Raw genomic sequence first — 57,671 nt, forward strand, 5'->3', positions numbered from 1 at the left:
GGCTCCTCGGCATCGGCGCCGTCGCCCGTCGTGTCGATGCCGGTGATTTGCCCCCAGACGTCTTCGGCGTGACTGTCCCATTGGTCGAATCCCTCGGTGAGCGCATCGAGCGCGAATCTCGCGGACAGCAGGGCGACGGCCCTGCCGATGCCTTTCGGCTGGGATTTCAGTTCCATGAGATGCGTCACGAACGCGATGCGCAAATCACGGCTTGCCCGCGCGAACTCCTTGGCCGGTGCCGTCTCGCGTTCCTCGCGTTCCCGTTCCTCTCGCCAACGCGCCTCCCGCGCCTCGCGGGCCGCGGTCTCCGCCTCCTCGTCCACGGTCTCGTACAGGACGATGCCGCGCGCCCATGACGCGCCTTCGGCCCGCACCCCCACGACGGGCGTGGCACCGTCATGGGAGTCGCGCCATGCGTCGATGGCCTTGGCGATGTCGCCCGTGGTCAGCATCGTGGTGCGTCGCAATCCCTTCGGCGAGTCATACCAGCCGTCCGTGTTCGGTTGTTCGTCGGCCGCGTCGATGCCCATGCGTTCCAATTCGGCTCTCGCCGTGTCGAGCCATTCGCGCCATGTCCGCTCCTGCCGGGCGTGCTTGACGGCCATGTTCCAGTTCTTGCCGCCCGCCGCCTCGGCGAGCCGTTCCTGAAGGTCCGGATACCGGTCGAAGTCGGCGATGGTTTCCCAGTCGTCGATGCTCAGCTGGGCGGTTCCGGCCTTGCTTCGCGCGTTCTCGCCGATGGCGGCTATCTTCAGGCGTCGGCGCACCAATGACACGGAACGGCCGGTACGTTGCGCCGCCTCGTCCACGCCCACGCCCAAATCGAGAAGCCCCTGATAGCCGTCGGCCTCCTCGATGACGGTCAGGTCGGCGCGCTGGCTGTTCTCCACGAGCATGAGCTCGCGTTGCTCCCGTTCCGACAAATCGGCCACCACGGCGGGCACCCGGCTCAATCCGGCGAGTTTGGCGGCGGCGAGGCGACGATGCCCGATGACGAGCAGGTAGCGTCCCCGCGGCGTGGGAGTGACGAGCAGGTTCTGCCGGATGCCCTGCGCGCGTATCGAATCCGCGAGTTCCGACACGTCGCCCACGTCACGGCGCGGGTTCGCGGGGTTCGGGTCGATGAGACCCACGTCCAGCATGACGATGTTCGATTCGTCCATGCTCTCGTCGGTCATTACGGGACGTTCGATGATTGCGGTTTCCATGATTGTCTCCTTGAAAAAATCGGATGATTGGGATTGGTCGGGGCTTCCGGCGTCGGAAGCCCCGACCGGATTGAATCCGCGGCCGACGTTCAGTGGCGGCGGCGTTCCGTCCATGCGGGGCGGATGCCGTGTTCGCTGGCCGCGAGCACGAGGGACGCCAGCGAACAGTCGTCATCCAAGGCCAAGGCCTTGAGCGCGCGCACCGCGGCGGCGGTCGAACGGTCGGCCATCCACAGCAGGTACGCGCACGACGCCATCGGCTGCGCCTCGTATCCGTCCGGCGCGTCGGCCGTCACCGATTCCAGCAACGCCGTCGCGCGTTCCCCGCGTCGCGTGTCCGGCTGGTAGTCGGCGTCCTTGAACGCCCGTGACAGTTCGCGCATGACCACGGCCGCCGATTCCATCGAATGCGGCTGGGCGTACAGCATGTGCAGTTCGCCGCCGCCCATTTCGCGCAGCGATGCGAGTATCAGCGCGTCCCGCATGCTCAGGCACTCGGTCATCAGCACCGCCAGCGTGACGCGCTCCTCATGGGAGAAGCCGCCCTCGTCGCGCGACAGCAGGCCGTTCCACCTGTCCATCAGGGGCGCGAACCACTTGTCGGCCGCTTGCGCCGGTCCAAGTTCACGCCGGTCCTGAAGAAACCCGTCGCGTACGCGTTTCGCCAGTCCGGTTCCCGCCATGCGGGTGTCCACCATGTCGTTCATGTCCATCGGTCCTTTCCGTGTGGTTTCCATTTCGGACACCACCCGCCTGCCATGCGCGTAGGCGGAGAGACCGGAGGCGTGGACCGCGACGATCCGGGCCGTAGCGAAGACGGCATGCTGGTCCGCCGTCGCAGCGCAGGCACGGGAGCGGCGCGGGACACGGCGCAGGGAACACAGACGGAGCGCATGGCATGCTGGTGGTGGCCGCAAACCCCTCGTCAGATTCCGCGCGGCCCACCGCCGCGAGCATGCGAGCGGCCAAGCAACACGGTCATGCGCGTAGCGCATGGCCCGGGGCCGCGTTCCCGCGCCGATTGCGGAGAGTATGTCGAACAGCCCCGCCTGGAGCATTCTCTCCGCAAGCGGAGCGGGAAGTCCGCGATAAGTTACTGTCATCCGTAGATGTCAAACAGGAGCCAGGTCATGGACATGCGAGCCTCGAATCGTAGATAATGGGAGAGCTGTATTCTCGGACAACGAAGAAGGCGTAAGGTGCAGGTTGCGAGGAACCGCCTCATTATGGGCTCACGCCGGGGTAAGTCATCAGATGGGGGACAAACGCTGGCCGTCACCCCGCGGGATCGATTGATCCTATGGCTTCGTCAGCTCAAAGGGGAACGCCTGCTTCGTTTCACGACGACTCTGATCTGCATCGTTGGCACGATGGGCGTGCTGATCCGCGATTATGTGAAAGAGCGGATGGCAATCGGCACAGGATATTCGTTTATCCGGTTCCTCAACGAGGGAGCGGGGATATGGTACTTCCTCATACTGCTGGTTTTAGGAGCCATAAACGTGACGTTAAGGTCCAGAAGCCCCGTGGCGTTGCTGGCCTTGGAATTCATAGAACTCTCCCTGGGCGTCCTGTTCGGCGTTGGCCTGCACTCATACACGCAGGTCGCGCTTATCCTGGTGCTCTATCTGTGCATTCGGCTTCCCCTGTATGCCCAGGCCATGTGCGATCTGGCCATGATCTGCATGATCGCAATGCAATGCATCTATCCCTCCTATCTACAGCCTCAGTATTTGGCGTTACTGTATTCCGTCGCTTTGGCCGGCATCGCATCCTCACTGTTGTCCATAGTGCGGGAACGGCGAACGGCGAATAGGCTGCTGTCCGAGGCACGGCGAAAGGCCGCAATACTGGCGGAGGAGAAGAATCGTACGGAACGGCGCCTTCGCATGGCCAACGAACTGCATGACAGCGTCGGTCATGGATTGACCTCGATCATCGCGTTATCGCAGGGAGGCGAGGACTGCATAAGGAACGGCGGCTATTCCGACCCGCAACTGGCCGATGTCTTAGCGGAGATCACATCGATTGCGAAGGACAGTCTGGGTGATACGCGCCGCATCTTAAAGGTCTTCAATGAAGAGGAATCGCAGCCGTCTTTGGAACAGGTCGGTCTTGAACCAGTGAATCAGGATGACATCCTTCGTTTACGGGATTGGGACGATATCAGACCCGTACTGGAACACATACGCTCAACCGGAATCATCGTCGTGTTCACCGAAACGGGAAGACGCGTCGAGGATCCCCGCCGTTCGGATTTATGCTTCGCCGTCACTCGCGAGGCACTGACCAATGCCCTTCGGCACGGCGCGGGACTGACCCGCATTGCCGTCTCCTGGAATCATTACCGTGATGGCGGAACAGCAATCACGATCCGCAACGATGGACACGTCTCCGGACACGACACCACCGGCGAGGCATCCGGTCAAAGCGGGAAGCCGACAGGTGGAACCGGACTGCAACGACTCTCCCAACGCCTTGCGAAAATGGGCGGCACCCTGTCCTATGGGCCATACGGCAATGGCTGGGCGGTCAAGGCACTAATCCCCTGAAAGAAACGGAAGAACCATGAAGGATGCAAGAGACGACATCATCAAGGTCATGCTGGTCGATGACATGCGAGGGGCGCGCACCGGCTTCATGATGATGCTGAACAACGATCCGAACATCATCGTCAGCTCACAGGCCGCGGACGGCGCCCAAGCAATCGAGTTCCTACGGCAATCACCGCAGCAACTGCCTGACGTGATTCTGATGGACGTGCGCATGCCCGTCATGGACGGCATAGAGGCGACGGGCATCATCAAGGAGCAATTCCCCCAAATCCAGATACTGATCCTGACCACATACGATGAGGACGATTACGCCTTCGACGGATTGGCGCGCGGGGCATCCGGATTCCTGCTCAAGGATGCGACCCCCAAACAGCTACGTGACGCCGTACACGCCGTGCATAACGGAGATGCGGTATTGACACCGAGAATCACCGGTGAAGTGCTCAATCGCGGGGTTCGGCCCATATCGGACAACACCCGCATCAAGCTGCTACGAAGCCTATTCGACGGACTTTCCAAGCGGGAACGTGAAGTCGCGGAACTCGTGGCGGCAGGCTTGTCCAATCAGGAAATCGCGGAGCGCCTATTCATCGAAACGACATCGGTACGGCGCACGGTAAGCCGCATATTGGCCAGAATGCACATGCGGGACCGGGTTCAAATCGCCATAGCCTGGTATCAATCGGGGCTGGACCAAATAACAGGCGGCAAACCAGCATAAAAATCACGATATTCATCTCAAGGATTGTGGTGTTTGTCATCTTCAGATGACAAACACCACAATCCTTTTATTGGAGAATAGAGCGAACTGGTTAACTGTCTATGTCCATCGCTCAAGCGAACGGAACAAACCTAGCATATATATCACGTCACTTCTGCCATCCCCTAAGATAGGGCAGTATCCAAAAACCGTTAGGGGGGGGGACTTCGATTATTGCGGCTCGGGTCAATCGAAGAAAGGAAAACGATGTGCCAGCTGCCCGATTCGGCTTCACCCATCATCGCGTTTGAGAACGTCTCATTCAATCATGCCGGTCGCGAATTGCATGGGATCTCATTTGCCGCCTATGCAGGTCGAGTCACCGTTCTGATGGGACCGCATGACGCCGGCAAAACAACTGTTCTCCGGATGCTGTTGGGACTGGATATCCCGGATTCCGGATGCATATCCACCTGTGGCAAACCCTATGGCACATCCCGTATACCAAAAAACGTTGTGAGTGCAATGCCCGAAGCCATTTCACTGTCCCCGTATTACTCGGCCGGAACCTATCTTCGTTGGAAGGCGCTCTGGGCCGGGACGTCTGATTCGCTTCTTGACGGGATCATTCACATGACCGAACTGCAGAATCTTCTCACCGTCAAGCTCCACGATCTCGCTCCGATCGGTGTCCTCAAAATGCGATTCGCTATAGCTCTGCTTCCCAACCCCAAAGCCCTGATCGTAGACGAACCGCTCCAGGCACTTGATCAATCGGGCACGAATTGGATCTGCGAGCAGATACGGAAGCAGGCGAATCGTGGCGTTGCGGTGCTCATCGCATCCGAACCGGACGGCAGACTGAAGCCGATTACCGATGATGTTGTGGTACTGGATAAAGGCACCGTGGTAAAAGAGGGTTCCCGCGGCCAGCTCTGGAAGGAAGACTGAAAAACGCCGGCGGATCACCCGCTCCCATAGGTCCATGTGTTTGGTGTTTGTCATCCGAAGATGACAAACACCAAACACATTCTTGGATGTACCATCCAAATCAGGTTAACTGGAATGGCATGCACCGGCATGCAATCCGGTTCCATATACAGAACATGAGGAGAACGAAGATGAAGGATTATGTGCCTCCTGTCGTTGAGGTCATCGCATCATTCAAGGAAGCAACCAATGGCGTATGGTTCGGCAACTATGTCGATGTTGGCGGAGCCAAGGCCCCGTTCCCTTGGGGATCGAACTGACCGAAACCCTGCATATATTGATGATCCCTAGCTGTATCAGGATAGGGAAACGTGATGCCGTTTACGCATAAGAACCCAAACCGTACCGTGATTGTCCGCGGCGGGAAGCCGACGGACCGTTCGAAGCTTCCCGCCTCCATCAGCATCAATGACGAGGGAACATGCGTCCAGGTTCCTCTGTTGAGTGGCGATCGCATGTTCTGGACCGTCTCCGAAGATGAAGTGCTCCTGTCGGACAGCGCCTTCCGGCTTGCAAGCATCACGAACGCCGATCTTGACCTGGAACGCATCATCATGGATCTGCTGCCTTCGCTCCCTGACAGCCTGCGAGGGGACAAATCCCCATGGAGGAACATACATTCCGTACCCGCCGCAACCACACTGCACCTCGACAAATCCAATAGGCCGCGATATACGAGAGCGGAACCTTCACCCATAAAACATGTTTCAAACGACGTAATTCTGGCATCGCTAAGGAGCCGTTTCCTGACGATCGCGGATGAGTGGCGCAATGAGGCACCACTATCCGCCGATGTGTCCGGAGGAGTGGATTCCGCCGCCATCGCATACATCTTCGCCAGTGAGGGGGTTCGTATGCCCCTGTATCATGAAACACCCGACGATCCAATGAATCAGGATTCCCGATGGGCCGAGCGAATCTCCGAGGACGTTCGGATGCCACTCATCAAAATCGGCCGAGTCGTGGATGGAAACAGATCATTCGAATCCACAGCCGAATATCCCAACAGAGAGATACCTGAAGAACCGGTCTTCTGGAGCGATATCGAAGGCTATCTCAGCCGAATCTCCGAAATGGAAGCAGACACAAGCCGTATCCATGTCACGGGTTTCGGAGGAGACGAGCTGTTCGCATCCATGCCATCCTCATCATGGAGTTGTCTGCGGGAACACCCGCTGCGGCTACGGGACATTCGAAGACAATACAGCGCCGATTACCGGGTCCCACCCTATCAGGCAATTCTCGATCTGACCGACAGCACCGATCTGCATGAGGAATTACGGTCATCGCTCCTGGACGCGGAACAAGATCATGGCCATCGCTCCTCGCCTTGTGGATGGCACGATGCCATACGCATTCCCGAATTCCTGACCGCGAAAGCCAGGGATACCCTATATGGCGCCATTGAATCACAATTGAAACACGCCGACATTCGGCCATTAAGCCCCGACCGAAGCCGTCATCAGGCGCTCTACTCTCTGTCAATGCAGGCACGAATGCTCAATCAGGTTAATCGGACGTTCGCCTCCGACGACATAACGTTCCGCTCCCCCTACCTGGACCGTGGAATCGTGGGCTATGCGCTATGCGCCCCAATCAGTGCACGCACCGAGGGAAATCTACACAAAGCCGTATTGTACCGGGCGCTCAAGGGTATAGTCCCCGAAACGATATTCCGGCGTCCCGTCAAAGGCGATCACTCATATTCACTGTATCTGGCATGGCAACGCTCGAAAGACACGCTGCTCGACTCAATCGCCGGCGGAGTGCTGGACGAAGAAGGACTGATCGATATACCAGCCGTACGGCGTCGAGCTTCCATGCCGATGCCTGACATCACGTTTCTGTTTGAAATGCAACGAGTCGCGGCAGTGGAAAGGTGGCTAAGACATGCAAACCGATAACACGATGGCGAACACCAGCCTGAAAGACCAGATATCCCTATATCCCAAAGAGGGAGGGGCAATCGTATTCGTCAACGACACCGGCGAATACCTGCAGGTCAACGAAATAGGCCGAATCATCCTCGACGGTCTGATGCACGGCAAAACCGTCGAGGATTGCATGAACGCAATCGCCGAAGAATATCAGACCGACAGACAAATCATCGTCCGGGATACGGAACGATTCCTCGCCGATATAGGGAAGCACGTGCGCCTATGAGTATCCCTCTACAGCCGGAAGCAACCACACGCGTCAACTTTCACGACCGCCTGGTGGCGCTGATTGCCATCATTATCGGAAGACGGATGGAACGACAACGAATCGGAAAGTTCTGCCGCCGGCTTGAAACGTGGTCCGAACGGTATCCGCCAGCCGATGCCGACATGGCGAAGCGTTACCGCAACGCCGTATGTTCGGTAAGCCGCAGATGCCGCAGCCAGCAGGGTTGTCTGCTTCGGTCGCTCTCCACGGCGGCGGCATGCCGCATATCTCGCCGATCCGTCACATGGTGCACCGGGTTCACCGATCGTCCCTTTCGCGCACACGCCTGGGTCGAAGCCAACGGCATACCCATCGGCGAACCTGATGCCGTCAGACGGTACACCATCACCAGAACCAGTTCCGAACGGAAAGATACGCAATGACCGCCAACGACCCGGACGACACCATGCACATGAAACATGCCTCCATGTACAATCTGATTTCTCCTCTCCGAAAATACCGAGGACGGCTGGCACTCATCCTATGTCTTGGAGCCATAGGAGCCGTTATGACGCTGCTCGTGCCTAAGTACATGACCAACTTCTTCCAGAATGGTGTATTCCAGGTTCCCCAGTGGCCCGTCATTGCCGGAATGCTGTTACTCGTCACCGCTTCAGGAGCTATATCAGCCCTACAGAACTACCAATTGCAGAGCACAGGGGAGGATATCGTAAGGGATGCTCGTCTCGCACTAAGCAAACACCTGCTACGTCTGCCCATACGCGAATACGATCAACGTGACTCCGGCGACCTGCTCAGCCGTGTCGGCAACGACACCTCACAACTGCGTAATGCATTCATGCAGTGCACATCAGCCCTTGCATCAGGTTTCATCACCGTCATCGGTTCCGCTGCGTTTATGGCAATGCTTGACCCGATCCTATTCGGCACAGCGATCACCTTGCTCCTTACGGTATTCACGCTCATGCTGCTGTCCGCTAAATTCATCGAACGAGCAAGCTATGACAGCCAATACACGCTCGGCGACCTTACCTCCACGCTCAATCGTGATCTCGCCGGCATCCGCACCATACGCGCTTCAAACGGCTTCGAGAACGAGAATAAGGTTATTGCCGCCTTGATCAACCGCGTCCGCCTGTCCGGACTCAAGATTGCCAAAATCCAGTCGATCGTCAATCCACTGGCCACGATAGCCCTGCAACTCGCAGCTATCATTGTGTTCGGTCTGGGATTATGGCGCGTAACCACAGGGCTGCTATCCGTAGAGAAACTTACTCAGTTCATCATGTTGCTGTTCATCAGCATCTCACCGCTCAGCCAGATCATTTACGCAGGCTCACAAATCGGCAATTCAATGGCCGCAATGAACCGTATACGGGAAATATTGGATATTCCCGAAGAAAAGGACTCTGACACCGTCGTCGCAACAATCAATGAACATATGCCGCTGGCACACAGCGGGCCCCGTCCGCCAGCGGTGGAATTCCAACACGTCTACTTCTCCTATGGATCCAAACCAATTCTGCGTGACCTGAATCTCTCCATATCCCAAGGAAGTGTCACGGCACTTGTCGGGCCCTCAGGGGCAGGGAAAAGCACGATCCTGCAACTTATCGAACGTTTCTATGATCCTTCCAGCGGAAATATCAATGTACTCGGTAAGGACATAACAACCTGTGATCGAGACGATTTACGCAGCCACATCGCATACGTGGAACAGGATTCACCGGCACTGTCCGGTAGCATACGAGAGAACCTACTTCTCGGATCAAACGATTGTAGCGATGATGAATGCCGACGGGTATTGGAATCCGTGAATCTCTCCCATCTGCTAGATCGATCCGACAAAGGTCTTGATATGCAGATAGGGGAAAACGGAATCATGCTATCAGGCGGAGAACGCCAAAGACTCGCCATAGCCCGCGCCCTTCTTTCCACGGCAAAAATCATCCTGCTCGACGAAGCCACCGCAAACCTGGACGCCGATAACGAACGCCTTATCACTCAGCTATTGACTCAGGTAGAAGGCCGCACTTTTATTATCGTTGCGCATCGACTCGCCACGATAATTGACTCCGATCTTATATATGTACTTAATCAAGGGCGGATTATCGGATCGGGAACCCATAAACAACTTTTTAAAACGGCACCATTTTATCGCAATCTCGCAACGGAACAATATATCTCATAGCTAAAAGAAATTTGGCGATTTATTACAATAATTCCTCATCTAACTATAAAATATAGTTATTTTATATATGCTGCATATATATCACTTTTCACCGATTACAACCGATTGGACATCTACACAAAATACACTATGTTCCGCTAGGTCAAATAAGCAACACTCTGACTAACTCTATAACAAATACAGACATAAACTATACAAAAAATGTATATATCATCATATGATGACAAGGCCGACGACTGGACGGAAATCTATATCGACTCTTATCTCTTGTCATCTGGAGATGACAGATAACCCATAACGGGTCGCGCGGCACGCGAATAGGTGATGTAATAAAAATGTCATAAGCCATTAATAAGGAAAGAGACAGAATCGTGCCCATCGACCTAAAATATATCCCATTCTGTCAGTCCAACAGTTCCTTCTATGAGCCACCAGATCGTCAATCTTCGCCAAGACTTGATGATGAAATTCACTTTCCAAATAATTGGAAGATATATAAAGGTACCCCATGGACAAATTGTCGTCCTAGTAATGTTAAAATTCCGGAACAGGGATGGAAGATTCACATCTCGGCAACTCTTTGGAATTATGAAAAGATATTAAGAGAAGTATCAAATTATTGTTTTTCAAAAAAAGTCGCATTTAAATATCTATCAACAAAAGCTGATTTTTTTGATCAAAACAGTAAATATACCGATAGGGCTGCTGCCGGAAAATATATTACAATATATCCAGTAAACGAATTGGAGTTTCATTCTACTCTCAATGGGTTAGACGACATTATTGGGAATGAGTCAGGACCCTATATCCTTTCGGATAGACGTTGGAGGAACGGGCCTATATTCTATCGCTTCGGCGCTTTTATCCCGCCTAAGGATAAGACAAAATATATAAGTGTATTGAAAAGGCCCGACGGAGTCGAGGAGGAAGATGTACGTCGTCCTACCTTTATCGTGCCGGATTGGGTGAAAATACCGGAATTTCTACACGAATCCATAGAATCTCAATCTATACCATTCCCATTCGAGATGAAATCAGCTATGCATTTTTCATGCGGTGGAGGTGTGTATACCGCAGAGGCGTTGACGGATGAATACGTTTCAAAAGGAACTATCGTTGTACTAAAGGAGGCGCGACCATATACGGCGCTTGATTCCGACGGCCATGATGCTGTATATCGTTTGAAGCACGAAGAACATGTCTTATCCGAATTACAAGATACGGGCTTTGTGCCTCAGGTATTCGGAATGTTTAGAGCATGGGAAAACCTTTATCTCGTGATGGAGAAAATACCAGGGAACAACCTTAAGCATGAATGCATGCTTAGAACTCCCATACTAAAGCCAGCTCCTTGGAAACTAGATAATGCTGCCTTTGGGCAATGGGTTGATCATACCGTTTCACAGCTTGATAAAGCAATGTCGCTCTTTCATCGACACGGATGGCTTCTTGGTGATATTCACCCTAAAAATATCATTATGGAAAACGGAGTTAATCCTAAATTTATTGATTTTGAATTCGCGCACAAAATGGATAAAGGATGGCGAATTAAACAAATAGCACCAGGATATGGTCCTCTGACAGGGTTTACCGGCACCGACGCAGATTTTTGTTCATTAGGGTTGCTGGAGTTAGATATGCTTCTTCCTCAAGCCACCATTACAGATCAGGGCAATGAAGGAAGCATTATACGAATCGCTAGACACGCGCAGAGTCATCTCGATATTAACGAAGACTCCATCGAATCTATAATTCAAAAGACATCTAAAAATACTCAGCTATCCTTGGATCAGCGAGCTGTCAATCTCGCTTCTATTGAAGATTTAATACATGGACTAGCTCGGGGAATAAAGGCACACCTTCATTTTGATGAAGGCGCTACAGTTGCTCTACCCGGTGATATAGAACTATTTGGCCCTAATGCTGTACAAGCCTCGGTGGGATACCCTTATGGCGTTGCGGGTGCTTTGTCGACGTTAGCTTTGGCAGGTGATCCAATAGATTCCGCATCGGTTCAAAAAGCATCTCAATGGATTTTAAATCATCTTTCGGGCGTTAAAAACCGAGGATTCGCCGGCAAAGATGGTTTGGAGTATGGCTTACGCATGGCGGGATTTGATGAACTCGCTCGAGAAGCACATTCTTTGCCCGTGGCAAACCCCATTAATCCTACTTATTGGTCCGGATGGGCTGGCGTCGGCCTAAATGACCTAAGTATCGGGTCGAATAAATCATATGATGAACTATTTTTAGCCTCATCAAAGTTGCAGAACATGCTTACCAACGATGTCGAATGTGAATCCGCTGGATTATTATATGGCTGGTCTGGCGCGGCCTTATTGTGGGCCGAAATCTATAGAACGGTTGATCGAGATGAAAAATATGTGGATTATGCACTACATGCAATACAAAACGATATTAAAAAATGTGTTTTGACCCAAAATATGACCATGGAATACGATGAAAAGTGGAGAACTCTGCCATATCTGGGAACCGGGTCATGCGGTATTGCAATCGCTTTATATGCCTTGCGAAAAGCGACCGGAGAATGTCTCTTGGACAAAGAGTATGAGTCCCTAGTTCGCGCATGCACCTACTATCAGTGTGCACAGGGAACATACGCATATGGTATGTCAGGCTTTTTGACTTTTCTGAATGCAAAGGACGATAAAAGCAAGCTGGAATATCAGGTAATTAACTCATATTGCGATTCTCTTCGACTATTTATCATTCCAAGTAAAGGCGGTTTTTATGTCCGAGGAAATCAAGGACTAAAACTGTCGTGTGATTTTCTGACCGGATCCGCCGGAGTCCTCGGATCTCTTGCCGCACTCCAGGGGAAATGGTCAGGCATACCGTTCCTGTCATGGAACGATTCCTTAGATATTAGAAAGGAGGTGCACAATGGGAAACAACGTTCTTGATTTTCAAATCTTGACTGCTGACGGCGAAACGGATGATGCAGCACGTATCAGCACGTTTAGCTTCAATGGCCCCTGCCCGGGCCTGCCGAGTACCTTGACCTACAGCAACTGCTGACAAGACAAGTGTCTGGCACCAATTCGCAAAATTGATGCCAGACACTTTTGCAATGGAGTAACTATGAAGTGTACAACACTCAATCAACCCATCAAATTGTATGAAGAATTCTCTGACAAGTATCGCAGCAAGGCGCAACAACTTTGTGAACATTTAATAGAGGATACAAATAATTTTCATTATTCCAGTAATCAATCGCTCGAATTAATGCAAATTAATAATGAACTAGTAATTCATTTCAAGGATGATCCGTCGCAATATATTCATTTATGTCAAAAACCGATTGGAAGAATATCTGGTTTTTACATTAATTCAGAGAAGACAATAGCGGCATTATTAACGCAGATGCCAAAAACTGATTTTTACACTATTTCATTATATGAATTGAAAAAGCAATCCGCCAATATTCTTCTGAGGTGCAACAATGTTGTACCTCAGATAAGAACGACATACCATTCTATCTATTGGATTAATAAAAGCAAATCAAATCGCCCGTATAAACTAATGATGGCAAACAAGTGTGGCATCATTGAAGTATACGGCACAAATAGTGAATATGATATATTATCTTTCGTTTGCAGTAATGATGCGGTTATTGTTATAAGAATGACGCACGGAGACAATTCTCGTATGCTGTTTTTCGATGATTTCGGCGAAAGAGACACACGCTTTAGGGAAATTACTGCATCACTCCCCATTGATTCGATGGAGATTACAAATACTCTTCTATATGCTATCGTCAATAACCAACTTCTAATTATTAACTTTTTTAACGATATACATGATAGGCAAATGATTCAGTCTCCCCATGGATTTATTCCTAAATCATTGCAAAAGCGTAATGGGATTGTTTATGTGATAGGACGCCTATCGGGCGACTCCGCCATCTGGATTCCATCTCTCGGACAAAATGGGATATGGAAAGCTCCTCCTTGTGGAGTTATTAGTTTTCTTGGATTTCAGGATAGATTCCCTGTTTTCTGCATATCATCTCCAATCCATCAAACGCAAATTGTAACAGGAAATAGGAAAGGATTCTTAGAGGCTGTATCGTCCACACCTAATATTCACTGTCGCAAAATTATTATCCGGAGTAGAGATCAAACAAATATTCCCATTACACTTTTTTATAGACTTGATAGTATTCTCGAGCAGTCTCCTATTCTATTGATGGCATACGGATGTTATGGAATCGCACTTGAGGGAGCCTATGACCGTTTGATTTCATATGTCATACAGTCCGGCATAACTGTTGCCTTCTGCCATATTCGAGGTGGGGGCGAGTATGGGGAGGAATGGCATAGGCAAGCGATAAAAAACAATAAGTTCATATCTATCAATGATTTTCTCGATTGCACTAAAGGATTGATTGCAAATAACTTATGTGACGCCAAACGCATTGGAGCAGTGGGTTCAAGCGCCGGCGCTTTGGTTGTTCTTTCTGCCGCATTGCGCCGCCCGGATTATTTCAAAATTGTTCAATTATCGCACCCTTTTTTAACACCGGAATTGATTCTCACAAACCCCGACAATCCACTTACAATTAGCGATTGGGATGAATTCGGATATCCATCATCATCTTCTTGCTATGACTCGTTTTCACCTTTGGCGCAATTGCGGCGTCTTCCAGCTGATTTTTCTAATCAAGCTCCTGACATTTGGATTACTGCCGGCAAGAATGATATAAAGGCGCCTCTCTTATATACGGAACAATGGCTGAATTCATATTCGGCTATTGTTCCGTCCGCACATAATTCGGTGTTTTTGCAACTTTTAGATGAAGGACATCACAATTCTGATGATTCTTTGACCGGTGGCTGTTTATCAACTATATGGTTACTCGACTCTCTCTTCGACACAGATTGACATCTTTTGATGTCAATCGTCTCTCCGGCATAGACGATTGACTCGTCTTTATGGATACTGTCGGCAGTAGCACTCTCGTAGGAAGGATTCTCGTCCATGAAAAAACAACCAAATGACTTCATTGGGGTAAATACATATTTATCGATTCAGGCGCGTGGGCTGGTCAAGCGTGTGGCTTCCGCTGATGGTTCCAGTCCGAGTGTGATTCTCAATGATGTCTCGTTGGATATTCCCGGTGCCGGGTTGACGGCGATCGTCGGGCCTTCGGGAGCGGGCAAGACCTCTCTGTTGTACGTGTTGTCCGGTTTGGACAGGCCCGACTCGGGCCGGGTCGTCATCGGCGGCACCGACATCTACGCGTTGGACGAGGAGCGTCGTTCGCGGTTCATCCGCGGGCATATCGGTTTCGTGTTCCAGCAGTACAACCTCGTGCCGTATCTGACGGTCGAGGAGAACGTGACGCTGCCGCTCTCGCTCGCCCATCGCAAGGCCGACTACGTGCATGTCACGCAGCTGCTGTCCCGGTTCGGCCTGCGCCAGAGGGCGAGGACCGTGGTGAGCGCCCTGTCCGGTGGAGAGCAGCAGCGCGTGGCCCTGTGCCGGGCCCTGCTCTTGCGTCCGGCGGTGGTGTTCGCCGACGAGCCCACCGGCGCGCTCGACACCGCGAACAGCGAGCTCGTGCTGCAGGTGCTGCGCGAGCTGGCGGATTCGGGTTCCAGCGTGGTCATGGTCACGCATGACACGGATGCCGCCGCACTGGCCGACCGCGTAGTCTTCCTGCGTGACGGCGGGATCACCCACGTCGCGGGCAGGCTGACCGCCGGGCAGATCGTCGAGGGCATGCGCCGCACGTTCGAGCCGCCCATGTCGCAGCACGGTCAGGAGGTTCGCCGTGGGTAGGTATGTGCTTCGCGTGTTCCGCGACAATCTCGCGGGTTGGGTGCCCACGATCATGGTGGTCGCGGTGGTGACCACGCTGGTGGGCGTGTGCATGAACCAGTTCGTGTGGACCTCGTCGCCGTCGTTCGCGTCGGCCGCCCGGCTGGCGGGTTTGGATCCGGCCGAGTTCGCCATGGTGTCGGTCACGATCTATGTCGTGGTGGCGTTGCTTGCGTTCTTCTCGCTCACGGTGGTCGGTTCGGCCACGGTTGACCGCATCCGCGGCACGTTCGCGCAATGGCGTCTCATGGGCGCCAGCCCGAGCCAGGTGCGTGCGGGCATGTGGATGCTCGTGGGCGTGGCGAGCCTCATTGGCTCGCTGCTCGGTTCACTGATCGCGATGCCGGCCAGCCTGCTCGCGGTTCCCGAGTTCGACGCGATGGCCGCGGAGAGCTTCGCCGGCGGGCTCGGCTCGTTCGTCCCTCCCGCGTTCGCGCCGTCCGTGGCGGCATGGCTCGGCTCGCTGCTGTTGGGCGTGGTCACGTGCATGCTGGGCGCGTTTGTGCCCTCGATGCGTGCGGCGAAGGTCCGTCCCATCGAGGCGATCCGCGGCAAGGACGCGCCGATTGGACGGCGTGGATGGCGGTATTGGGTGCGCTGGGCGCTGGGACTGGTTGTCATGGCGGCGGCGCTGGTATTGGCGTTCTCCGGCATGGGCATGCCGCGCGCCCGCGCGTTCGGACAGGAGGCCGGCCAGACGTTCAACGGCGCATTATGGGCCGGGATCATCGCGTCGTTCGGCATGTATGTCCTCGCCGGCGTGCTGGTCCCGATCCTGTTGGACGCGGGACGCGTCATGTGCCGCCTGTGCGGGTCGGCGACCGGCGTGCTCGCGGCCCGTGCCGCTAGGGCGAAGGCCGTGTCCAGTATGAACACCATCGCCCCGCTCGCACTGGCTCTGGGATTGTCCGCGACCCTGCTGACCTGCGCGCGGTCCTACGGGCGGATACTGGCCCTGGGTGGCCATCCGACGAGCCTGAACTACGCGGACTCGCTGCTGATGATCGCGATGCTGTGCATCGTGTCCCTGGCCACGAGCCTGGCCGTCATCGCGTTGTCGAACCGCGGCATGGTCGCCGACCAGGCGCTGCTGCGCAGCATCGGCATGTCGCCGCGCCGGGTGACGCGCATGATCCTGTGGCAGAGCCTGCAATTGGCCGCCGGCGCGGTCGTCCTCGCGCTCATCCCGGTCGCCGTCAGCTCGCTCGTGCTCGCCACACGCTCCATCACGCTCGTCGGTGTTCCGGTGGCCGAGATCCCGTGGACCGGTGTGATCGGCGCGGCAGCGGCCTGCTGGCTGGCGTTGTTCCTCATCCAGTACATGCAGATCCGCCCCGCGTTGCGCCGCAGCGTGGCCGACGCGATCAGAAGCCGTTGACGGCACCGGATTCGGAAAAGGAGGATGAGATCATGCCTGTCCGATACACGGCCATGCCGAGGCGAGCCCCGGTGTCCATGCTGCTCGCGTTCCTGCTAATCCTGACGGCCTTGTTCGGGCTGGCGGCGTGCGGCTCCGTCCAAGGCTCCTGGCCGGACGGCCAGTATGCCGGCCGGGTGCCCGAACCCGATCGGGTGACGACCCGTATCAGGGACGAGACCGACAACGGCTATCTGATCGACGTGTCATGGACCATCGCCGAGGCGAAGGACTACGCGCGAAAGATCAAGGACGCGGGCTTCACCCGCAACGCCACCGAGGAGGAACAGGCCGGCGTATACGACTACACGGCCGACGACGGCATCGTCAAGGTCTCCATCAGTGCATTGCCTGGTGACAACGGCACCATCAACATCAACAAGCTCCAATGACACTCAAAAGGATCGGCGCTCATGGACATTCCCGCACATCACGAACCGTCACCCGGCAAGCCCCTGTCGGCGTCACCGCCCGTCCCGGAGCCCGGCCGGCCGAACCCGCCCCAACCGTTGCAAGCCGCGCCGAACGATTCGATCGTCGGATTCCTGCTGCTCGGACTGTTCCTGTCCCTGCCCGGCGTGCTGATCGCGTGGATCACCGGCCGCGACGGGCACGGATGGGAGCATGGCGGCCGCGTCGCCGCATGGATCGGGGCGCTGCTCTCGCCGTTCGTATGGCTGGCCATCATCATCGTATTCACTTTGTTGTTCACCGGTTCGGTCACGATGCTCGGCTGCCTGATGCCCGGCGCGGACTGTCTCGCCCAGTAAGCACGCCGATGACCCGGCGAGACGGCACAGTGGATCGTATGGAACGGCAAACGGTGAACGTCGGCAGGGTCACGGCCACAGCCATGCCATTATGCGTGCTCGCGGTCGAGGTCATGATGCTCATGTGGGAGCGCATAATCGGCACCCCATTGGACCCGATGTACACGCTCGCCAAGCAGACCGGCGGATTCGTGCTGCTGTTGCTGGCCCTGTGCCTGTCATGCTCGGTCTTGATGTTCCGTTACCGGGTCCCGTCCGTCACATTGATGTCGCAGCTCGTCCTGACCCTAATGCTGTCCTTCTGGCATGCGGACTCGATTCTGCTGGTCCAGCTGGTCGCGGCGTTTTACGCGTTCATGCGCACGACCGGGGAACGCCGCATGTACATCGGATCCCTCGCGACGACGTTGGCCGTGACCTTGGCGACGTTCATGTCATGGCCCGCCAGCCAGTTCCTCGGCGAATGGCCTGGCCGCATCCTCCTACTCGCCCTCGCCGGCGCGATCGCCCTGGCGCACCGCGGCATGGTTCAAGCCAGGAGAGCCACGGCCGCCGCCGGCCTGGAACACCGGCGCGCGCAGACCGCCGTCAAGCAGCGTGACGCCGCGGTGCGTCGTTCGCGCATCGCCGGACAGCTGCACGACAGCGTGGGTCACGGGTTGACCACGATCATCGCTTTATCCGAGGGATTGAGCGGTAAGACCGGCGACCCGCGCGTGGACGAGGCCCTGAAAGGCATCAACGAGATCGCACGGGAAAGCCTGGCGGACACGCGCAAGGCCGTGCGCGCACTGACTGAAACCGACACGACCGACGAAGACCCTGCTGAACCGGGATCCCGGAGCATGCGTTCATGGGATGACATCCGTCCGATCCTCGCACATGCCCGCACGCTCGGCATCATCACCATATTCACCGAAACCGGCATCCGCGCCGACGACGAACCCCAGGCGGACCTCTGCTTCGACGTGACCCGAGAGGCCATAACCAACGCCATCCGCCACGGCAGACACGTCACGCATCTCAACGTCTCATGGAACCACCAGCCCAACGGAGTCACCGTCATCGTCCGCAACGACGGAGCCACCGGTGCGGCGCAAGCCGTCGCACCCGATGACGGCACCGGATTGGCCGGACTGTCACGGCGCGTGCAAGACGCCGGCGGCACGTTCGCCTATGGGCCGGTCGATGGCACCGAATGGCAGGTCAAAGCGGTCATTCCCCCAACCGGGAACATGACCGGGAAGCAACCGGCCGAAAGGAAGATTCAACCATGATCCGTGTGATGCTCGTAGACGACCAGAGACTGGCACGCCTCGGTTTCCAGCTCATGCTCGACGACGTGACCGACATCACCGTCATCACCTCAGCGGAAAACGGGCAATCCGCCATCGACACACTCAACCAGTTGGATGCCAATCACCGGCCATTGCCCGACGTGATCCTCATGGACGTGCGCATGCCCGGCATGGACGGCATCGAAGCAACCCGACACATCGCCAGACACTGGCCCACCATCAGAACCCTCATCCTCACCACCTACGACGAAGACGACTACGCCTTCGGCGGGCTCGACGCTGGAGCCAGCGGATTCCTACTGAAAGACATAAGTAAATCACAATTAATGGAATCGATAAAAGCTGTTTTTGAAAATGGTAAAATTCTTACTCCACGAATAACAAAGAAACTAGTAGAATATCAACAAAGCAAATTCATTTTTCAAGACCAACAAAATATATTTATTGAATCATTCAAGAGTCTTACTACTAGAGAGCGTGACATATGTGCCTTAATCGCACAAGGACTCAGTAATGAAGACATAGCAAAAAAACTATTTCTGGAAACCAAATCAGTCAAACGCTATGTTAGTCGAATTCTATCGAAACTTCATCTTTCAAACCGCACCCAAATTGCAATCAATTGGATTAAATCGGGTGTTTTTACACAACTGAAATAGTGACTTCAATTCAAACATAGGCCCATGTCAATATTTCACACATTTATGAAATGTGCTTAACATGAAGTATCCATCTAATTACGAGTATAATTTATATACTCCTTTATAATACTATATGAACCATAGCTAATTTCTTACAGGAGTCATCTTTGTAATCTATTCATCTTGAAACGATGCAAATCCTTGGTCAGCGGCATAATTTCTTAGCGCTATCTGCCATTTGCCAGCAGCAGTCCTGAAATCGGTCTTGCCGGAGAAGAACGATCCCATATTGTCGTTGTAGATGGAGCGGGCGTAGGGTTCGAAGGGCAGAAACTCCCATTTGCCGGTGACGTTCTTGGCGGCCTGGGAGAAGACCTCGTTGTATTTCTGTCCGCCGAAGAACTCGTTGTCGCTGCCGTCGGCGTTCCTGAGCGTGGTCTTGGCGAGGAAGTCCTTCTGGTCGAGGGTCTTGGTGGTGGCGGGGAAGCTGCCGTTGGATACGCGGGCGTCGATGCCTTCGTCGTTGGTGGTGACGTATTCGACGAACTTCTTGGCGGCGTCGAGTTTGCCGTCGGGGATCTTCTTGGTGATGGCCAGTCCGCTGCCGCCGTATTCGCCGTTGATGGGCGTTCCGTCGATGGTGGGTAGGAGGGCTACGCGGAATTTGCCGGTGGCTTGGGGCACGCCCTGCAGGAGGTTGTTGGCCATCCATGCGCCGCTGATGAGGCTGGCGATGGAGCCGTCGCCCAGTGACTTCATCCAGTCGTCGGTCCAGGTCTTCGTGTGGACGTCGATGAGGTCTTCGTCGCGCATCTTCTGCCAGAGGTTCATGAACCGCTGGGCGCCCTTGTCCTTGGTGATATTGATGGTCAGTTTGTCGTCGTTGAGTTTGTAGGCGTGGCCGCCCATGGCCCACATCATCGCGTTGAACAGGCCGGCGTCGCCGGAGTCGGAGGTGATGTAGGAGCCGGTGGCGCGGATCTTCTTCGCGTCTTCGTAGAACTCGTCCCAGGTGGTCGGTGGTTGGCCGATACCGGCCTTGTCGAACACGTCCTTGTTGTAGAAGTAGGCCATGGGGCCCGAGTCGGCAGGCATCGCGTACAGGCCGCCGTTGATGTTCACGGAGTTCCATGTGCCGGGAGTGAACGTGTCCTTGAACTTGACGGTGTCGTAGACCTTGCTCAGATCCATGAGCGTGTCCGAGTGCACGAACTGCGGGATGGCGAGGTATTCGATCAGGGTGACGTCGGGCAGGCCATTGCCGGCCTGGGCCGCGTTGTTGAGCGCGGTGTAGGTCTCCTCGGTGCTGCCGACGTTGCTCACCTTCACCGTGATGTCGGGGTTGGCCTTCATGAAGTTTTTGGCGGCGCGATCGATGCTGGCGTCCCACGACCATACCGTCAGTTCGGTCTTGCCCGAGCTTGTTGTCGTGTTGCCGCATCCCGCGAGAGGGATGAGCAGCGCTCCGATGGCGGCCGTGGCGATGGCTGCGCGTGTGGTGTTGTTCATGTTGGTCTTCTTTCCGTGCTCGACCATCTTTGGCCGTATGTCGCAACTATTTTGTTTGGATGTCGAACATGATTATGTACAAAGATGGGAAACTTGTCAAAGTGCCGGGGTTTTCATATTGTCAGTCCCCTGATGGGTGTTATCCTGAAAGCCGTTCGAGGATGACGCCGGGATGTCCGTCCCGATAATGTGATTCCGCATTTTCCGCAATCGTCTCACCCGAGGAGGGCTCCCATGTACGCTAAATCCAATCCCAGCGATGCAAGGGCCAACAACCGCAGACTGCTGTTCCGGCTACTGTTTCCCGACCGGCAGCTGTCGCGCGCCGACCTGTGTAAGGAGACGGGGCTTTCCCGCGCCACCGCTACGGATGTGACCGGCGAGATGATCGACGACGGCCTGCTGAGGGAACTGGGGTCGGGCAGGCGCGACGGCCGGGGCAAGCCGGGCACCCTGCTGGCCATCGACGCGGACGTGCTTCGTCTGGTATGCGTCGATCTGTCCCGCCCGTATGTGATGACCGGCGCCGTGATGGACCTGCGGGCCAGAATCGTGGAGCGCCGCGAACGCGTGCTCGATGATGGCGACCGGGTCGATCTCGACGATGTGCTCTCGCTTGTGGGCCAGATGATCCGGCTTGCCGGTTCGGGGCTCGTCGGCATCGGCGTGGCCGTCCCCGGCGTGGTTTCCGGCGCGGGGAGGGTGATCTCCAGTTCCAATCTCGGCTGGGATGACGTGGAGCTTCGCGACATGCTCGAAGGCGAGTTCTCGTTGCCGGTCCGAGTGGACAACGACGCGAACGCGGCTCTGCTCGCCGACCGCTTCCTCGGGCACGGCAATCCCAACTGTCTGCTCGTGCAGATCACTCGGGGCATCGGCGCGTCGGTGCTGCTGAACGACGAGTTCGTGGAGGGCGATGACCATGCGGCCGGCGAAATCGGCCATGTCGTGATCGATCCCGCCGGCCCTGCGTGCACCTGCGGCAAGCGCGGCTGTCTGGAGACCTATGTATCGGCCATCGCGTTGCGCGACCGCATCCGCCGGAATCCCGAGCGGCGCGCGGACATCCTGGCCGAGGCCGGCGCAAGGCTCGGCAGCGCGCTGGCCATGCCGGCGAGCCTGCTGAACCTTCACGACATCGCCGTCTACGGGCCTCCCGACATCGTCGGCGAGACGCTGCTCGGCGCATGCGGCGAAACCGTCAACTCCTTGTCGCGGAACGACTACCAGAGCAACATACGGGTGCGCCGGTGCGAGCTCGGCGACGACGCCACCCTGCGGGGGCAGGCGGTCTCGGTTCTGCGCGAGATCGTGGGCAGGCGCGGGCTGTCCGCGGCGGCGGCCTCGTCCTGATGGATGCGGCCGCCGTCGCAGGGCGCGCATGTCGTGGTGTATCATCGCTTCCCGAATCCAATATGTAAGGATTTCGAACATAATGATCGGCGGACGAAAGAGAAGTCCGTCCAACGGGAACGGAGATTGCCATGATGATGAACGGCGGCGGCGCGACGGAAATAGAGAACCTGCGCGTCGGAGTGGATGTCGGGGGAACGAAGATCGAGGCGGTGCTGACCGACGCGGCCGGCGCCATCCTCGCGTCCGGACGCAGGACGGCCCGAAAGGGCGGCAATGAGGTCGTGGAGGACGTGGCCGCCATCGTGCGGCAGGTGGCCGGCATGAGGTTCGGTGATGTGAGATCGGTGGGCATCGGCATCCCGGGGTTGGTCCACCGAGACACCGGGCAGGTGGAGAACGTGGTCAATCTCGGAATCGAGAAACTGGAGCTCGGGGGCCGCGCGTCCGGCGTGCTCGGTCTGCCCGTGTGGGTGGACAACGACGTGAACGCCGCCGCGCTGGGAGCCTATGGGACGCTTCCCGAACGGCTCCGTCAGGGAAGGATGGCGTTCGTCAACCTGGGGACGGGGCTGGCGGCCGGATTCGTCCGCGCCGGTCTCGTCGAACGCGGCGACACGGGCGCCCTCGGGGAGATCGGCCACCTTCCGGTGGATTCCAACCGCGTGGCATGCAAATGCGGCCAACGCGGATGTCTGGAGACCGCATGCTCGGGAGGGGCTCTGCGACGCATGTGGCCCATGGCGGATCCTCCGCTGCCCGACATCCTCGCGAAGGCCGCAGGAGGCGATGCCGAAGCCGGGCGGGTTCTCGGCATCCTGCTGCATGCCCTCGCCGACGTCGTGCAGATCGTCGCCCAGGGCGAGGACCCTTCGGTCATCGTCATCGGGGGCGGCGTCTCGCGCGTCGGCTCCCCGTTGCTTGACGCATTGCGCGGGGAACTGCGCAGGCGGGAATCCTCCAGCGGTTTCATCGCGGGTCTGCGCCTGACGGAACGTCTGCGGCTCGCCGACCCGTCGATTCCGATCGGCGCGCTCGGTGCATCCCTCATCGCCTGCTGACCGCACTTCCCGATGCAACGCCCCCCTTCGGCGCGTCGGGCCGAATGCCGCGCGTTCCGTCAGGTTTCGCCAAGCAAGGCCGTAGCATGCCCCTTATTTTGTTCGACTGACTTGCAAAAAAGATAAAGGCGTCATATCCTTGGCTATCAAGGAGGTTGAAACCAACTAAGGGAATTAAGCAAGGATGACTAACAAAATTCTGGTCATTCATGCCGTGATGTCATGTCGAGGAACGATGTGACATCACGTTCCCAGGCGCTGTTTCGGGCGCCGGCGACGGCGTCCGAAACAGCATCGTCCACGCATGGCAGCGCGGGCGGATACGGACCCGGGACCGTCGTGCGCAGCGGCACGTCGCGCCATTCCTCCGAACGGCGGCGTCGGGCAGGCATTCCAGGAAAAGGAAACCACCATGAGAACGAAGAGGATTTCCGCGGCCATCGCCTTGGCGGCCGCGTCAGCGCTCACCCTGTCGGGATGCTCGATGGGAGCCCCGTCCGGCGGATCGCAGCAGGATGCGTCCGCGGGCGGCAAGCTGACGGTGTGGATCATGCAGGGCGACCAGAGCGAGGACACCATCAAGGCGATCAACGAGCGGTTCACCAAGGAGACGGGCGTCAAGGTCGATGTGCAGACCCAGGTGTGGGCCGACATCAACACGAAGGTGACGACCGCGCTGTCCACGGACACGCCGCCGGACGTTATCGATCTGGGCAACACGCAGGTCGCCGGGTTCGCCGTGAGCGGCGGCCTGCTGGATCTGACGGACAAGGCCGACGATATGAGGCAGGGGCACACCTGGCTGTCCGGTCTTGAGGAGCCCGCCACCATCGACGGCAGACTGTACGGCATCCCCGCGCTGGGGGCCGCCGGCGCCGTGATCTACAACAAGAAGATGTGGTCCGCGGCCGGAATCGACAATCCGCCGAGCACGTACGAGGAGCTTGAAGCCGACCTGCAGAAGCTCCGGGACGCGAACACCGACAAGGACTTCTCCCCGTTCTACATGCCCGGCCGCGATTGGAAGTCGGCGGCACGGTGGATCTGGGATGCCGGCGGCGACTTCGCCGAGCAGCAGTCGGACGGAACCTGGAAGAGCACCCTGTCGAGCGACAATTCGCTCAAGGGCATCGACCAATGGCTGGAATTCCAGCACAAGTGGTCCTCCGAGGCGTCCCGTTCGCTGGATACCGGCAACCCCGACTTCAGCCAGCTGCTGGCCGAAGGCAAGACCGGCGCGATCCTGAACAACAGCGCCGGCATCCGCACCATCCAGCAGTACAACCCCGACCTCACGACCGACGATCTGGGATCGTTCCCCATGCCCGGCGCCAGCGGCAAGCTCCAGCCGGCGATGATGGCCGGCTCGGTATGGGGCGTCGCCCAGAAGAGCAAGCGTCAGGAGCTGGCGCTCAAGTGGATCAAGATCGCCGCGAGCCCCGAGATCCAGAAGGACTACGTGTTCGCCAAGGACGGGTGGATGCCCAACTACGTCGAAGGCCTCGACGAGGTCATGAAGTCCGCGGACTTCCCGTCCTACCTGACCGGCTTCTTCGAGTCGGCGAAGAACACCAAGGCCACGCCGGCGTCACCGCAATGGCTGACCATCGAGAACGACAGCTCCCTGAACTGCTTCGGCGACATCGCCACCGGCGCCACCACGGCCAAGGCCGCGGCCAAGTCGTTCGACGAGCATGCGGACTCCCTGTACGCGAAGAAGTAGGGGAAGCGTGATGAGCAATGCGCAATCGACGGCTGCCGCCGTCCCCGTGGTGAAGCGGCGTCGCAATCTGACGCCCCTGTGGCTCCTGACACCCGCCGGCGTGATCATCATCGCGCTGGTCGTGGTGCCGTTGATCTTCCTGGTCTTCACGTCGTTCACGGACTTCAACCAGAAGACCCTGTTCACGGGCTCGTTCAACATCGTCGGGTTCGACCAGTACGAGAACGTGCTGACCGACCCGGAGTTCTACAAGTCGCTGGCCCGCACGTTCGGGTTCGCTGCCGCCCTCGTGGCCGGCAGCGTGCTGATCGGCATGGGCGTGGCCCAGCTGATGACCAAGCTGGGGCCGGTGATGCGCTGGCTGGTCACGTTCGTGCTGATCTTCGCGTGGGCCATGCCGAACGTCGCCTCGTCGGTGGTATGGAAGTGGCTGTTCCAGCCGGGGTACGGCGTGGTCAACTGGCTACTGACCCAGACCCATTTGTTCGGGGACGTGACGAACCTGTCGTGGACCGACAACACGTGGCTCGCGTTCCTGGAGATCTGGCTGCTGGTCGTCTGGCAGGCCGTCCCGTACATCGCGATCAACCTGTACGCGGCGACCACGCAGGTGGACAAGTCCTGCCTTGAGGCGGCCCAGCTGGACGGCTGCTCGAAGCTGCGCTGCTACTGGCAGATCACCGTGCCGCTGATCAAGCCGAGCCTGATGGTCATCACGATGCTGTCGGTGATCTGGGACTTCAACGTGTTCAACCAGATCTGGCTCGTCTCCCAGGGAGGCCCCCGCGAGACGACCGCGACGATCGGCATCTTCACCTACAAGAAGGCGTTCGTGTCGTTCGACATCGGCACCGGCGCCGCCGCGAGCGTGCTGGTCACGCTCATCCTGCTCGCCCTGACGAGCGTGTACATCCGATACCTGCTCAAATCCGGGGAGGACCTGTGATGACCACCGCAACCATAACCTCTGCCGCGCCGCGAGCCAAGCGCAGCCTTTCCTCACGGCTGCGCCGCATCGGCACGATCGTGTTGGCCGTCGCGTTCTGCATCGTGTGGATCTTCCCGGTCTACTGGATGTTCGTCACGTCGATCAAGCCGCGCAACCAGATCATGACCGCCACGCCCGTGTTCTGGCCCGCGAAGCTGTCGATCGACAACTTCATGGTGGCCGTCACCCAGACGTCTTTCCTGACGAACCTGAAGAACAGCGTGATCGTGACCGCCGTGTCGATCGTCCTGTCGATCGTCCTCGCGTTCTTCGCGTGCGCGGCCCTGACCCTCTACCGGTTCCGCGGCCGCAAGGCGATCATGGTGTTCGTGCTGGCCATCCAGATGACCTCGGGCGGCATCATCCCGCAGTTCATCATCTTCAACCAGTTCGGCCTGCTGAACAAGTACAGCGGCCTGATCCTCGCGTACATCGCCATGGTCCTGCCGTTTGCGATCTGGAACATGCGCGGCTTCTTCCTCAACATCCCGAAGGACATCTTCGAGTCCGCGGCCGTTGAGGGGGCCAACGACTGGCAGATCCTGTGGAAGATCACCTTCCCGCTGGCCGCGCCCGGCATCGTGTCCACGTCCGTGTTCGCGTTCATCAACGCGTGGAACGACTATATGACCGCTTACACGTTTATGAAGGATCAGGCGAAGTATACGTTGCCCGTGTGGCTCTCCTCGTTCTCCACGCCCACCATGGGCACCGACTTCGGCGGGCAGATGGCCGCATCCGTTATCTTCTCCCTGCCCGTCGTGATCTTCTTCATGATCATTCAAAGGAACATCATGAAGGGCGTCACCACGGGAGCCGTCAAATAACCCAACCGAATCGATCGGCAGCATGTGCGGTGTCGGGACCATATCCGCGAAATGGCCTCGACACCGCACTGCCATCTCAGGGCCAAACGAACCTCACAACAATCCTTAGCGATATGCCAAGAAAGGAACTTCCCATGAACGGCCAAATACTCCTGCAAGGATGGACCATCATCCCCACGCCGCAAACCATGCAGCATAAAGCAGGCATCGCATTGCTGCCAATGTGCGGACGAATCAACGAAGCGCGCACGGTCGGTGACGATCGGCATATACTCGCCGCACAACTCATCGACGACATCCGCGCAGCCACCGGATTGGAATGGGACATCGCGACGGGCGACCGCTGGCCGGGATTCATCACCCTGACCATACTTGACAATCCCCATGCACACCCGTCCGGCTCGTATACGCTCGATGTCACCCCGGATGGCGTGACCGTCGCGGGCGTGGACTTCGAGGGCGTGCGCAACGGCGTGCAGACCCTGCGCCAGCTCATCCGCCAATGCGGCGCCGCCCTGCCCCTCCTGCACATCGAGGACCGGCCCGCCTTCGAAACGCGCGGCTACTACCTCGACGTCACCCGCGGGCGCGTCCCCACCCTCGACTGGCTCAAACACTGGGCCGACAAACTCTGCCTCTACAAGTACAACCAGCTCCAGCTCTACGTCGAACACACCTTCCGCTTCGACGGCATGAGCGAGACATGGCGCGGCTCCAGCCCGCTCGCCCCGCGCGACATCCTCGACCTCGACGACTACTGCGCCGAACGGGGCATCGAGCTGGTGCCGTCGGTCTCCACGTTCGGTCACCTCTACATGGCCCTGCGCACCCGGAGCCTGCGCGATCTCGGCGAGTTCCCCGAGACCGCCGACGAACCGTTCGGATTCATCGACCGCATGCGCCACCACACATTGAACATCAGCGACGAACGCGCCTTCACTCTGTCATGCCGGCTCATCGACGACTACCTGCAATTGTTCCGCTCCGACAAGTTCAACATCTGCGCCGACGAGACCTTCGACCTCGGCAGGGGTCGTTCCAAGACCTTCGCCGAGGAGATCGGCGTCGCCGCCATGTACGTCGACTACGTCACCCGCCTGTGCCGCCACCTCGAAGCCCAAGGCAAACAGCCGATGATGTGGGGCGACATCGCCCTCGAACACCCCGAGATCCTGGAGCGCCTCCCCGAAGCCGTCACCCTGCTCAACTGGCAGTACGACCCGCAGGTCACCGACGAGAAGGTCCGCACCGTCGCCCAATCCGGCGCCACACAGATCGTGTGCCCGGCCGTATGGTGCTGGAACGCGCTCCTGCCGCGCATCGACGACGCCTGGAACAACATCACCCGCATGGCCCGCTACGGCACGCAATACCAAGCGGCAGGCATGCTCGTCACCGACTGGGGCGACCTCGGCCACGTCAACGACCCGCGCATGGCCATCCCCGGCATGATCATCGGCGCACAGGAATCCTGGAACCCCGGGCGCATCCCCGACGAGACCGACATGCTCCGACGCATCTCCCGACTCGAATACCACGACGCCAGCGGAGAACTGCTTGATATCCTTGCTCGCGCAAGCCATGCGGCCTGCTTCCAATGGAACCACCTGATCACTTGGCTGGAACTTGATGACGGACGGGGCGGCGTCAACACCGGTGTCCTGCAAACCATCCCAGGACTGCTGCCGGAAAACGAACGACCAGACGATGTGATCCGCGCCCTTCAGGACGGAAGCCGGGCACCGTCACTTGTGGAATCCCGACGGATGCTGCTCCGCTATCTGAAGCACCACATCTCGCTCGGTGAAACCGCAGATCACCTTCTGCAGACCAGCGCCCGTCGAATCTCCGCGATCACCGCGACCGCAGGACCGCGAATCGCAGGAAACGCCGCTGCATTCCGCGTAGCCATCGAGGGGCAACGACTGTTGAACCGAGTTGGTCTCCAGCTTGCGTCCGATGTCGGGGTCATCGACTCTTTGCAGTCAAGTGCCGCATCTCAGCATGATGATACGGCGCGTCTTGCCGAAGCGCTGGAAATCTGGATGGAGGCGTATGCGGCGCAATGGAGTACTCTCAGCCGAGACTCCGAACTTCGTCGGCTGCAAGATACGGTGTGGGAGTTAACGGACTATCTGCGCTTCCAATCCGTCTGATGCTGCGATTGTGAGACTTCGACCAGTCAGAGACCGAAATGCCGTGAGGGACCAGATTCAGATCCCTCACGGCATTTCCTATATGAAGGTGAGTCACGTATCGCGATGGTGCATCACTTTGGTCTAGGACTCACGCCGCTGAATGTCGCTCATAAATGATTCGGCAAGCTCGTCAACCACTTGACTCTGATGTGAGGCGACGGTGAGCTGGTAGTACCGGATAGCCACCTTCTCACTGACGTGTCCCAATTGATTCATGACTTCCCGCAACGTTCCACCCTGAATCATGAGTAATGTTGCATGGCTGGCTCGTAATGCCTGGAATGTCAGATCAGGGCGTCCTGCTTTCAGCCGGGCCTTGGCGAACTGGCCGTCCAGCGTTGTCTGGGACATGATTCTTGCACGTTTGGGCACGAACACCGGCGAATCCGGTCGTGTCAGATCGCAGTAATCAGAAAGGTGCTGTCGAATAAGAGGAATCAGGGTATCCGGGATGTGTACGTTCCTGATGCTGGATTCCGTTTTCGTCTTACCGAATTGGAGATCCCCTCTGTCAGCGTCACCGCGATTCACGGAGTGCCGGACATGAAGTATCTGCCTGTTCAGATCGATGTCTTGCACCTGAAGCCCACATAGTTCACCACATCGCAGACCACCCACTAAAGTCGAGAGGAATACGGACAGTCTGGTGTAATCGGGCATGGCGTCAGCCAGCAGGATCAGTTCGGAAGGAGTCACCGGCGGTACATTGATGCGGGCGGGCTGTGGCGCTGGCGGAATATGGAATATGAAGGGATTGAAGGACAGCAATGGCTCCGAACCGTCCAATCCGCCACGGGTGGCTGACTCCAGTACCGCCTTCAGTCGCATGCATGAGCGTCGGAACGCCCACCGTCCTTCCGGGTGAGGCGCATCATACCAAGCCTTGATAATGGACGGAGTGATCTCGTTAAGCGGCAGGTCCCCAAGACTTGGCAAAAAATGGCCAATGTCCAGATAAAGATTGCGACGCGTGCCACCGGCGATACCATTGCCGTCGGGCAGCCGGTATTCCTCGGCCCATCGCATCACATAGTCGCGGAACAGCATATTGCGTTGTGTCCGGCTCTTTTCCGCGACGGCTTTTCGTCGGCTTCGTTCCGTTGGATGAACCCATTCGGCGATGCCGTTACGATGGAGACTGACAAGATACTTTTCGGCTTCCAACCACCTACGGGCTTCGAGCTCCTGATCCGGCTTGAACTGGCGTTGGACGCGTTTGCCAGGTTCTAATGGATTCGGATATCGAACCTGCCATGCGATTAGCATGCCGGTTCCGTCATAACGGGCCAGCACGGTTCCCCACTTGCTTCGCGGAGGCTTCTGCGGATGGTTTCCATGGGAATGCCTGATTTTCGGCATATTGATCTCCCTCGATCGCGAAAAGGCGCACCCTGCGTGCGCCTTGTGGGGAGATTGAAACCAAAAACCAGTGTAGGCAGATATGCTGAAAGAACCGTTGTTTGTTTTTGTCATCCAGAGATGACAAAAACAAACATAATCGGCCTTAAGCGGGTTATAGAAGCAGCTAGTTGTATCTCTCCCTTCCCGCGATTGACGTATTGCAAGTCATCTCTAGATGTCAATAACTCCTTTTCTGATTGCTTCTCTCTCGCTTGGGCAGAAGACTGAATCTTGCAAGATGAAGTCATAGGGCTTCGACACCTAGCAGAAAGGAAAGTAATTACCATCTAGTTTTTACGTATGCCTTTACACATTCCAAATTTCCCAACAAAAACAAAGGAGTAATCATGATTGTGCGAAAGAAATTTACGGCAATTGTCCTTGCGACAATTCTGGGTATAACTGGCATCGCATTGCCCTCTACCGCTTTTGCCGGCGGTCCGAATTATGGTCGCACATGGGAAAGCAGCATTGGCGGCATCAAGGTGAATGGCTATGTACAGATTCAGGCCTCCTATAATGATGGCGGGCGTCACGCGCGTCGCGGATATCAGCGCTTCACCCGACAGGCCGGCCCCAGTCTGGATACCGGACGCCTGTATACATCAGCTGCTTCCTATTCAGGAGACACTCAGGTTCGAAGCAGGACGGACTCCGTCTGGGATTCCGTATTGTGGGGCGATAAGTACGTCACGCACTATTACTGGGGCGTTGAATACTTCTGACGCATTTCTTATTGCACCCATCTAGAAATACCGTGATTGGAAAGATACGGAATGCTAAAAATTACCCATCATCTAAAGATTTTTTCTACATCCATTTGCGCAATATCGTTGCTGTTGGGTGTGTTGTCTTCGTTTCTTGCGTGGGCTGTGTACTGGAGCGTTCTTGATTGGCGTGGCTCGCAGTGGGGCATGTCCGATGCGCGGACGCAACTGGTGCTGACCGCTTCGGCGGATGCCGAGCACGACGACGGGAAGAATCTTGAGGCGACGCGTGATCTGGCCAGGTATCTTTCCGGTCACGGTATTTCCCTGTTGGAGGGTTCCGTGGGGGACGGTTGGCCGGCGATCGTGTTCCAGTCGTCGGGGTCCTCCATCGGATGGGCCGATGCGCTTCCGCGCGGATGCCGGGACATGGACAGTCGCATGGCTTGTGTGATCGAGTCGTCGTTCTCGGCCGGCCAATGGCGCGAGCATGGGGATGCCCCGCTGCTGCCCCAGGGGTTTTCCGTCGGCGGCGTCGCCAGGGTTCCGGGGGTGAACGTGGGCGGCAATCTGCAGTATGTGCTCCCGTTGGGGGCGGTTCCCTTGTTTCCCGGCAGCGTGTACGTGAACACGAGCGACCCGCAGCGGCTCCGGGAGATTTCGGATCTGTTCGCGCGCTGTGGCATGGACGTGACCCGGCCTCAGGCGCAGTCGTTGTGGTCGTCCCTTGCCGGGGATTCCTTCGTGGGCGTCACCTTGTTGTTCCTCGTACTGGCGTTGGTCTGCGCCTGCGTGTGCGTGACGACGATGGAGACGGCGAGGAAGGCCGACCTGCATGTCAGGCGATTGTTCGGTGCCACTGGCAGGCAGGTGTGGGCGGGCCGGGTGCGCGGGGCCGTTGCCTCGATTGTGACGGGCGTGCTGGCGGGAACCATGTTGAGTGCCGTGCTCATCACCGTGGTGTCGGGCAGGACCGGCATCGGCCCGGCTGTCGCGTTCGCCGCGGCCTTCATCGGCGGGACGGCCCTGACGGTGCTGGTGACGGGTCTGGCCGAATGGTTCGGCATACGATCGAATGACGAGGTGGAACGATGATCCATGAACTGATGACCGGCGTCCGTATGGGATTGAGGCGATGGGGATCGATCCTCGGCATCACGCTGCTCGTAGTCTTCGCAGGCAGCGTGTTCACGATGACGCTCAGCGACGTGCTGACCGAGTCCAGCGTGATCGGCGGCGAGGCCCGCCTGCGGGCCGCCGACGCGGTCACGTTCTCCCCGCAATACCTCCTGCAGTCCCCGAGCAAGACGGACCCCAAGGTGGCGGATGGCCTGCAGGACATGCTGGAACAGGGCAGGGCGTACTCCGCGATCATCAACAACATCGAGATCGACGATCCCGGGTTCGCCAACGGCATACCGACCATCATCCTGATGGGCAACGTCGACGACGTGTTCCCCCGATTGGGCTTGTGCTCCCACGCGCCCTGCGCGTCCATCGGCTACCGGGTGGACCGGGCGCAGGCGCCCGACAGCGTGCATATCGCCGGCACCGACGTCAAGGTAACCGGCACGCTACCGGCCTCGGCGGCCATATTCGACCCGAACACCGCCGGCATCAACCTGGACCGGTATCTCGTCATCCGGCTCGACCCGAGTTCGTTGAACCGGCTCAACGACATCGAACTCGAAGAGGCGGTGACCAAAACGGTCATGTTCAACCCGTCCCGGACCCGGCTCGACGAGTTCATCACGGGAAGCCGCGACGCCGGCCTGATACTCGTGCCACACCGATTGAACACGGAACAACCCCAACGGGACAAGGACCTCATCGTACGCGCACTGATGTACCTGCTCGGACTGTCCGCCTTCCTCACGCTCACCGTCATCGTGATCATCCAAACACTGTCCGTGACCCTCGCACGGGAACGGCCGTCGATGCTCGTCCGCCGGCTCTACGGCGCCACCGCCGTGGACGAGGCGATCCGCGTCGCCGGACTCATCCTCAGCATGCTGCTGCCCGCCACCGTGGTACTGGCATGCTTCCAGCTGATAGGGGAACCGGTGGCCACCGCATCCCGGACGATGATCGCCGTCATCCTCGTCATGGCGATCCCGATCTGGACGACCGCCGCGCGACGCGCAACCACACACATCCAATGAAAGAAGCACCGACCATGCCACAGACGACCATAGACGCCAGAAACCTGACCAAACGATACACGGACGGGCAGGCGCAGCTCCTCGCCGTGCACGACGTATCCCTGCACGCCTCGGCCGGGGAGTCGATCGCCATCATGGGACCGTCCGGATGCGGCAAATCCACCCTGCTGCGCATGATCGGACTGTCCATGAAACCCACCTCCGGCTCCCTGCTCCTGCAGGGGCGCCCGGCACCGGAAAACGACACGGACCGTTCCGCATGGCGCAACCGCATGTTCGGCTTCATCCCGCAGGACTACGCGATCCTCGAAGACGAACCGGCATGGGCCAACGTCGCCATCCCCATGGAATACGCGAACCCCCGGATCGGACGCGCCGAACGCCGGCAACGCGCCACGGCCGCACTGGAACAAGTCGGACTCGCCAGCAAGGCACGACGCATGCCCAGACAACTGTCCGGCGGCGAAAGACAACGCATCGCCATCGCCCGGGCGACCGTGATGCACCCGGCCATCATCATCGCCGACGAACCCACGGCCGCACTCGACACGCACACCGCCGACGTCATCATGACCATGCTCCTCGCGCAATGCAGGCAAGGCGCCACGCTCATCCTCGCCACGCACGACCCACGCGTCGCGGCCCAATGCGAAACCACCCTCACCATGCGAGACGGCACGTTTCTCTAGAGGTTGTCGCCAAACATCGGCCGAAGCTACAGGAAATGATTTACCATGTGGCGAGTGTTTCGATGGCATCCAGTCCGTCCTGACGGTGTGGTTCGTCGAGGTTGTCCCAGTAGGGGGAATCCTCGGTGAGCTGGTCGCGCAGGAGTTTGATGCGTTTGCGGTCGGTACCACTGTGCAGGCGCATGAGTTCAGCGTCAGGGTCCGGGATGAGTGATGCCAGCAGGGCGGCGTCGTAGAGGTGGCGTTCACCGTAGCCGGCGTGGTCGGCACTGTAGGCCGCGCTTTTGAGTATCAGGGCGCCGAGCAGGTCCGGGATACGGATTGTGACTTCAGTTCCGCTCTGGTCGTCGATAAGTCCGACCTGCATGCTGCGTTCCACGGCCTGAGCGCCGCCCGGCATGGACAGTACCGGCGTGCCGGCGATGGTCGCGTCGTTGCCGAGGAACTTGGGCAGGTGGTCGGCGACCAGCAGATCCACGACGTCGCCGTTCGGCGCGCTCATGCGGGTCGTGTATCCGGTCAGCGTGCCCGGCTGCGTCTCGAACCCGCGGGCGGCGAGGATACTGCGCAGTCTGGCGATGCCGCGTCGGTCCGTCATGAGATCGGCGAGCAGGTCGGCGTCGGTGGTGGGACGCGCGGTCAATCCGCCCATGATGGCGTGCAGCTGGACCATGAGCCCGCCCGTAAGCAGCCATGATTCCGGGATGTCCGCCGCGGCGACCGCGTACACGGTGCTCCACGGATGGCCCGTGCTGGGAATGTGGATTGTCGGAATCATGCCTGATGCTCCTTGCGATGATATTCATCGATCAGCCGTTGGAGGGTTTCCAGACCGGCGCGGCGTTCCCTCGGGTCGTTGGATTCGGCCAGGTCGGCCGCACATACGCCGAGAGGCATAGGGCCCTCACCGGCGGGAAGACCGTCGGTGACATGGAGTCGCACCCGAACCGGCGTCGTCCCCTGCTTCAGCCGGCATTGCCGAATGACGTCATCTAGAGCATCGGCGGTGACGTAGCCTTCCACCACGTTCGTGGCGGTCAATTGGAACGAGGCGGCCAATGCTCCGGTGGCGGCGGAGGGACGAATGAGGGCTTCGACCTTGGCGAGGTTGGAATCTCTGCACCAGTATTCGACCATCATTGCGCGCCGTCGGGTGAGACGAGTCAGATTCTCGGCATCCATCTGTCTCAGGTAGCCTTTGAGCCGGTACCGTTGCTGCCGGCCCAGCCATGGCGCGTCGAGCCCGCTAAGCATGTATAGTGCCCCGAACGCCATGTCCGGTGAATACGGGCGCCCGTCCGCCCCCTGCCACTGTGCTTGGCGGCGTACGGAATCCTCCGTGACCAGCGAGCCGCCTCCCACGGGAAACGATTCAAGCCGGCCGGCAGCGCGAAGCGCGCTGACCCGTCGTTCGCTCACTCCGAGTCGGCGGGCGGCTTCCCGCCGTGTGAGCAGCGTCCGATTCGTTCTGATAGCCATACCTCTATTGTATACAGAACTATTCCATATTGGGAATAGTTCTGTATACATCGGACGGCAGGACATCTCAATCCGTATTCGTCCATATGTGGTCATTGCGCTGCTTTGATGAAGTCTTCGGCGAGTTGGTTGACGATCTGGTTGCGGTGTCGGGCGACGATGCGCTGGTAGTGCTTGATGGCGACCTTCTCGCTGACGTGGCCGAGTTCGTCCATGACCTCCCTCAAGGTGCCGCCCTTGAGCATGAGCAGGGTCGCGTGACTCGCCCTCAGGGACTGGAAGGTCAGGTCGGGTCGGCCGGCTTTCTCCCTGGCTTTGCGGAACTGGGCCTCCAGGGTGGTCTGACTCATCACCGAGGCTCGTCTGGGGCGGAAGACCATGGCTTCCGGGTCCGTCCATTCGCAGTGCCTGAGCAGATGGTCGTGAATCAGGGGAACGAGACCGTCGGGGATGGGCACGGTGCGCCGGCTGGAGTCGGTCTTGGTCCTGGCGATGCGTGTCGAACCGCGATCCGCATAGCCCCTGTTGACGGAATGGCGCACGGTCAGGCGTTTGGCCTTCAGATCGATGTCCTTGACCTGCAGGCCGCACAGCTCGCCGCAACGGAGACCTCCGACGAGCGTGGCGAGTATCACCGCCAGTCTCGTGTAGTCGGGCATGTTCTCCGCGATCAGCTTGAGTTCCAGCGGCGTGACCGGCGGAACGTCCTCCCTGGCGGATCGTGGCGCTGGCGGTATGGGCAGGATGAACGGGTTGTCGCGGATCAGCGGCGGGGAGCCGTCCATGCTCATCTTCGTGGCGCTGGCGAACGCCGCCTTCAGGCGCATGCATGAGCGACGGAACGCCCATTGCCCCTCGGGGTGCGGTGCGTCGTACCAGCGTTTGATGTCCTTCGGCGTGATCTCGGTCAGGAGCTTGCCCTTGAAGCCCGGCATGAAGTGCGCGATGTCGAGATACAGGTTCCGGCGCGTGCCGCCGGCTATCCTCTCGCCGTTCGGCAGCCGGTATCCCTCCGCCCATCGGGTCACGTAATCCTCGAACGAGATAAGGCTCGCGCGCTTCCTGCGGCGGCGTTCGGACGGATGGACCCATTCCTGGATGTTCTTGCGGTCCAGTTCCACCAGATGCCGCTCCTTTTCGAGCCACTGGTGCGCCTCGTGCTCCATGTCCGGCTTGAACTGGCGCTGGACCTTCTTGCCCGGTCGTTTCGGGTCCGGGTAGCGCACCTGCCAGGCGATGAGATTGCCCGCGGCGTCGTAGCGCGGCGTCACGGTGCCGAATCTGCTCCGCCGCTCCGGCGACGGCCCCATTCTGTCCTTCTTCGTCCTTGCGGACATGATGATGCTCCTTGTGCTGAATCCAGGATCGATGGCACGCATAACGGCCTCGGAAAAATGCCACCAAAAATGCCACCAAGTGGCCGAATGGGCTCTCGGCGAGCCATTGCACCTAAAAATGCACCTACGGCACCTTAGGCCTTGCAATCATTGGGGTTTAGGATGATTCGATCACTCGTCACAGGTCGTTTCGACCATCAGCCGCATGAAGATGACGCTAAGGAGCAACACTGCTTGCGTGTCTATTGGAAGAAAGCGGGAACCGTTGCTATGATTGGTTTTGTAAGAAATGAAAGTGAATTTATTTGCCCCCGGAGTGGTGGATGTGGACTTGTACGACGCTGGGCCGTATCCCCCTCTCTGGGGGTACCTGTGGCAAAAGCCATGAAAAGCGCTGAAACTCAAGGGTTTTGGCGCTTTTCTGTTTTCTCATGCAAGCTCATCGATACTCATCGACCGCGAATCCGTTGCGATCTCCAATCCGGACACTCCAATCCTGACGCCCAAGCGTCCAACTTTTCGTCCGCACCCCCTCGCGATACGCCTGGAGGCGAGCGTGGATCTCGACGAGATGGCCCGCCGCACCGGGTTGAATGCCTCGGCGCTGCGGAACCTCGAATACGGCGACCCCACGGGGCTGTTCGACCCCCCCCTGCCCGACTACCGCACCGCGCCGGGCATGGACCTTCGAGATCACCATCCGGGACGCAGACCGGACCGACGCTTCACACTCGCCTCCCTTCGGCGAAATGCCGTAATCCGATGTCACTATGTCGGGGCTACTCCGAAATACTCCGAAGTTACTCCGAAATACTCCAAACCTGCTGCCCCGAATACGTGTAGTACTGCTTGGGGTCACGAGTCCCGGAACCATGCCATTGCAGGATCCCTCTGCCGACCAGTTCCTTCAGGGTTTTCGATGCGGTCCTGGCGCTTACTCCGACGGCTTCGGCCAATGCCCCGGTCGTCACCTTCCCGTTGTCGATGGCGAGGGTGAGGGCCGTGCGTTCGGTCGGGGTCAGGCCCTCGGCGGGGATCTCCGTCCGGTTGACGACGGTGACGGGCCCGTCCTGCCGCCCGTTCAGGTAGGGGACGCGCCGCCTGATGTTGTTGCGCAGCACGAGCCGGACGCTGAAATCATTCGGCTCGCTGTACTCGGGGTCGGGCAGGCCGAGCTCCTCCATCTCCTCGTACATGCGGTGCACGCCCTCGTTGAGCTCGCGCACCAGCTCGAACGCGGTGAGCACATGACAGATCTTCGGGTTGCGCGCATACCGGGTAGTGCGCATGTTCTCCAACGTGACCCGGTTCGGCAACGCGCCCGGGCTGGTGACTTCCAGCCGGTCGTCGAAGATCATCACCCGCGTGTACTCGCCGCGGATCGAATAGTCGCGGTGCGCGACCGCGTTCACCAGTCCCTCGAACCACGCGAACCGCGGGTACTCGGGCACCGTGCGGAACCGACCGTCGTCACCGAGCACCTGGAACTCGCGCAGCAGCGACCCGATCAGCTGGCTGGCCTGCGCCACCACGTCGGGCAGCGGCCCGTCGAACTCCCTATCCTTGACGATGTTCAACCCGCGACCGGTATGCAGCTCGGTCCCGTCGACCCTGATGACGCGCACGCGCGCCGACGGCAGGAACGCCGCCGGATACTGCGCGAACAGGAGCACGCCCGCATTCGTCAAATGTCCGTCCACAAGGAAGCCGCGGCTGCGCAGCACCCGCTCACCGGGGATGTCGGCCGCGCCGATGGCTCGCTTGTACCGGTCCAGCACCCCGTGGTCGACGTCATCCATGCCCGACCGGGACTCCGGCTCGTCCTCGAACCATCGCTGCCCCTTGTCGTACTCCAGGGCGCGCACCTGCTCGCGATCCAGCAGGACGCTGCGGTCCGCCTCGCGCAGGTACACGTCGCCGTTCGACCGTTTCGCCACCACGTGGTTCGATGACGGGGCCACGTCCAGCACGAGGATCATGTCGCTCTCCCCGGCCGTGTTCACACAGGGGACACGCCGCGCGCTCACCTGCGGCGTGGGGGCGCACTGCGTGATCGGGATCTGTTCGAACGACTCGACCGATCTGGCGTTGTCCCGTTTGAACCCGGTGATCCTCCCGTCGTCCTCGATGCCGATGACCAGCTGGCCGCCCGAGGCGTTCGCGAACGCGATGAGATGCCGGGACACGTCCTCCGGCTTGATACGCGCGCTCTTGCGGTCGAAGTACTGCCCCTCGTCCATACGGGCGAACAGCGTCGCCTTGTCAGCCCTCATGTCCATGACCGTCCCCCTCACCGGCGGAATCATCTACAACAAGCCACGAGCATACCCGAGCGAACCCACAACACAAGAAACCAAAAGCCGCACGACACCACCACCCCGGCACATAGCGACCAGTCCACCTGCACGCCCTCTGTCTATGCGACCTCTATAAAATAGTTTTTTGTTCTCACTGGACTAACTATTGGAATTACTTACTTTCTTCTGTTCCGACTGCGCACCGACTGCACCAGCCAGATACCCCAACACGCCGATCATCCACCGGCTTTTACCGGGTTTGTTTTGACACGTTTTTGACACGCATCTGCATGATGCACCCACGTCTGCGTGAGCCATGACATGTGCGTGAACCGCCATTTTCCGCGGATTGGCGCTATGACGCCACCGTCACGAAGAGTTCGACTCTCTCTGGGGGTACCTGTGGCAAAAGCCATGAAAAGCGCTGAAACTCAAGGGTTTTGGCGCTTTTCTGGTATGAAACGGACGCGAATCACGCCGTTGGCGTCGGTTAACTGCAAGCAGATACGGTCTTCTTATGGATAACGGACTTCCGAAGGCTTTCGGGAGTCCGTTATGTGCCAACTACAGAGGCTCGCTGGCGGAGACGACCGCAACTGGAGCTATAAGGCCCGCCCTCAGTCGGCCTCTCGAACCACTCAACCCTTGTCTTCGGCCTTGAGCTGCTTGGCGACCCAGTCGACGATGTAGGGGGCGACCTGTTCGATCTGGTCGATGGCGACCTCGAACTCGTGCGGGCCGCCGTACCACGGGTCGACCAGATCGATCGTGTCCTCGCGGCCGGCCGGCGGCTTGGGCAGGTTCGGGTCGAAGCTGCGGTACATGTGCACTTCGGCGCGCTTGCCCGGCGGCAGCAGACGCAGCAGCGAGCGCATGTGCGCGGCGGTCATCGGCAGGAACAGATCGGTGCGGGCGATCTCGTCGCGCGAGATGCGATGCGCGAAGTGGTTGCGCGGGATCTCGTCACCGTAACCGCGCTCGCGCAGCACGTGCACGGCGCGCGGGTCGATCGGATGACTCCACTCCTCATCGGAGACGCCGCTCGACTCAACATCCACTAGGTCCCCGAGTCCACGCTCGTCGAAGTAGTGGCGCAGGATGATCTCCCCCATCGGCGAACGGCAGATGTTGCCGGTGCAGACGGTCATCACCGTGTACTTGTGGTCGCTCTTATGGTCGCTGGTGCGGTTATCGGCCATGAAATATGTATCCTTGCAGTCCTTGTCGGTTCGCCGGTTCGCAGGTTCACTGATTCGGCGTTGCTGATTCGATGTCGTGTCAGCGCGCGGCGCGCACGTACGTCAGGAAACGGTAGCGGCGGATGTCCTTGCCGTCCTTCTCCTTGTCCGGCTTGAGCCACGGGGAGCGGTCGGCGACATCCCAGTGTCCGGCCTTGGCGAGCGCGGCGATGTCCGGCGCGTACGTGTCGGCGTCCACCTTGGTGTCGAGCAGGGTGACGTACACCTTGTTCGCCTCCGGCAGCGCCTCCTCGAACAGCTGCGCCCCGCCGATCACCCAGATCTCGGAACGGTCGAGGCCGTCATCCGGGATGGCCTCCTGACGTGCCAGATCGAGCGCGTCCTCGAGGCTGTCGACGACGGTGGCCCCCGGCGCACGGTACGAGGCGTCATGGGAGACGACGATGTTGTCGCGATTGCGCAGCGGGCGGTACTTCGCCCCCAGCGACTCCCACGTGCGTCGACCCATGATGACCGGATGCGAGACGGTGAGTTCCTTGAAATGCTTCATATCCTCGGCCAAGTGCCAAGGCATGCCCCCGTCGAAGCCGATGGCACCCGGACGACCTTCCTTGTCGCGGGCTTCGGCCCAGATCAGGTTGATTGAGAACGTCTTGGGGAAATCGTCACCCCAGTCCTCGATCTCCTCAAGCCCGGCTTCTCCGGGCTCGGGTTCGTGATAGCCGCTTCGGCTACTGTCATGCTCCATTTCATACTCCTTGAATGCGTTTCGGCTAGCGGCAAGTTTAGTGTCACGCGGCGACCGTCAGACCGCGACGGGTGCCTTGATGGTGGGGTGATGCCGGTAATCGAGGATGTGGAAGTCCTCGTATCGGTAGTCGAAGAGCGAATCGGCCTTGTCGATCTCGATTCTCGGGTACGGGTATGGTTCGCGCGACAGCTGTTCGAGCACCTGATCGACGTGGTTGTCGTAGACATGGCAGTCGCCGCCGGTCCACACGAACTCCCCCGGTTCGAGTCCCGCCTGCTGTGCCATCATCAGGGTGAGCAGCGAGTAGGAGGCGATGTTGAACGGCACGCCGAGGAACATGTCGCACGAGCGCTGGTAGAGCTGGCAGCTCAGGCGCCCGTCGGCCACGTAGAACTGGAACAGGGCGTGGCAGGGCGGAAGTGCCATCTGCTCGACCTCGGCCGGGTTCCACGCCGTGACGACCATGCGGCGAGAATCGGGGTGATGCTTGATGAGGTCCATCACATTGGAGATCTGGTCGATCGTACGGTTCGGGTCCTCGGGCGTGGGTGCGGGCCAGCTGCGCCACTGCACGCCGTAGATCGGGCCCAAGTCGCCGTTCTCGTCGGCCCACTCGTCCCAGATGTGCACGCCCCGCTCCTGCAGCCAGCGGATGTTGCGCGATCCCTTGAGGAACCACAGCAGCTCGTAGGCGAGTCCCTTGAAGAAAACGGTCTTCGTGGTGAGCAGCGGGAAGGCACCCCGGGACAGATCGAAGCGCATCTGCTGGCCGAACAGGGAGATCGTGCCGGTGCCGGTGCGATCGGACTTGAGCGTGCCTTCGGTCAGGATCCGGCGCACGAGATCCTCATAGGGCATGGAGATGTCCGTGACGGGGCGTGCGGGGATGCGGGAGCGGATGTCAGCGAGTTGTTCTTCGGTCAAAGCCATGCCCACCAGTGTAGCTGACTACCGTCATGACCGAATACGATCGCATCGGTGCCTCACGAAGCGACATATGGGCTAGATTGGGAGATATCGCGGCACGGCAGGCGCGCCGCGCGCACAATCACAATACAGACACGACAATGAGGAGTCATTATGGGCAAGCGACTGTGGGTGGAGCGCAACAAGGACGGTTCCTGGGACGCGTTCAGCGATGACGGCGCGCACATCAAGTTCGGCAAGGATCGCGGCCAGTTCACGCCCGGCGATCTGGTGAAGATCGCCCTGGCGGGCTGCGCGGCGCTCTCCAGCCAGTTCGCGGTCGAGAACGCTCTGGGCGAGGGCAAGGGCGCGAAGATCGTCGTGGATGGCACGTACGACGCTGACAGCGACGCGTTCATCAACTTCAACGAGCAGGTCGTCGTGGACGCCTCCGACGCGGGTCTGAGCGACGAGGACGCCGACAAGCTCAAGGAGCGCATCACCCGCCACATCGACAAGGCGTGCACGGTCAAGCACACGTACGTGCAGGAGACGCCGGTGCGCATGGAGGTCACGGTCAAGCACTGAGTGCGGACGCGATTACCGAAACTGACGGTAAAGATAAATGGAAATGGAAAAGCTCCCCGGGTGGGGAGCTTTTCCATTTGCTTCACGGCCTTCACGGCAACGTCCCGTCAGCGGGGCCGGAGAAAAGAGGAGTGGGCCAAGGGCCGCCGGTCAGTGCTCGGGGTCGATGGTCTTTTCGATCTCGTTGACGACTTCGGGCTTGGCGGTGGGCACCGGGATCTCCTCGACACCGGAGATGTCGTCGAGCGGCTTCGGGGTGACCTCGGCCGGCGAGCTCGGCACGGTGTCGAGACGCGATTCTGCAGCCTCGACGTACTTGCGCGGCACGACGTAGACCGGACCCGCGGCGTGCTGGATCAGTCCCTGACTGGTGGAACCGAGCAGCAGGCCGGTGAAACCGCCACGGCCGCGGGAGCCCACGACGACGACGTCATGGTCGTAGCTGGCCTTGGTGAGCGTGTCCACGGCGGAGCCGGACACGATGCGCTTCTTGATCACCAGATCGGGGTACTGCTCCTCGAGCGGCTTGACGCGGGTCTCCAGATCGTCCATGTACGACTCGTACACGGCGTCGTCGGCGCCCTTGACCTGCGGCGCGGCGGAGATCACGTCGAGTTCGGCTCCCCACGCGTGGGCGAACGACGCGGCGATGTCGAGCGCCTTCAGACCCCACTTGGATTCGTCGGAGCCGACGGCCACCTTGGTGATCGTGTTGTTCAGGTGCATCAGGTTGCCGTCGTCATCGGTGTAGGGCACGACGACGATCGGGCAGTACGCGTAGGCCGGCAGCGAGGACGAGGTGGTGCCGAGCAGTCGTTCGGCGAGTCCGCCCTTGCCGCGGTTGCCAATGACGATCAGGTTGTAGTTGCGGCTCAGCTCAACGAACACGGATGCCGGATCACCGGTCACGATGAGCGTGGCGGCCTCCACGCCTTGTTCGTCGGCGATGGCCTTGGCCTTGGAGAGGATCTCCTGCGCGTCGGAGTGGGCCGCGTTGTCGTCCCCCATCGCGGTGTAGGTGGCATCAAAGCTGACGGCGGCGTAGCTGGGCAGCGAATACGCGCAGACGATCTGCAGTGTGAGTCCCGCGTGCTTGGCGTAATTGGCCGCCCACCAGGTGGCCTTGTAGCTGGCATTCGATCCGTCAACGCCGACGAGAATCGCTTTGTCGTTGATCATGACGACCTCCTTAAGGATATATATGCGACGACGCGGTTGGCGACGTCGCCCCCTGTGATTCCCAAGAATACCCCCGGATGGGTTCGCCGTGTGTGAACAGCACGGCGGGAATCGCCCCAAAAACAGAAAAACGCCTCCCATCGGGAGGCGTTTCATGAAGATCAGGGCGATGTGTGCCGTCGAACTACCAGCGACCGCCAAATACGATCAGGAAGCGATCAGATAATGCGGTAGTACTCGAAGGAGGCGTACACCGGGACGATCGACACGCTCTTGCCGGGGCGCGGCGCGTGGATCATCATGTTGTTGCCCACGTAGATGCCCACGTGGCCGGGGCGCCACATGAGGTCGCCGGGCTGCGGGTTGGACACCTTGGTGCCGTTGGACTGAGCCCACACGCGCTGCTGGTTGTCGACGCGCGGCAGGCTGATGCCGAAGGCGGCGTAGACGTACTGGGTGAAGCCGGAGCAGTCGAAGCCGGAGGGCGTGGTGCCACCGTAGACATACGGCACGCCCTGGAACTGGGCGGCGTAGGAGACGACGGCCGAACCATTGGAGCTGGTCGGGGCCTCGACGGAACCAAGATCGAAGCTGGAGGCACCGGTTCCGGTGGTGGTGGAGGCGCCCAGCGAGCTACGGTTGCCGGAACGACTGGCGGAGGAGGATCCCGCCTGAGCTGCTGCCGCTGCAGCGGCTGCCGCGGCGGCAGCCTCCTGCTGGGCCTTGGCCTCGGCGTCCTTCTCGGCCTGGGACTTGGTCTTGGGCACATCGAGCGATTCGATGCCACCCCAATTGGAATCCTGCTCGACGTCGGTGGACGTCGATTCCTTGAGCAGGTTCTTGCGAGCGGCGGCGGCCTTCGGGAACGAGCGTTCGGAGGAGACGACACCGGAGGCATCGGCTGCGGTGGCGGCCGGTGCGAGCGCAATGCACGTCGTGCAGAGGGCCACGACGGCGATCACCATGGAAAGATAGTTCTTCAAGGTCTTCATCAGGGCACCACCATAGCATCGGGTGATCCCTGACCTCAACCCTGATATTGCCTCATGGTCGTCGTCGGTGACGACACGCCGGTAACCATGACGAGGATCACAGATCGACGATGACGATCCCGGACACAATGACGATCAGCGAAAGCGATCGAAAAGCGATCGAAAAAACGATCAGTAGTGAATGTACTGGAAGTCGGACACGTTCGTGAACGTGCGCGACATGGTCTTGCCCTGCAGGGACGAGCCGCTCTCGGACGTGGTGACGGAACCGTCCGGATTGATGCTCTCGACGATGGCGACATGGCCGTAGACGGAGTTCGCACCCTCCTGACCGGTGCGGAAGACCATGATGTCGCCGACGTGACGCGGGGTGTTGTCGACCCAGTAGCCGAGAGCCCTGGCGGAGTCCGCCCACTGCGCGCCGTTGCCGAAGTAGGAGCCGACCGGCAGGCCCAGATCGTGGCGGCGGAGGTACACCCACCACGTGCACTGGCTGAACTCGTAGGCGTTGCCTGTGTCTCCGGTGGCGTGGTTCGGGTCGAATCCGGCCGGCAGCACGCTGCTGTCAGCATCCATCAGCTTGGCCACGTTCGGGTTGTTAGCCAGCGACTTCGACATCTGCTTGACGTCCAGGGAAGCGGTGGAGTCGCTCAGCGACCACGAACCGGTGTTGGAGGTCTGCTTCGTGGTGCCGTCGGCGGTGGAGGAGGTGCCTTCGGAGGCGACCGCGGAATCGGCGGTATCGGACTTCGCGGCATCGCCCTGGGCGGCGACGGAGTCGGAATCGGCGGCGGAGTCGGCGGTCTTGTCGGAGGTGGTCGCGGACGAATCGGTGCCGGCGGTCGAAGAGGACTGCGCGGACTGGCCGTCTGCGGTGCCGACGAGCGGAACGCGCACGTCGGAGCGGGAGGCTGACGCCGTGGCGCCAAGACGCTGGATCTGCGTGGTGGTCGTGGCCGGATCATCGGCCAGCGGCAGCAGATCATCGGTGGGGTTGGCGAACGCCAGCGTGGTCGCGGCGGTGCCGGCGAGCGCGGCGAGGGACGCGGAACCCACGATGATGTTGCGGCGTTCGGCCGCACGTGCGGCCTCTCGGATGGCTCGACGCGACATCGGGGCGAGCTCGTTGAGCTTTTCGGCGACCGCCGGCTCGAGGCCGAGCACGGCGCCGTTGTTGCCTGCCATCTGCATGGCGATGACGGTCCTGCGAGAGTGGGAACCGCGAGCAGCGGTGAACAGATTACCGGAACCGGACGTACCGTTGCTTCGAATGGAAGTCTTAGCCGCCTTGTGTGCAGCATGCTTCATACAGAATCACTCCTTGCGGGCCGTTTGGGCGACCCTTAGGGGACGCCACATCACCGTCTCGATTCGACACCATACAACGCGCCCCGGTCTTTGAACAAATCCAAACGGCGCGTCAATCGTTTTACTTTGCGCTGGGGACATGCATCATCCATCCGATGTTCATCGTCGTTTTTCCAGTCGGCACAAAGGCTGAGGAGGAATGATTTCCGAAGTGACGAAGAATTTTTTCGCGTTTTCCGTCCCCCTAGGGGGAACGCCCGAAATACGGTCGGCTCTTCCCTCCATCCCCACGGTTGGCTAGGGTGGAGGGCATGTCCAATGCAGTGAAGATTCCCACCGATATGTTGCCCGAAGACGGTCGCTTCGGCTCCGGTCCAAGCAAGATCCGCCCCGAACAGGTCGCCGCGCTCGATGCTGGCGCCACCACCCTGCTGGGCACCTCACACAGGCAGACGCCGGTGCGCCAGCTCGTCGGTTCCATCCGAGAAGGGCTCGAATCGTTCTTCAAGGTGCCCGACGGATACGAGATCGCGCTCGGCAACGGAGGCGCAAGCTGCTTCTGGGAGATCGCCTGCGCCTGCCTGATCACCCGTCAGGCCGCGTTCGGCGCATACGGATCGTTCAGCTCCAAGTTCGCCGCTTCCGCATCCAAGGCGCCGTTCCTGGAGGAGCCGGTCGTCTTCAAGGGCGAACCCGGCACCTACCGTCTGCCCGAGCCCACCGAATACGCGGACGCGTACTGCTGGGCGCACAACGAGACGTCGACCGGCGTCGCGGCACCGGTGCAGCGCGTCGAGGGCAGCGCGGAGCAGGGCGCGATCACGCTGATCGACGGCACGTCGGCCGCCGGAGCCCTGCCCGTGGACGTCTCTCAGACCGACGCCTACTACTTCTCCCCGCAGAAGGCGTTCGGTTCAGACGGCGGCCTGTGGGTCGCGGTGCTCTCCCCCGCCGCCATCGAACGCGCCGCACGCGTCGAGGCGAACGTGAACCTGCCCGGCGTGAGCCGCTGGGTGCCGCCGTTCCTGTCGCTGACGAGCGCGTTGGAAAACTCCCGCAAGGACCAGACGCTGAACACGCCCGCCGTGGCCACGCTCATCATGATGGAGAACCAAGTGCGCTGGCTCAACGACAACGGCGGCATGGAATGGTCCACCGCCCGCTGCTCCAAGTCCGCCTCGCTGCTGTACACGTGGGCGGAACGCAGCGAATACGCCCGTCCGTTCGTCACCGATCCGGCCGCGCGCTCGCATTCGGTGGTCACCATCGATCTGGACGATGCGATCAGCGCGTCCGCGGTGGTGCAGGCGCTGCGCGAGAACGGCATCGTGGACACCTCCGGATACCGCAAGCTGGGCCGCAACCAGCTGCGCATCGGCGTGTTCCCGTCCGTGGAACCCTCCGACGTGGTCGCACTGACGCAGTGCATAGACTACGTTGTCGAACGACTCCAGCACTGACGGACACCGAAGGAACGAGGCCTCTACCATGACGACCAGGAAGCCATGGCGACTGCGATTCGCGCCGATCATCGACCCGTCCGTGCGCCGTCCGGCCCCCAAGCCGGTGCGTGTGGATCTTCGTACCGTATTCCTCATCGGCACCGGCCTATGGGCCATCGCCCTGATTGTGTGTCTGATCCTGGAGGCGATGTCCTTCAACGCGCAGACGGCACGGATCGTGTGCACCGCCGGCGTGATCATCGGTGTGCTCATGCTCATCTGGGAGCACTTCGACCGCTGGGACTACCGCCGACTCGGGCAGTAGCAGTAAGGCGGTAAGGCGGTCCGGGGGCAGACAGGCGGTGGTCTACCGCGCCAGGGGCAGCGACAGCGTGAACGTGCTGCCCTGCCCCGGCGCCGACCACACGGTGACGGTGCCGTGATGCGTCAGCGCCACATGCTTGACGATCGACAGGCCAAGCCCCACGCCGTCGGCGCTGCGTTCGTTCTGGTCCTTTCCACGGTAGAAACGCTCGAAGATGCGCTCCTGCTCGCTCTTGGAGATGCCCTTGCCCTGATCGAGCACTCGGATCACCGCGTATCGCCCGGAATCGTCCCTCTCGGCCGATATGCCGACATATCCACCCTTCTTCGAGTAGATGATCGCGTTCTCGGCCAGCTTCGTGACGGCCGTGCGGATCTGATCCGGCTCGCCGTTGATGACCAGCGTGCGATCGCCGTCGAGTGTCAGCCGCACGCCCGCATCCGCGGCCCACGACTGCAGCTTCACGGTTACGGCCTCCAACTGGTCCATCACGTTGAGCCGGTTCGCGGCCGACGGGACGATCGGCTCCTGCGCCTTGATGAGCAGCAGCAGATCGGAGACCATGTGGTTGAGATGGTTGCTGGTCACGCGCACGCGCAACGCATCGGCGCGGATCCTCGACGGATCCCCGTCGTCGCGCTCGATCTCATCGGCGAGACTCGCCAGCGCCTCGGTGGGCGCGAGCAGCTGTTCGGAGACGTTGACGATGAAGGAGTCGCGGATCTGCGAGAACCGTACCGTCTCGCTCACGTCGTCGATCATCACCACGACGAACCGCTCATCGACGCGCCCGACAGTCACCTTGAGCCAGTTCGGCCTGCGCACGCCGCTCTTCGGCCCCGTCCCGGCCCCGTCGACTCCCGGAAGGGACTGAACGAAGCGTTCCGGCGTCTCGGTCTCCAGATCGAACCGGCGCCTGCCGCCATGATCGCGCACCTCATGCACCACCTCGAGGACCGATGGCTCGACGATGCTGTCGTCGCGCACGATGCCGAGCCGATACGCCTGCGGATTGGCTCGGACGACATCATCCTGACGATCGACGATCAGCGACGCGCTCGGCAGGATCGACAGCAGCGATTCGGCGGACGCCTCGAGCTCATGGTCGTCATCGGCACCGGAACGCCTGCGATGATGCAGCCGCGGCAGGCGACGGATCCCGCCACCGACCTTCCCGCCGATCCATTCGGTGATCGACACGCCTTTGAGGACACGCTCGACAAGCGGCTCGATATGGTCGAAAATGAACAGGATGATGCCGAGCACCATGGCCACGCCGAGGATGCCGAACACCGTCGAGACGATCATCGAGGGCACAGGGGAATCGTACATGTCTCCATCTTCCCACACCGGCGCAGAGGCCGGAGACGACATGCCGTGAACCTGAACTTAAGGTGAACGTTCCAGTAAACGGCCAACCAACATCAGATGGCCTTTGCGCTACGTTGTCGCAATTGCCGACACGGAATAATAGACTGAAGAGTGGTTGCTATCTGACTGAGTAATCGGAAAAGAACGAAAGGCTGAAAAGACAATGCGCGTTATCTTTAATGAGGAGCTGAAGGCCGTCGCCGACGACCTCGACCGCATGGTTCAGGGCGTGCGCAAGTCCATCCGCGGAGCGGGCGATGCCCTGCTCAAGCAGGATGTCGAAGCCGCCCAGAGCGTTATCGACGGCGATATCGAACTCGACGCCCTCGAGGAGAGCGTCATCGACCAGTGCGTGAAGCTGCTTGCCAAGCAGAACCCGGTCGCCACCGATCTGCGCGTCGTGGTCTCCACGATGCGTCTGGCGAGCACCTTCGAGCGTATGGGCGACCTCGCCAAGCACGTGGCCGAGATCTCCCGCCGCACCTACCCCGCCTCCCCGCTGCCGGATTCGGCCAAGGAAACCTTCCAGCAGATGCAGGACTTCCTCGACCGCACGTCCGATGATCTGGTGAGCATGCTCGCCGACCGTGACGCCAAGACCGCCGAGCGCATCATCGCCAACGACGACAAGCTGGACGCCCTGCACCACAACACCTTCGAGCTGGCTCTCGACGAGAACACCGATCTGACCCGTCAGCAGATCATCGACGTGGTCCTGATCGGCCGCTTCCTCGAGCGTCTCGGCGATCACGCCGTCTCCGCCGCCCGCCGCGTGGTGTTCATCGTCTCCGGTTTCGATCCGTCCAAGGAGCCGGCCCGCGATGAGGACGGCGCCATCGAGTGAATCCCGAGCGAATCCCGATTCGGTGATCCGATCTCGAGAATCTCGATAACTTAAGATTTCTCCCCACGGGGAGGCCCGAAACGACGCAATGGCCTGTTGGTCTTGCGTCGTTTTGTTTTCTCGGCTCTGTATTTCAGGCTCTCCTCGACTACCCCTCAGTCCCGCTTCGCGTGCCAGCTCCCCTGACAAGGGGAGCCAAGACATGACAAGGGGGACGTTCCACTTGGGAACGTCCCCCTTACTTGCAGCGCGCTGTTACACCTATGTCAGCGGCGGCCTAGGCTCACTTCTGGCCCTGAGCGGCGACGGCGGCGGCACCGGCGGCGGCGGCCTCCGGGTCGAGGTACTCGCCACGCGGCTTGACCGGCTTGAAGTCCTCATCCAGCTCGTACAGCAGCGGGATGGCGGTCGGGATGTTGACCTTGGCGATCTCCTCCTCGGACAGGTTGTCGAGCATCTTGACGATGGCACGCAGCGAGTTGCCGTGAGCGGCGATCAGGACGGTCTTACCGGCGCGAAGCTGCGGCTCGATGTCGGACTTGAAGTACGGCTCGACGCGCTTGACAACGTCGGCCAGGCACTCGGCCTCCGGAACCGGATCGCCCACGTAACGCGGGTCGTGGTTCTGGGCGTACTGGTCGTTCGGGTCGATCTCGGGCGGCGGGGTCGCGTAGGAGCGACGCCACAGCATGAACTTCTCGTCGCCGTACTCCTCGCGGATCTCGGTCTTGTTCTTGCCCTGCAGAGCGCCGTAGTGACGCTCGTTGAGACGCCAGCTGCGCTCGACCGGGATCCACAGGCGATCCGCGGCGTCCAGCGCGAGGTTGGCGGTGTTGATGGCGCGACGCAGCAGGGAGGTGAAGACGATGTCCGGAAGGACGTTCTTCTCCTTGAGCAGTTCGCCACCGTGCTTGGCTTCCTCTTCACCCTTCTCGGTCAGCGGGACGTCGACCCAGCCGGTGAACTGGTTGGTTTTGTTCCATGCGCTCTGTCCGTGACGGAGCAGTACTAGTTTGTAAGTCATACGGCCAGTCTACCGCCCATGCCGCCCGGACACGAACATTCATCCCAAGTTTCTGCGCAACGTTCAGCCGACGTTTCCCGAAGTACTCCGGGAAGCATGTCCCCGACCGTCACGCACCGGTCACGCCCCGGTCACCCGACCGTCACGCGCCCATCAGGTAGAGGAATCCGAAGCCCAACGCCAGCACCGGCGACAGCATCGACGCCATCGGCAGCGCCGACCGGTAGCGCCGACCGCGCAGGCCCCGACACAGACGGATGCACAGCACGATCGCGACGACGAGCATCGCCGTGGACGCGGCTGCCAGGACGATATCGATCCACGACACACCCGTGCACACCGTCCGTCCGTCGCCGGTCATGCCGCACATCGGGTCGGCCGCCATCCATGCCACCCGGATCAGCGGATTGCGCGACATGTAGGCGAGCGCGAGCATCGCCACGGCCGCGATCGGTATGACGGAGGCGAACGTGGTGCCGCGCTCCCGGCCCAACCGCACCATCCACGTGTGTTTGCCGTGGGCCGCGTCGTCGTCGATGTCGCGCAGGTTGTTGACGCACAGCACGCCGACCGCGACGAGCCCGAGCGCGACGGCCGTCCACTCCACTAGGAACGGCACTTCGTCGGACAGGGCGTAGGAGGTGCCGCAGGTGGCGACGAGTCCGAAGAACACGAACACGGCCACCTCGCCCCAACCGTGGTATCCGTAGGGGTGTCTGCCACCGACGTAATACCATCCGGCCGCGAGGCAGACCAGTCCCAGTGCGATGAACCACCAGTGTCCGGTCAGGACGGTGATCGCCAGTCCGCACACGCAGGCGAGCGCCGCACTGACGCCGGCGGCGGCGAGCACATGCTTCGCCGGGACCAATCCGGAGGCGGTGAGGCGTTGCGGCTTGCCGGTGGCGGATTCCTCGCCGCCGCGCGCATCGTCCGCACCTCGTACGCCGTCCGCATAGTCGTTGGCGAAGTTGGCGGCGATCTGGAGCAACAGGGCCACGCCGACGCACAGCAGCGTGACCGCGGCGTACCAGACGGGCGAGGTCAGGCATTGGCCGTAGTCGCCGTTGGGGTCGAAGGACGGCCTGCCGCCGATCACCGGGCATGGCCTGTGCAGGTAGGAGCCGCCCCATACGCCTTCGAATACGGTCGGCCACATGGCCATCGAGGCGGCCACGACCGGTGAGATGGCCAATGGCAGCGTCTTCGGGCGCGCGCCCTGAATCCACAATCCCATCGTCATAGCTTTCAGTATATGGAGGGCGCGGGGCATGTGAACGAAAAAAGCGCCCCGCGGGGAACGGGGCGCTTTTGGTCTGTCGAATGGCCGGTGGCGGCTAGGATCCGCCCGGGCCAACGGTCAGCCGACGAGCGGCTTGACGAGCGGGAAGGTGATGGTCTCGCGGATCGTGGCACCGGTCAGGGCGATGAGCAGTCGGTCGATGCCCATGCCCATGCCGCCCGCCGGCGGCATGCCGACGCCGAGGGCCTCGAGGAAGTCCTCGTCGATGTCGCACGCCTCCTCGTCGCCGGCGAGCGCGTCCTTGGCCTGTGCGACGAAGCGTTCGCGCTGCACGACCGGGTCGTTGAGCTCGGAGTAGCCGGTGGCCAGCTCGAAGCCGCGCACGTAGAGGTCCCACTTCTCGACGACGCCGGGCTTGGTGCGGTGGCCCTTGACCAGCGGCGAGGTCTCGACCGGGAAGTCGCGCACGAAGGTCGGCTCGTAGAGCTTGTCCTCGTAGAAGTGCTCCCAGAGATGTTCGACGAGCTTGCCGTGGTTCTCGACCTCGTCGCGCTCGACGCCGAGCTTGTCGGCGATCTCGCCCAGATGCTCGACGGAGGTGCCGGGGTTGTCCGGGCCGCCGTTGGGGATGATCTCCTCGCCGAGTGCCTCGGACAGGGAGTCGTACATGCTGATGGTCTTCCACTCGCCGCCGAAGTCGTATTCGGTGCCGTCGAGGAGGGTGACCTTGTGTGAGCCGTAGACGTCCATCGCGGTCTTCTGTACGAGCTCCTTGACGAGCTCGCCGATGGTGTCGTACGTGCCGTACGCCTGATAGGCCTCGACCATCGTGAATTCCGGGGCGTGGGTGGCGTCGACGCCCTCGTTGCGGAAGTCGCGGTTGATCTCGAACACGCGGTCGATGCCGCCGACGAGGCAGCGCTTGAGGAAGAGCTCCGGGGCGATGCGCAGGTAGAGGTCGAGGTCGAACGCGTTCATGTGCGTGGTGAACGGACGGGCCGCGGCGCCGCCGTGGATGGTCTGCAGCATCGGGGTCTCGACCTCGAGGAAGTCGTGGCTCGCGAAGGTGTGGCGCAGGGAGGCGACGGCCTTGGAGCGGTTGCGCACCATGTTGCGGATCTTCTCGTCGGCGATCATGCCGATATACGGCTTGCGGGTGCGGGTGTCCTCGTTGAGGTCCTTGTGCAGGGCGGGCAGCGGCTGGAGCGCCTTGGAGGCGATGGCCCACTCGGTGGCGAACACGGACAGCTCGCCGGTCTTGGACGCGATGACGCGGCCCTTCAGGTACAGGTGGTCACCGAGGTCGACGAGCTGCTTGAACTGCTTCAACGAGTCGGCGCCGATCTCCTTCTTGGAGATCATGCCCTGGATCTTCGTGCCGTCGCCCGCGGCGAGCTGCACGAAGTTGAGGCCGCCGGCGTTGCGGATGAACAGGACGCGACCGGCGATGCCCACCATGTCCTCGGTCTCCTGACCGGGTTCGAGCTTGCCGTCGTACTTGGCGCGCACGCCCTCGATGGTGTCGGTGACGTCGAGGTGGACCGGGTACGGGTTGATGCCGCTTTCGAGCATCATCGCACGCTTGGCGACGCGCATCTGCACCTGCTCGGGGTGCGCGAGCGGGCCGAACTCCTTGTTGGAGGGGTCGACGGCCTCGTCCAGCGTGGCGCCGCCCTTGATCTTCTCGCGGATGACCGCGTCCTGCTTGAGGAGCATCTCCGCACGTTCCACGGTGGTCATCGCGGGAACGGCGTTCTCTTCCTCATTTGCTTGGGGTTCTTGGGTTTCACACATAAACCCTCAGTGTAGCGATGCCGGGATACACGTCCGCTCGCCGTCCGGCCCCGCCGCCCTCCCGTATGTGGCTGCGTATCGTGAGCGACCGTTCATCGCGATGAAATCATCGGCTGTTTTTCGATGCGACAGACCTTCCTGACTTCTCAGAACCGTTGGAATCACTTGCGACACGCCGTAAACCACTCCGAATTTGCGCGAGAGCGACTTGCATGTAATATAGCGGACGTTGCCAAACGGGCTGTAGCGCAGCTTGGTAGCGCGCTTCGTTCGGGACGAAGAGGCCGCGGGTTCAAATCCCGCCAGCCCGACCTCACGGGGAGGACCATTGGAATTCCAATGGTCCTCCCTTTTTTGTTGCTTGTTTTAGTGTATCGTAAAGTGTATCGTAAAAGCATGGTGAGAAGGGCTATCGAGACCGGCGCCGTCAGCGTGTTCAAGACCCGGAACGGCAATAACGTGGTATACTGCGCGACCATGTCCTTAGGGTTCGAGGACGGCGACAAGGAAAAGAGGCGGTTCGTCAGGGGATACGGCGACACCGAGGAGCAGGCCAGATCGAGGATGACGGCCAATCTCGCACGGCGACTCACGTCGCACGCGCCGACCGCACGCAAGAGGAGCTCCCCGACATTGAGGGCGTTCTGCACGACGTGGATACGGCATGTCGAGGCGTCCGGCGTCAATCCATCGTCACGACTGAAATACCAAAAGGATATGGAGAACCATGTCCTCCCCCATATCGGGGACATGCACATGGAGAGCATCACGCCCGACGACGTGCTGGATCTGTTCACCAACACCCTGAAGGACACCGGACCATCGGCCAAGTCGCATGTGTTCCGGGAACTGAAGCAATTGTTCATCTACGCCGAAAAGTCCAAGGTCATCACGTCCAATCCGATGAAGGATCTGCAAAGGCCAAGGACAACCGTCGCGATCTCCGATCAGGAGGACAGGTACATGGACAACTACATGAGCGTCAGACGCGGCCTATGGGCGTGGCTATGGCGCAGGTCATGCCCGTACCGCGACCACCGGGCAATGGTCGGACTGCTCATGCTCGGACTGCGGCGAGAGGAACTGCTGGGACTGACGTGGGACAGGATAGCCGACCTGGACAATCCCGACAGGGCCACCGTGACCGTCAGTCAGGTGCTGAAAAGGCACGAGACCAATGAGCAGGTCTCCGGCTGGTACATCCGCAAGTCCACCAAGAACAACACCGTTAGGAGCATCCGACTGACCGGAAGATTCCGCACGGCACTGGTGGAGCACCGGGACAGGCATCTGACCGGTACGGCGGGAACGGAATGGCAGAATCTCGTGTTCCCGAATATCCGCACGGGCAAGGCCTATACATACGCATGGCTGGACAAGGTATGGCGGGACATGCTGGACGCGTACTGGCACGCGCACAATCCCAATGTGGAACGGATGCCGGACGATCACTTCTATACCGCCCACGGGAACCGGCACATCCTCGCGTCCATCCTCGCGAGGGCGGGCGTCCCCATCGGCACCGCCCAGCAGATACTAGGCCATTTGGACAAGGCGACCACGATCTACTACACGCACGCGACGAAGGCCGACCATGAGAACGCCATGCACATACTGTCAGGCACCGGCAAAGATGTTCGGGCCAATTTGATGGAGCTGATCACGCAGGACTAGATCACAGGAACCCGAGATCAGGATTCTCGATGAATCGCGATTTGCCGAACACCCACGGGGACGTAATGTAATTGCCTTCCCCCCACGGCCTTTGATTCCGTTCGGCGTCAAGCATGTCGGAAAGCACGTCATCATCCGCCGCATCGTAGAAAAGACCCGACTTATCCATGTACGTAATATCCGTGAATCTCGCAATGAAAGCATTTTTCTTGTCCGTATTATCATCGGAGTACTGCGAATTAATGGGAAGGTTACTGATAACCCAGACCTCATCCCAATTCGCCCACGAATTATGGTACCTTGCAGGAAGCTCACATCCGTACCGATCAAGAAAATTGTTAATCGACGTGATAGGAAATTGGGAATCATACTCGTCTAGCACCAACACTTTTTGACCGACGTAGCTATCAAAAGGGTGTTGATAATCAGTCACGCGATAAAACTGATTGACAGAAATGTTATCGTATATCAGACGCGTCTTACCGATACGAGGACTACCATAAAGGTAATGCGCCTTCACATCGCGCTGTTCGGTAGCCTCGTGAGGCGTGACAGAATTGGCCCTCTGTAATCTATCCAACCACGAAACATATCGAGCCGATTTAATAGATAAATCAGGGTCGCGCAAAATATCATCCACCGTCATGTGATCATCAACAATGGCCCTGCGAAGTTCGTTAAGATCATTGCGCGCCCCCTGAGTTTGTTCGCCATTCAGAATCCTCTTGATGTCCCGAACTAGATCGGCATCTCCAAATGGATCATATCTCTCAACACGGGTAGCGTCCTTACTTGTGTATCTGACACCGGCATAGATGTTCTTCCTGAGTTTCTCAGTACCACCGATATGAATTCCCCTTTTGGCGATGGCATCTATAATAGCCTGCCCTTTCTTCTCATATTTCGTAATAAGAAGAACTTGGAAATGAAGATAGCCTGTCTTAGTCCCCTTCTCCAGCTGGCCGTTAATGGCAAATCCTGAGCCATAGGCATCATGAAAAGCACTGCATATATCGGACCATTCGATATCCTGATGCCTCGGTGTCCCGTGCCATTCATAATCCTCAATCTTACTTATACGCAACATCCAACACCGGGAATATTTCTGACCATCACCGGTAACCGTCCTATCTTTATCAGTCATGTCTATATCTCCATTTTCCGCAGAAGTTAACCAATTTCCGCAGAAGTTGATTAATTTTCCGCAGAAGTTAATTGATCTTGTTTTAGCCTGTATACACGGAAAAGAGTCTTAGAAAATTCCGCAAAGATTTGCAAGGATTGCGGAAAATCCGATATAATATTTTCACCTGTATACAGGCACTTTTCATACCTCTAAATGCAATTTCCGCAGAAGTTGCATAGGAATGAAGGGAACCGGCGTAGCCGGTTCCCCCGATGCCGCCTTCGGCGTCATCGACCATATGCAACTTCTACCCATTCCTCGGGCACCTCGTTCACGGGGCGGCACTGTAAACACGCCGTGGCACCGGCACTGCGTGGGCACCATCGGCACCTAT

General features: G+C 59.4%; 51 protein-coding genes and 1 tRNA gene (1 of these 52 cut by a window edge). 33 read left to right on the forward strand and 19 right to left on the reverse strand.

The genetic code is table 11. The annotated features are described in order from the left end of the window. Both BCAL_RS02860 and BCAL_RS02865 read right to left on the reverse strand, forming a co-directional pair. Window positions 1–1,208, reverse strand: partial view of a ParB/RepB/Spo0J family partition protein gene (locus BCAL_RS02860; RefSeq protein ID WP_044089056.1) — the 5' portion only. 352 nt of this gene lie to the left of the window's left edge; 1,208 of the gene's 1,560 nt are visible here — the first part of the coding sequence; the start codon lies at window positions 1,206–1,208; the stop codon falls past the left edge of the window. A gap of 89 nt (window positions 1,209–1,297) precedes the next feature. Next, complete coding sequence (locus BCAL_RS02865) at window positions 1,298–1,915, reverse strand: DUF4192 family protein (protein WP_150335865.1); 618 nt, start codon at window positions 1,913–1,915, stop codon at window positions 1,298–1,300. Window positions 1,916–2,578: 663 nt separating this feature from the next. Between BCAL_RS02865 and BCAL_RS02870 the strand changes: the two genes are divergently transcribed. From BCAL_RS02870 to BCAL_RS02925, 17 genes are all read left to right on the forward strand, one after another. Then, a complete protein-coding gene (locus BCAL_RS02870; protein ID WP_223847978.1) occupies window positions 2,579–3,760 on the forward strand; it encodes a sensor histidine kinase in 1,182 nt (393 codons plus the stop codon). 16 nt (window positions 3,761–3,776) lie between these two features. Continuing rightward, the gene (locus tag BCAL_RS02875) at window positions 3,777–4,484 is read left to right on the forward strand and encodes a response regulator transcription factor (RefSeq protein WP_032743799.1); all 708 of its coding nucleotides are present in this window, start codon (window positions 3,777–3,779) and stop codon (window positions 4,482–4,484) included. Between the two features lie 246 nt (window positions 4,485–4,730). After that, window positions 4,731–5,414 (forward strand): ATP-binding cassette domain-containing protein, encoded by a 684-nt coding sequence (locus BCAL_RS02880; RefSeq protein WP_043164790.1) that lies wholly within the window; start codon window positions 4,731–4,733, stop codon window positions 5,412–5,414. A 170-nt stretch (window positions 5,415–5,584) separates the two neighbouring features. Then, complete coding sequence (locus tag BCAL_RS13065; protein ID WP_106426817.1) at window positions 5,585–5,713, forward strand: lasso RiPP family leader peptide-containing protein; 129 nt, start codon at window positions 5,585–5,587, stop codon at window positions 5,711–5,713. Window positions 5,714–5,767: 54 nt separating this feature from the next. Then, window positions 5,768–7,357, forward strand: a complete 1,590-nt coding sequence (locus BCAL_RS02885) for an asparagine synthase-related protein (protein ID WP_043164788.1) — start codon at window positions 5,768–5,770, stop codon at window positions 7,355–7,357. Continuing rightward, a complete protein-coding gene (locus BCAL_RS02890) occupies window positions 7,344–7,616 on the forward strand; it encodes a PqqD family protein (protein ID WP_043164786.1) in 273 nt (90 codons plus the stop codon). The genes BCAL_RS02885 and BCAL_RS02890 overlap by 14 nt, the downstream gene beginning before the upstream one ends. Further along, window positions 7,613–8,041, forward strand: a complete 429-nt coding sequence (locus BCAL_RS14050; RefSeq protein ID WP_081886553.1) for a lasso peptide biosynthesis B2 protein — start codon at window positions 7,613–7,615, stop codon at window positions 8,039–8,041. The genes BCAL_RS02890 and BCAL_RS14050 overlap by 4 nt, the downstream gene beginning before the upstream one ends. After that, window positions 8,038–9,810: an ABC transporter ATP-binding protein gene (locus BCAL_RS02895; RefSeq protein WP_043164784.1), complete on the forward strand. Its 1,773-nt coding sequence runs from the start codon at window positions 8,038–8,040 to the stop codon at window positions 9,808–9,810. The genes BCAL_RS14050 and BCAL_RS02895 overlap by 4 nt, the downstream gene beginning before the upstream one ends. 371 nt (window positions 9,811–10,181) lie before the next feature. Then, window positions 10,182–12,734, forward strand: a complete 2,553-nt coding sequence (lanKC, locus tag BCAL_RS12585) for a class III lanthionine synthetase LanKC (RefSeq protein ID WP_150378753.1) — start codon at window positions 10,182–10,184, stop codon at window positions 12,732–12,734. Beyond that, entirely contained in the window at window positions 12,715–12,849 is a 135-nt protein-coding gene (locus tag BCAL_RS13910; RefSeq protein ID WP_257798101.1) for a hypothetical protein, read from the forward strand. The genes lanKC and BCAL_RS13910 overlap by 20 nt, the downstream gene beginning before the upstream one ends. A gap of 63 nt (window positions 12,850–12,912) precedes the next feature. Next, window positions 12,913–14,715 (forward strand): prolyl oligopeptidase family serine peptidase, encoded by a 1,803-nt coding sequence (locus tag BCAL_RS12590; protein ID WP_081886551.1) that lies wholly within the window; start codon window positions 12,913–12,915, stop codon window positions 14,713–14,715. Between the two features lie 201 nt (window positions 14,716–14,916). After that, window positions 14,917–15,615, forward strand: a complete 699-nt coding sequence (locus BCAL_RS02900; RefSeq protein ID WP_223847561.1) for an ABC transporter ATP-binding protein — start codon at window positions 14,917–14,919, stop codon at window positions 15,613–15,615. Continuing rightward, window positions 15,608–17,032: an FtsX-like permease family protein gene (locus BCAL_RS02905; RefSeq protein ID WP_043164780.1), complete on the forward strand. Its 1,425-nt coding sequence runs from the start codon at window positions 15,608–15,610 to the stop codon at window positions 17,030–17,032. The genes BCAL_RS02900 and BCAL_RS02905 overlap by 8 nt, the downstream gene beginning before the upstream one ends. 32 nt (window positions 17,033–17,064) lie before the next feature. Continuing rightward, entirely contained in the window at window positions 17,065–17,463 is a 399-nt protein-coding gene (locus tag BCAL_RS02910) for a DUF6591 domain-containing protein (RefSeq protein ID WP_043164778.1), read from the forward strand. Between the two features lie 21 nt (window positions 17,464–17,484). Beyond that, window positions 17,485–17,841 carry a hypothetical protein gene (locus BCAL_RS12125; protein WP_052119033.1) on the forward strand — a complete coding sequence of 119 codons (357 nt, stop codon included), beginning with the start codon at window positions 17,485–17,487 and terminating at the stop codon, window positions 17,839–17,841. A 38-nt stretch (window positions 17,842–17,879) separates the two neighbouring features. Continuing rightward, window positions 17,880–19,118 (forward strand): sensor histidine kinase, encoded by a 1,239-nt coding sequence (locus BCAL_RS02920; RefSeq protein WP_043164777.1) that lies wholly within the window; start codon window positions 17,880–17,882, stop codon window positions 19,116–19,118. Continuing rightward, window positions 19,115–19,798: a response regulator transcription factor gene (locus tag BCAL_RS02925; RefSeq protein ID WP_043164775.1), complete on the forward strand. Its 684-nt coding sequence runs from the start codon at window positions 19,115–19,117 to the stop codon at window positions 19,796–19,798. The genes BCAL_RS02920 and BCAL_RS02925 overlap by 4 nt, the downstream gene beginning before the upstream one ends. Before the next feature lie 156 nt (window positions 19,799–19,954). On the opposite strand, the gene BCAL_RS02930 is transcribed toward BCAL_RS02925, so the two are convergent. Then, window positions 19,955–21,289, reverse strand: coding sequence for an ABC transporter substrate-binding protein (locus BCAL_RS02930; protein WP_043164978.1), 1,335 nt, complete (start codon window positions 21,287–21,289; stop codon window positions 19,955–19,957). Between the two features lie 234 nt (window positions 21,290–21,523). Here BCAL_RS02930 and BCAL_RS02935 point away from each other — a divergent pair, with 234 nt between their 5' ends. From BCAL_RS02935 to BCAL_RS02960, 6 genes are all read left to right on the forward strand, one after another. Further along, window positions 21,524–22,642, forward strand: coding sequence for an ROK family protein (locus tag BCAL_RS02935; protein ID WP_044088998.1), 1,119 nt, complete (start codon window positions 21,524–21,526; stop codon window positions 22,640–22,642). Between the two features lie 131 nt (window positions 22,643–22,773). Further along, window positions 22,774–23,703 (forward strand): ROK family protein, encoded by a 930-nt coding sequence (locus BCAL_RS02940; RefSeq protein WP_052119032.1) that lies wholly within the window; start codon window positions 22,774–22,776, stop codon window positions 23,701–23,703. Window positions 23,704–24,115: 412 nt separating this feature from the next. Beyond that, complete coding sequence (locus tag BCAL_RS02945) at window positions 24,116–25,426, forward strand: sugar ABC transporter substrate-binding protein (protein ID WP_043164773.1); 1,311 nt, start codon at window positions 24,116–24,118, stop codon at window positions 25,424–25,426. 10 nt (window positions 25,427–25,436) lie between these two features. Beyond that, complete coding sequence (locus tag BCAL_RS02950) at window positions 25,437–26,372, forward strand: carbohydrate ABC transporter permease (RefSeq protein WP_044088999.1); 936 nt, start codon at window positions 25,437–25,439, stop codon at window positions 26,370–26,372. After that, the gene (locus BCAL_RS02955; RefSeq protein ID WP_043164770.1) at window positions 26,372–27,241 is read left to right on the forward strand and encodes a carbohydrate ABC transporter permease; all 870 of its coding nucleotides are present in this window, start codon (window positions 26,372–26,374) and stop codon (window positions 27,239–27,241) included. Before BCAL_RS02950 ends, BCAL_RS02955 begins: the two co-directional genes overlap by 1 nt. Window positions 27,242–27,375: 134 nt before the next feature. After that, window positions 27,376–29,397 (forward strand): beta-N-acetylhexosaminidase, encoded by a 2,022-nt coding sequence (locus BCAL_RS02960; RefSeq protein ID WP_043164768.1) that lies wholly within the window; start codon window positions 27,376–27,378, stop codon window positions 29,395–29,397. A 123-nt stretch (window positions 29,398–29,520) separates the two neighbouring features. On the opposite strand, the gene BCAL_RS02965 is transcribed toward BCAL_RS02960, so the two are convergent. Beyond that, a complete protein-coding gene (locus tag BCAL_RS02965) occupies window positions 29,521–30,798 on the reverse strand; it encodes a tyrosine-type recombinase/integrase (RefSeq protein ID WP_043164767.1) in 1,278 nt (425 codons plus the stop codon). Window positions 30,799–31,187: 389 nt separating this feature from the next. On the opposite strand from BCAL_RS02965, the gene BCAL_RS12595 reads away from it, so the two are divergent. Genes BCAL_RS12595 through BCAL_RS02980 form a run of 4 tightly spaced genes read left to right on the forward strand, consistent with a single transcriptional unit; the run spans window position 31,188 to window position 34,398 of the window. Further along, window positions 31,188–31,565, forward strand: coding sequence for a hypothetical protein (locus BCAL_RS12595; protein ID WP_044089000.1), 378 nt, complete (start codon window positions 31,188–31,190; stop codon window positions 31,563–31,565). Window positions 31,566–31,616: 51 nt separating this feature from the next. Beyond that, the gene (locus BCAL_RS02970) at window positions 31,617–32,642 is read left to right on the forward strand and encodes a hypothetical protein (protein WP_043164765.1); all 1,026 of its coding nucleotides are present in this window, start codon (window positions 31,617–31,619) and stop codon (window positions 32,640–32,642) included. Continuing rightward, entirely contained in the window at window positions 32,639–33,709 is a 1,071-nt protein-coding gene (locus BCAL_RS02975; RefSeq protein WP_043164763.1) for a hypothetical protein, read from the forward strand. The genes BCAL_RS02970 and BCAL_RS02975 overlap by 4 nt, the downstream gene beginning before the upstream one ends. 14 nt (window positions 33,710–33,723) lie before the next feature. Then, complete coding sequence (locus tag BCAL_RS02980; protein ID WP_043164762.1) at window positions 33,724–34,398, forward strand: ABC transporter ATP-binding protein; 675 nt, start codon at window positions 33,724–33,726, stop codon at window positions 34,396–34,398. Window positions 34,399–34,438: 40 nt separating this feature from the next. Here the strand turns inward: BCAL_RS02980 and BCAL_RS13675 are convergent, their stop codons facing one another. The 7 genes from BCAL_RS13675 to BCAL_RS03020 all read right to left on the reverse strand — a co-directional run bounded on the left by BCAL_RS13675 (window position 34,439) and on the right by BCAL_RS03020 (window position 42,319). Further along, window positions 34,439–35,176: a hypothetical protein gene (locus BCAL_RS13675; RefSeq protein ID WP_081887206.1), complete on the reverse strand. Its 738-nt coding sequence runs from the start codon at window positions 35,174–35,176 to the stop codon at window positions 34,439–34,441. Continuing rightward, window positions 35,173–35,877 (reverse strand): helix-turn-helix domain-containing protein, encoded by a 705-nt coding sequence (locus BCAL_RS13680; protein ID WP_223849697.1) that lies wholly within the window; start codon window positions 35,875–35,877, stop codon window positions 35,173–35,175. The genes BCAL_RS13675 and BCAL_RS13680 overlap by 4 nt, the downstream gene beginning before the upstream one ends. A 92-nt stretch (window positions 35,878–35,969) precedes the next feature. Further along, window positions 35,970–37,214: a tyrosine-type recombinase/integrase gene (locus BCAL_RS02995; protein ID WP_052119031.1), complete on the reverse strand. Its 1,245-nt coding sequence runs from the start codon at window positions 37,212–37,214 to the stop codon at window positions 35,970–35,972. A gap of 800 nt (window positions 37,215–38,014) precedes the next feature. Further along, on the reverse strand, window positions 38,015–39,487 hold the full coding sequence (locus tag BCAL_RS03005; protein ID WP_202961933.1) for an ATP-binding protein: 1,473 nt from the start codon (window positions 39,485–39,487) through the stop codon (window positions 38,015–38,017). Window positions 39,488–40,149: 662 nt separating this feature from the next. Beyond that, entirely contained in the window at window positions 40,150–40,710 is a 561-nt protein-coding gene (locus tag BCAL_RS03010; protein ID WP_052119338.1) for a low molecular weight protein-tyrosine-phosphatase, read from the reverse strand. A gap of 79 nt (window positions 40,711–40,789) precedes the next feature. Then, complete coding sequence (locus BCAL_RS03015) at window positions 40,790–41,458, reverse strand: dihydrofolate reductase (RefSeq protein ID WP_043167718.1); 669 nt, start codon at window positions 41,456–41,458, stop codon at window positions 40,790–40,792. 57 nt (window positions 41,459–41,515) lie between these two features. Beyond that, a complete protein-coding gene (locus BCAL_RS03020) occupies window positions 41,516–42,319 on the reverse strand; it encodes a thymidylate synthase (RefSeq protein WP_181162456.1) in 804 nt (267 codons plus the stop codon). 222 nt (window positions 42,320–42,541) lie between these two features. Between BCAL_RS03020 and BCAL_RS03025 the strand changes: the two genes are divergently transcribed. Next, complete coding sequence (locus BCAL_RS03025; RefSeq protein ID WP_043167717.1) at window positions 42,542–42,955, forward strand: OsmC family protein; 414 nt, start codon at window positions 42,542–42,544, stop codon at window positions 42,953–42,955. A gap of 150 nt (window positions 42,956–43,105) precedes the next feature. On the opposite strand, the gene BCAL_RS03030 is transcribed toward BCAL_RS03025, so the two are convergent. The 3 genes from BCAL_RS03030 to BCAL_RS03040 all read right to left on the reverse strand — a co-directional run bounded on the left by BCAL_RS03030 (window position 43,106) and on the right by BCAL_RS03040 (window position 46,434). Then, entirely contained in the window at window positions 43,106–44,134 is a 1,029-nt protein-coding gene (locus BCAL_RS03030) for a universal stress protein (RefSeq protein WP_043167715.1), read from the reverse strand. 218 nt (window positions 44,135–44,352) lie between these two features. Next, window positions 44,353–45,126 (reverse strand): C40 family peptidase, encoded by a 774-nt coding sequence (locus BCAL_RS13915; protein WP_274518242.1) that lies wholly within the window; start codon window positions 45,124–45,126, stop codon window positions 44,353–44,355. 171 nt (window positions 45,127–45,297) lie between these two features. Next, complete coding sequence (locus tag BCAL_RS03040) at window positions 45,298–46,434, reverse strand: CHAP domain-containing protein (protein ID WP_043167714.1); 1,137 nt, start codon at window positions 46,432–46,434, stop codon at window positions 45,298–45,300. 311 nt (window positions 46,435–46,745) lie between these two features. Here BCAL_RS03040 and serC point away from each other — a divergent pair, with 311 nt between their 5' ends. Both serC and BCAL_RS03050 read left to right on the forward strand, forming a co-directional pair. Continuing rightward, entirely contained in the window at window positions 46,746–47,894 is a 1,149-nt protein-coding gene (serC, locus tag BCAL_RS03045; protein WP_043167713.1) for a phosphoserine transaminase, read from the forward strand. Between the two features lie 52 nt (window positions 47,895–47,946). Further along, window positions 47,947–48,201, forward strand: a complete 255-nt coding sequence (locus BCAL_RS03050; RefSeq protein ID WP_043167721.1) for a DUF2530 domain-containing protein — start codon at window positions 47,947–47,949, stop codon at window positions 48,199–48,201. A gap of 42 nt (window positions 48,202–48,243) precedes the next feature. Here BCAL_RS03050 and BCAL_RS03055 read toward each other — a convergent pair whose 3' ends face one another. Then, window positions 48,244–49,533, reverse strand: coding sequence for a sensor histidine kinase (locus tag BCAL_RS03055; RefSeq protein ID WP_081887207.1), 1,290 nt, complete (start codon window positions 49,531–49,533; stop codon window positions 48,244–48,246). Between the two features lie 202 nt (window positions 49,534–49,735). Between BCAL_RS03055 and phoU the strand changes: the two genes are divergently transcribed. After that, window positions 49,736–50,416 carry a phosphate signaling complex protein PhoU gene (gene phoU / locus BCAL_RS03060; protein WP_043167711.1) on the forward strand — a complete coding sequence of 227 codons (681 nt, stop codon included), beginning with the start codon at window positions 49,736–49,738 and terminating at the stop codon, window positions 50,414–50,416. Between the two features lie 283 nt (window positions 50,417–50,699). Here the strand turns inward: phoU and BCAL_RS03065 are convergent, their stop codons facing one another. The 3 genes from BCAL_RS03065 to lysS form a co-directional block, all read right to left on the reverse strand. Beyond that, window positions 50,700–51,440 (reverse strand): phosphoglyceromutase, encoded by a 741-nt coding sequence (locus tag BCAL_RS03065; RefSeq protein ID WP_043167709.1) that lies wholly within the window; start codon window positions 51,438–51,440, stop codon window positions 50,700–50,702. A 142-nt stretch (window positions 51,441–51,582) separates the two neighbouring features. Further along, the gene (gene menA / locus BCAL_RS03070; protein WP_043167707.1) at window positions 51,583–52,683 is read right to left on the reverse strand and encodes a 1,4-dihydroxy-2-naphthoate octaprenyltransferase; all 1,101 of its coding nucleotides are present in this window, start codon (window positions 52,681–52,683) and stop codon (window positions 51,583–51,585) included. 117 nt (window positions 52,684–52,800) lie between these two features. Continuing rightward, a complete protein-coding gene (gene lysS, locus BCAL_RS03075) occupies window positions 52,801–54,477 on the reverse strand; it encodes a lysine--tRNA ligase (RefSeq protein ID WP_043167705.1) in 1,677 nt (558 codons plus the stop codon). A gap of 237 nt (window positions 54,478–54,714) precedes the next feature. On the opposite strand from lysS, the gene BCAL_RS03080 reads away from it, so the two are divergent. Together BCAL_RS03080 and BCAL_RS12605 are read left to right on the forward strand one after the other, a co-directional pair. After that, window positions 54,715–54,788: transfer RNA gene (locus tag BCAL_RS03080), tRNA-Pro, on the forward strand. 85 nt (window positions 54,789–54,873) lie between these two features. Next, window positions 54,874–56,151 carry a tyrosine-type recombinase/integrase gene (locus tag BCAL_RS12605; protein WP_160268305.1) on the forward strand — a complete coding sequence of 426 codons (1,278 nt, stop codon included), beginning with the start codon at window positions 54,874–54,876 and terminating at the stop codon, window positions 56,149–56,151. A 1-nt stretch (window position 56,152) separates the two neighbouring features. On the opposite strand, the gene BCAL_RS12130 is transcribed toward BCAL_RS12605, so the two are convergent. Then, window positions 56,153–57,295 (reverse strand): P-loop NTPase family protein, encoded by a 1,143-nt coding sequence (locus tag BCAL_RS12130; protein WP_052119337.1) that lies wholly within the window; start codon window positions 57,293–57,295, stop codon window positions 56,153–56,155. Window positions 57,296–57,671: the final 376 nt, after the last annotated feature.

It is taken from the genome of Bifidobacterium callitrichos DSM 23973 (genome assembly GCF_000741175.1).
Taxonomy (GTDB): Bacteria; Actinomycetota; Actinomycetes; order Actinomycetales; family Bifidobacteriaceae; genus Bifidobacterium; species Bifidobacterium callitrichos.

Coding starts and splice junctions, on each gene's coding strand:
- BCAL_RS02865 (WP_150335865.1), bottom strand. CDS start 1,915: ATGAACGACATGGTGGACACCCGCATGGCGGGAACCGGACTGGCGAAA.
- BCAL_RS02870 (WP_223847978.1), top strand. CDS start 2,579: ATGGGCGTGCTGATCCGCGATTATGTGAAAGAGCGGATGGCAATCGGC.
- BCAL_RS02875 (WP_032743799.1), top strand. CDS start 3,777: ATGAAGGATGCAAGAGACGACATCATCAAGGTCATGCTGGTCGATGAC.
- BCAL_RS02880 (WP_043164790.1), top strand. CDS start 4,731: ATGTGCCAGCTGCCCGATTCGGCTTCACCCATCATCGCGTTTGAGAAC.
- BCAL_RS13065 (WP_106426817.1), top strand. CDS start 5,585: ATGAAGGATTATGTGCCTCCTGTCGTTGAGGTCATCGCATCATTCAAG.
- BCAL_RS02885 (WP_043164788.1), top strand. CDS start 5,768: ATGCCGTTTACGCATAAGAACCCAAACCGTACCGTGATTGTCCGCGGC.
- BCAL_RS02890 (WP_043164786.1), top strand. CDS start 7,344: ATGCAAACCGATAACACGATGGCGAACACCAGCCTGAAAGACCAGATA.
- BCAL_RS14050 (WP_081886553.1), top strand. CDS start 7,613: ATGAGTATCCCTCTACAGCCGGAAGCAACCACACGCGTCAACTTTCAC.
- BCAL_RS02895 (WP_043164784.1), top strand. CDS start 8,038: ATGACCGCCAACGACCCGGACGACACCATGCACATGAAACATGCCTCC.
- BCAL_RS13910 (WP_257798101.1), top strand. CDS start 12,715: ATGGGAAACAACGTTCTTGATTTTCAAATCTTGACTGCTGACGGCGAA.
- BCAL_RS12590 (WP_081886551.1), top strand. CDS start 12,913: ATGAAGTGTACAACACTCAATCAACCCATCAAATTGTATGAAGAATTC.
- BCAL_RS02910 (WP_043164778.1), top strand. CDS start 17,065: ATGCCTGTCCGATACACGGCCATGCCGAGGCGAGCCCCGGTGTCCATG.
- BCAL_RS12125 (WP_052119033.1), top strand. CDS start 17,485: ATGGACATTCCCGCACATCACGAACCGTCACCCGGCAAGCCCCTGTCG.
- BCAL_RS02920 (WP_043164777.1), top strand. CDS start 17,880: ATGGAACGGCAAACGGTGAACGTCGGCAGGGTCACGGCCACAGCCATG.
- BCAL_RS02925 (WP_043164775.1), top strand. CDS start 19,115: ATGATCCGTGTGATGCTCGTAGACGACCAGAGACTGGCACGCCTCGGT.
- BCAL_RS02930 (WP_043164978.1), bottom strand. CDS start 21,289: ATGAACAACACCACACGCGCAGCCATCGCCACGGCCGCCATCGGAGCG.
- BCAL_RS02935 (WP_044088998.1), top strand. CDS start 21,524: ATGTACGCTAAATCCAATCCCAGCGATGCAAGGGCCAACAACCGCAGA.
- BCAL_RS02940 (WP_052119032.1), top strand. CDS start 22,774: ATGATGATGAACGGCGGCGGCGCGACGGAAATAGAGAACCTGCGCGTC.
- BCAL_RS02945 (WP_043164773.1), top strand. CDS start 24,116: ATGAGAACGAAGAGGATTTCCGCGGCCATCGCCTTGGCGGCCGCGTCA.
- BCAL_RS02950 (WP_044088999.1), top strand. CDS start 25,437: ATGAGCAATGCGCAATCGACGGCTGCCGCCGTCCCCGTGGTGAAGCGG.
- BCAL_RS02955 (WP_043164770.1), top strand. CDS start 26,372: ATGACCACCGCAACCATAACCTCTGCCGCGCCGCGAGCCAAGCGCAGC.
- BCAL_RS02960 (WP_043164768.1), top strand. CDS start 27,376: ATGAACGGCCAAATACTCCTGCAAGGATGGACCATCATCCCCACGCCG.
- BCAL_RS02965 (WP_043164767.1), bottom strand. CDS start 30,798: ATGCCGAAAATCAGGCATTCCCATGGAAACCATCCGCAGAAGCCTCCG.
- BCAL_RS12595 (WP_044089000.1), top strand. CDS start 31,188: ATGATTGTGCGAAAGAAATTTACGGCAATTGTCCTTGCGACAATTCTG.
- BCAL_RS02970 (WP_043164765.1), top strand. CDS start 31,617: ATGCTAAAAATTACCCATCATCTAAAGATTTTTTCTACATCCATTTGC.
- BCAL_RS02975 (WP_043164763.1), top strand. CDS start 32,639: ATGATCCATGAACTGATGACCGGCGTCCGTATGGGATTGAGGCGATGG.
- BCAL_RS02980 (WP_043164762.1), top strand. CDS start 33,724: ATGCCACAGACGACCATAGACGCCAGAAACCTGACCAAACGATACACG.
- BCAL_RS13675 (WP_081887206.1), bottom strand. CDS start 35,176: ATGATTCCGACAATCCACATTCCCAGCACGGGCCATCCGTGGAGCACC.
- BCAL_RS13680 (WP_223849697.1), bottom strand. CDS start 35,877: ATGGCTATCAGAACGAATCGGACGCTGCTCACACGGCGGGAAGCCGCC.
- BCAL_RS02995 (WP_052119031.1), bottom strand. CDS start 37,214: ATGTCCGCAAGGACGAAGAAGGACAGAATGGGGCCGTCGCCGGAGCGG.
- BCAL_RS03005 (WP_202961933.1), bottom strand. CDS start 39,487: ATGAGGGCTGACAAGGCGACGCTGTTCGCCCGTATGGACGAGGGGCAG.
- BCAL_RS03010 (WP_052119338.1), bottom strand. CDS start 40,710: ATGGCCGATAACCGCACCAGCGACCATAAGAGCGACCACAAGTACACG.
- BCAL_RS03015 (WP_043167718.1), bottom strand. CDS start 41,458: ATGGAGCATGACAGTAGCCGAAGCGGCTATCACGAACCCGAGCCCGGA.
- BCAL_RS03020 (WP_181162456.1), bottom strand. CDS start 42,319: ATGCCCTATGAGGATCTCGTGCGCCGGATCCTGACCGAAGGCACGCTC.
- BCAL_RS03025 (WP_043167717.1), top strand. CDS start 42,542: ATGGGCAAGCGACTGTGGGTGGAGCGCAACAAGGACGGTTCCTGGGAC.
- BCAL_RS03030 (WP_043167715.1), bottom strand. CDS start 44,134: ATGATCAACGACAAAGCGATTCTCGTCGGCGTTGACGGATCGAATGCC.
- BCAL_RS13915 (WP_274518242.1), bottom strand. CDS start 45,126: ATGAAGACCTTGAAGAACTATCTTTCCATGGTGATCGCCGTCGTGGCC.
- BCAL_RS03040 (WP_043167714.1), bottom strand. CDS start 46,434: ATGAAGCATGCTGCACACAAGGCGGCTAAGACTTCCATTCGAAGCAAC.
- serC (WP_043167713.1), top strand. CDS start 46,746: ATGTCCAATGCAGTGAAGATTCCCACCGATATGTTGCCCGAAGACGGT.
- BCAL_RS03055 (WP_081887207.1), bottom strand. CDS start 49,533: ATGTACGATTCCCCTGTGCCCTCGATGATCGTCTCGACGGTGTTCGGC.
- phoU (WP_043167711.1), top strand. CDS start 49,736: ATGCGCGTTATCTTTAATGAGGAGCTGAAGGCCGTCGCCGACGACCTC.
- BCAL_RS03065 (WP_043167709.1), bottom strand. CDS start 51,440: ATGACTTACAAACTAGTACTGCTCCGTCACGGACAGAGCGCATGGAAC.
- menA (WP_043167707.1), bottom strand. CDS start 52,683: ATGACGATGGGATTGTGGATTCAGGGCGCGCGCCCGAAGACGCTGCCA.
- lysS (WP_043167705.1), bottom strand. CDS start 54,477: ATGTGTGAAACCCAAGAACCCCAAGCAAATGAGGAAGAGAACGCCGTT.
- BCAL_RS12605 (WP_160268305.1), top strand. CDS start 54,874: ATGGTGAGAAGGGCTATCGAGACCGGCGCCGTCAGCGTGTTCAAGACC.
- BCAL_RS12130 (WP_052119337.1), bottom strand. CDS start 57,295: ATGACTGATAAAGATAGGACGGTTACCGGTGATGGTCAGAAATATTCC.